Source organism: Corynebacterium argentoratense DSM 44202, assembly GCF_000590555.1.
Lineage (GTDB): Bacteria > Actinomycetota > Actinomycetes > Mycobacteriales > Mycobacteriaceae > Corynebacterium > Corynebacterium argentoratense.
Window position 1 is genome coordinate 1 of the sequence record NC_022198.1, and the last position, 56,763, is coordinate 56,763.

Genomic DNA, 56,763 nt, shown 5'->3' on the forward strand with positions numbered 1-56,763 from the left:
GTGACAACAAACAATGAGGACCTGCGCGCCACCTGGACGCAGGCGCTCGACAACCTTGTCGCACTCGGCAACAACCCCCAATCCGGAATACCGCCACTGAGCGCACAACTGCGCGCCATCGCCTCCATCGCAACACCCGTCGCCGTCATCCCCGGATTCTTCATCGTCTCCGTCCCCCATGCCTATGCACGCGACCAGCTCGAAGGACAACTATCCCCCCACCTCGAAACAGTCCTCAGCCAACGCATGGGGCAACCCTGCGGACTCATCGTTCAAATCGCAGCAGCCGCCCAACCCACCGAGGGCTACCACCCACAACCCACCGCACAGCCACACACCCAACACCCCGCAGCGCCAGTAGCGCCCACTGAACCTGCCCAACAACCCCAACCAACCCCCACCCCACAACCCTCAGACGCAACAGTTAACCCCGCATACTGGGACAACCTCCCGCTGCCCAACAACGGCGCACCAGCACAATCAACCCTCACCCCCGCACCAGAACCCACACCTGAACCCGAACAACCAACCACCCCAGACACACCCACCATCTCCACCGTCACACAAGCAACAACCCCAACCCCCGCGGCGTCAACAAGCGAAAACACACTTAACCCCAAATACACCTTTGACTCCTTCGTCAAAGGTCCCTCCAACGAATTCGCCCAAGCCGCAGCCTTCGCCGTAGCCGAAAGCCCCGCAATCAACTACAACCCCCTATTCATCTGGGGCGGCTCCGGCCTCGGCAAAACCCACCTGCTGCACGCCGCCGGAAACTACGCCCAAGTGCTCCAACCCGGCCTACGCATCCGCTACGTATCCAGCGAAGAATTCACCAACGACTACATCAACTCCGTCCGCGACGACCGCCAAGAAAGCTTCAAACGGCGCTACCGCAACCTCGACATCCTGATGGTTGACGACATCCAATTCCTCCAGGGTAAAGAGGGAACCCAGGAGGAATTTTTCCACACCTTCAACGCACTCCACCAGGCAAACAAACAAATCATCCTCTCCTCCGACCGACCCCCCAAGCAGCTCACCACCCTGACTGATCGCCTGCGCACTCGCTTCGAAGGTGGCCTGATCACCGACATTCAGCCACCAGACCTCGAAACACGCATCGCCATCCTGATGAAAAAAGCGGCCATCGACAACACCGTCGTTGGGCGCGACGTCCTGGAATTTATCGCCAGCTGTTTCGCCTCCTCCATTCGCGAACTCGAAGGCGCTTTGATCCGCATAGCCGCGTACTCTTCGCTGATCAACAAGCCCATCGACGTGGAACTGGCAAAAATCGCTCTGCGCGATATGATTCCCGGCGTCCGCAACGTTAAACCTGACGCCGCGACCATCATGGAAGCAACAGCCACCTACTTCAAGATTTCCCCTGATGCCCTCCGCGGCACAGGTAAAACACGTGCTGTTGCGCATGCGCGACAAATCGCCATGTACCTGTGCCGCGAGCTGACCGACCTTAGCCTGCCGAAGATTGGTGAAAACTTCGGAGGTAAAGACCACACCACCGTCATGTACGCCGATCGGAAAATCCGCAAAGAGATGACCGAGAAGCGCGACACCTACGACGAAATCCAGGAAATCACCCAACAGATCATGAATCACGCGCCCTTGGGCTAGGACCACTTGAAGCCACGAGCGCCAGTAGGACACCGCTTCCTGCTGGCGTTTTGTGCTGCAATGTGCATGTTTTCACAGTTTCCACAGAGTTATCCACAGGATTGTAACTACAGCTGTGTAATTAAGAGACCTTGATAACTTTCCTTGATTTTTCGAGTAACCATGGCGGCTGTTGATAAACCACGCAAAAAGGTGGATAAAACGCTCAGTGGCTGGGGAAGAAATGTGTGAAAAACAGCAGGTCAGAAAGTTATCCACAGATGAGCAGAATTATCCACAAACAATTCACAGCCCTACGCACAGCACGACACGCCGCAATACGCTGGGCAAACAGGCCTACATCCACAACACTCACAGGACTTACTGCTACTACCAACTAAATTTCCCTAAAAACCTTAAGAGAAACGGGGTGTGTGTAATTCTCGCCCCAGATTCGCAAGGGAGCCGCTTTTTGAGATCACCGAAATGACAACAATCGCTTCACTGAGGTTGTCAGCCGCTGGCTGCAAACCTGTACACTTTTGTTGTTTACAAACCCATCTACGAGGAGCACGCCACACTATGGACGCACAGGCAGTCGCGTTTCGAGTCTCTAAAGACGACCTGACCAGCGCAGTTTCTTGGGTTGCACGCAACCTGCCCTCGAAGCCCGCTCAGCCCGTGCTTCGCGCCATGGTAATTACAGCAACCGACGATGGACTCGAGCTTGCAGGTTTCGATTATGAGGTTTCCACCCAGGTAGCCATCCCTGCAGAGGTCTCTACCCCGGGCCGAATTGCGGTTGCCGGCAAGCTCATTGCTGAAATTACATCCACCCTGCCCAACAAGCCCGTTGACCTGCATGTTGAGGGCAGCACTGCCTACATCACATGTGGTTCTTCGCGCTTCGAATTGCCCACCATCCCGCTGGACGACTACCCGAAACTTCCAGACCTTCCAGAAGAAACAGGGCAGCTTGATTCCAAGTTGTTCACCCGTGCTGTCAACCAAGTAGCACTCGCAGCGGGCCGCGATGAGACACTGCCCATGCTTACAGGCGTGCACATCGAAATCGATGGAAACAGCGTTTTGATGGCAGCAACTGACCGTTTCCGTCTTGCAGTCCGCCGCTTTGAATGGTCGCCGACCAACAGCTTCGTTAAAGCTAAACTCCTGGTGCCTGCAAAGACCCTCCAAGAGCACGCCCGCACGCTGGACAACGCGGACACCATCCACCTCGCGGTGGGCAACGGTGAGGAAATCTCCAGCGAAGGATTGTTCGGTATCGAGGCCGAAAGTCGTAAAACGACAACCCGCATGCTCAGCGCAGAATTTCCCAATTTTCAGCCGCTGCTCCCTAAGACCCACACGGCGATGGCCAGCGTTGAAATCGCACCTTTGGTGGACGCAATCCGCCGCGTGTCCTTGGTGACCGACCGCAATGCGCAGATCCGCATGGAGTTCTCCGAAGGACAGGTTATTTTGTCCGCGGGAGCCAGTGATTCCGGCCATGCCGAAGAAGTCGTGCCCTGCGCCTTTTCTGGCGAACCGCTGTTGATCGCCTTCAACCCTGGATACCTGAAGGAAGGTCTCGGCGTCATCAACACTGATCGTGTTGTTTTTGGTTTCACCCAGCCGTCGCGCCCTGCAATCCTCATCCCCGAGCCCGAGGAATTCCCCGTCGCTGGCGACGATGGTGTGTTTGCTACTCCGGACACTGATTTCACCTACCTGCTGATGCCCGTGCGCCTGCCGGGCTAGGCCCGAAACCCGCATGCACCTGCGCAAACTCGAGCTAAGAAACTATCGGTCCTGGAGGGAGCTCAACCTAGAGCTCGCCCCAGGCGTCACCGTGCTCGTAGGCCGTAATGGTTTCGGCAAGACCAACGTGGTCGAAGCCATCGGCTATCTTGCTCACCTGTCTTCACATCGCGTTCACAATGACGCCCCCTTGGTTCACGCGGGACACACTGCCGCCCGAGTGTCAGCAACAGCTGTCAATGGGGATCGAGAACTAACTGCGCATTTGCTCATCAAGGCGCAGGGGGCGAACAAAGCGCAGATCAATAGGACAAAAGTGGGCTCGCCCAGGGAAATCCTGGGAATTGTGAAGTCTATTTTGTTCGCGCCTGAGGACCTCGCCTTGGTTCGCGGCGAGCCCGAGCAGAGGAGACGCTACCTAGACGAGGTTATTGCAACCCGATCGCCCAGGTTAGCTGGGGTGAAAGCTGACTACGATAAGGTTCTGCGCCAACGAAATGCACTTTTGCGCAACGCCTCCTATGCGTTGCGGCGTGGCTATGAGGATGCCGATGGTCAGGCTGCTTTGACTACCCTCGACGCGTGGGATTCCAGGTTGGCCCAGCTAGGTGCCCAGGTGATAGCTGCGCGACTGAATGTGTTGAGTGAGCTTGAACCCCACATTCATTCGAGCTATGCCCGTTTGGCACCGGAATCGCGGCCGGCAAGGGTTCAATACAGTTCGAGTGTGCCGCTGGATGATGCGACCGATGCGGCGTTGATCGAGGCTGGGATGCTTACAGAATTATCTAAGCAACGACGTCGCGACATCGAAAGGGGGATGAGCACTGTCGGGCCCCATCGCGATGACGTTGTTCTTTTGCTGGGTGATCACCCGGCTAAGGGTTTCGCAAGCCATGGGGAAACGTGGAGTTATGCGTTGGCCTTGCGCCTAGCGGTGTTTTTCCTGCTTCGCTCGGAGGGGACAGACCCCATTTTGATTCTCGATGATGTGTTCGCAGAGCTCGATGCTCAACGCCGCCGCAAACTTGTAGACATTGCGCTGGAGGCAGAGCAGGTCATCATCACCGCCGCAGTGGGGGAAGACATTCCCGATACATTGAACCCCACCGTGCACACGGTGCTGACGGAAACTGACAATGATGGCCGTTTTTCACTTCTTGGTGACCAAGTAGAAACCTCGGTTGAAGCTCAACCGGAAGAAGGTGCTGCTGATGAGTAGTGACACCGGCAGCGTGGATAACAACCAACAACCTGATCAAGATGGTGTGTCTGCTGCGTTCGCGCGTCTGATGCAGCAGGCCCAAGCGAAGCGCACAACGGATAGTAAGTCAGTTGGTGGAGCGCAACAGTCTTCCACACCTTGCGCAATGAAGGCGATGAAGGCGAGGAACGCAATGGATGCGGCAGCGGGTCGGTCGAGGCGCAGGCCCACGGGTAAAGATGGTCGAGCGTTGCCGTATCGACGTGATCCCCTGGCATTTGGTGTGACCCTTGAGCGGGAGATTAAGCGTCGGGGATGGAAAAAAGACATAGCGGGTGGTTGGGTGCATGCCCACTGGGATGAGTTGGTGGGGGAGAAAATAGCCCAACACACGCGCGTGGAGATGCTTAAAGATAAGCAATTATTTATCACCTGTGACAGCACCTCGTGGGCCAGTAACCTGCGGCTTATGCAGCGTCAGATTCTCCAGGTGATCGCTGAAAAAGTCGGCTCGGATGTGATTGTGGAATTGAAAATTTTCGGCCCTAAGGCTCCTAGTTGGCGCAAAGGTCCGTTGCACGTTAAAGGGCGTGGCCCGCGGGATACTTATGGATAGGCGACCTGGGACAATCCACGAGATCCCCTATGAGAGGCCCGCAGACGCGTTCAAGTGCCTACCATGTGGGGGGTTATAGGGCGTGTACTATGGAGGGGTCTATAAACACTTAAGATTAGGAGTGCTGCTTCAATCGTGGCTGCAGAAAATTCTGAACACGCATATGACGCCTCATCGATCACAATCCTCGAGGGCCTCGAAGCTGTCCGTAAACGTCCGGGCATGTACATCGGCTCAACCGGTGAGCGTGGTTTACACCACCTCATTTGGGAGGTCGTCGACAACTCGGTTGACGAAGCGATGGCGGGTTATGCGACCAAGGTTGACGTCACTCTACTAGAAGACGGCGGCGTCGAAGTTGTCGACAACGGTCGTGGTATCCCCGTGGAGATGCACCCCAGTGGTGCACCTACCGTGCAGGTGGTCATGACTCAGCTGCATGCCGGCGGCAAGTTCGATTCTGAGTCTTATGCAGTGTCTGGTGGCCTCCACGGTGTGGGTATTTCCGTGGTTAACGCGCTGTCTACTCGCGTTGAGGCAGACATTAAGCGCGATGGTCACCACTGGCTGCAGAACTTCACTATGGCTGTTCCGGATGAACTGATCAAGGGTGGAAATGCCCGGGGAACAGGCACGACGGTGCGTTTTTGGCCGGATGGCGACATTTTTGAAACCACTACTTTCAAGTTCGACACGATTGCGCGTCGTCTGCAGGAAATGGCGTTCCTTAACAAGGGCCTGACCATCACCTTGACGGACAAGCGTGTCACCGATGAGGAGCTTGAGCTTGAGGCTTTGGCTGAAGCAGGGGAGTCCGCCGAGCTGATCGGTGGGGATTCTTTTGATGACGCCGCGTTGGATGCTGCCGACACTGACGCTGAGGCTACCGAGGTGGCCGAGGCTGATACTAAGAAGGCTGCCAAGCGGGAAAAGAAGAAGGTCTTCTACTACCCGGATGGTTTGAAGGATTATGTCCGCTCGCTAAATAAGTCTAAGCAGGCAATTCACCCGACCATCATTTCTTTCGACGACAAGCGTGATGTCGAAGAGGTCGAGGTGGCAATGCAGTGGAATTCTGGCTATAGCCAGTCCATGCATACCTTTGCTAACACGATTGCGACGATTGAGGGCGGTACGCACGAGGAAGGTTTCCGCGCTGCGCTGACTTCTTTGATGAACCGCTACGCACGCGACCACAAGTTGCTGAAGGAAAAAGAGCCCAACTTGACCGGTGATGATTGCCGCGAGGGTTTAGCTGCTGTTATTTCGGTGCGTGTGCGTGAGCCTCAGTTTGAGGGTCAGACCAAGACCAAGCTCGGAAACACCGAGGTCAAGGGTTTTGTTCAGAAGGCTGTTAATGAGCACGTGGGTGCATGGTTTGATGCTAATCCCGCGGAAGCTAAGGCCATTATCAATAAGGCTGTGTCTTCTGCTCAGGCTCGCCAGGCTGCGCGTAAAGCACGTGATTTGGTCCGACGTAAGTCGGCTACTGACTTGGGTGGTTTGCCGGGTAAGCTCGCTGATTGCCGTTCCAAGGATCCTTTGAAGTCTGAGCTTTACATCGTGGAGGGTGACTCTGCGGGTGGTTCCGCAAAGTCCGGCCGTGATTCCATGTACCAGGCTATTTTGCCGTTGCGTGGCAAGATCCTTAACGTGGAAAAGGCACGCTTGGACAAGGTGTTGAAGAACAATGAGGTCCAGGCGATCATCACTGCCCTGGGTACCGGTATTCATGACGAGTTCGATATCGACAAGCTGCGGTACCACAAGATTGTGCTCATGGCCGACGCTGACGTTGACGGTCAGCACATCGCAACGCTGCTGTTGACGCTGCTGTTCCGCTTCATGCCGCAGCTCATTGAAGACGGTTACGTCTACTTGGCTCAGCCGCCGCTATACAAGTTGAAGTGGCAGAAGGGCACCCCTGGGTTTGCTTATTCCGACCGCGAGCGCGATGAGCAACTTGAAGAAGGCTTGGCTGCTGGCCGCCGCATCAACAAGGATGATGGCATTCAGCGTTACAAGGGTCTGGGCGAGATGAACGCTAAGGAATTGTGGGAGACCACAATGGACCCGAGCCACCGAGTGCTGCGCCGGGTGACGATGGAAGACGCACACCGCTCCGATGAGCTGTTCAGCATTCTGATGGGTGATGACGTCGTGGCGCGTCGATCCTTCATCACGCGAAACGCGAAGGACGTTCGCTTCCTCGACGTTTAGGACGTCTAAGAGCAACAAAAAGTGTGGGCCCAGGAAAATTTCCTGGGCCCACACTTTTATATCGACTGTGGTTGCGATTCTTCCGCCACAGTAACGCCACCTACTCAAGCGAGTTAACAACAGTCACTGTAATCACAACAGCCCCAAATTTAACACGTGTAACATTTTGGGGCAAACGGCGATAACACTAAATGGGGGTAAAGGCTCACACCTCGCCGTTAAACCTCATCATTGATCCGAGCGAAAACTTCTCCAGCGACACGCGCAAACACTCGATTCGCGCCGCTTAGGGGCTCGAGCAAAACAATCGCCTGCTCCAAAGATTTGCGTGCAGCCCGCACAGATTGAAACACAGGAACACCATCAAACTGGGCACCAGTAACAGCCGCAGCTGCAGCAACAAATCCATAGTCAACAACACTGACTCGTTCACTGCGGCAGACCTCATCAGCGATGAGCAATAATTGCTCGGCTGACAGGCTGCGTGAAGACGACATATTAAGAGAATCCATCGTCACCGACCCCGCCCTCAGCCGCTCGCAAACGCCGATCCATCACGGAATAACCCGGAACCAATTCACGTGCAAGATCAGCAACCTGCGCATCCTCAAGCATGCGAGTCGCCTGAGCAACAATTGAACGCACAACAGCCTCATGCTTACTCGTGCCCATTGACTGAGCCAACAAAGCCAAAGCCCGTCCCTGCGATGCAGACAACCTCAACGTCATAGCCATAGTCGCCAGACTACCCCCAACAACCGCAACAGTGATACCACAGTGATACCAACGCGGCGTCATAAATTAAAAAATTGGCCCATAAAAGGCCACATGCCCCCTCAGAGCCACTGAAGCCACCCACAACAGAGTAGAATCAACCGGGTACACGCGGGCCTACGAAGCGGCAACACACTACCGCCACCCACAGGTTCGAGACAACAAAACCAGAAGGGAATCGCGTGAGCGACAACACCTCCGATTCACTCTTTGACCGCATCGAACCCATTGACATCAATGAGGAGATGCAGTCCAGCTACATCGACTACGCCATGAGCGTCATCGTCGGCCGTGCACTACCCGAGGTCCGCGACGGCCTCAAACCCGTGCACCGGCGCGTGCTCTACGCCATGTACGACAACGGCTACCGCCCCGACCGCTCCTACGTGAAGTCCGCGAAGCCCGTTGCTGACACTATGGGTAACTACCACCCCCACGGCGATAGTGCCATCTACGACACCCTGGTGCGCATGGCTCAGCCGTGGTCGATGCGCTACCCGCTGGTCGATGGCCAAGGTAACTTCGGCTCCCGCGGTAACGACGGCCCCGCCGCCATGCGTTACACCGAGTGCCGCATGACACCCCTGGCCATGGAAATGGTCCGCGACATCCGCGAAAACACCGTCGAATTCCAACCCAACTACGACGGTAAAACCCAAGAGCCCACCATTCTGCCCTCGCGCGTACCCAACCTGCTGATGAACGGTTCCGGTGGTATCGCCGTCGGCATGGCCACCAACATTCCCCCGCACAACCTGCGGGAATTGGCCGACGCTATCTTCTGGATGCTCGAAAACTACGATGCTGATGACGCCGCGGCGCTCGAAGCATGCATGAAATACATCAAGGGTCCCGATTTCCCGACCGCCGGACTCATCGTTGGCGACCAAGGGATCAAGGACGCCTACACCACCGGCCGCGGTTCCATCCGCATGCGCGGTGTGACCTCCATTGAGGAGGAAGGCAACCGCCAAACCATCGTCATTACCGAGCTGCCGTACCAGGTCAACCCAGATAACCTTATCCACAACATTGCCGACCAGGTCAACCAGGGCAAGCTTGCCGGTATCGCCAAGATTGAGGACGAATCCTCCGACCGCGTCGGCATGCGCATCGTCGTCACCCTCAAGCGTGACGCAGTGCCGCGCGTGGTGCTCAACAACCTGTACAAGCACTCCCAGCTGCAAACCAGCTTCGGCGCCAACATGCTCTCCATCGTCGATGGTGTGCCCCGCACCCTGCGCATCGATCAGATGATTCGCTACTACGTGGCGCACCAGATCGACGTCATTATCCGCCGCACCCAATACCGCCTGGATGAGGCCGAAAAGCGCGCCCACATCTTGCGTGGTTTGGTCAAGGCGCTGGATATGCTGGACGAGGTCATCGCCTTGATCCGTCGTAGCCCCACTGTCGACGATGCTCGCGCGGGCCTGATCGACCTTCTGGATATTGACGACATTCAGGCAGACGCCATCCTGGCGATGCAGCTGCGTCGCCTCGCAGCTCTCGAGCGCCAGAAGATCGTTGACGAGTTGGCGGAAATCGAGATCGAAATCGCTGACCTCAAGGACATCCTGGCCCGTCCCGAACGCCAGCGTGCCATCGTTCGCGATGAGCTTGCAGAGATCGTGGAGAAGTACGGCGATGACCGTCGCACTCAAATCGTTGCAGCCTCCGGTGAGGTCACCGAAGAAGACCTCATCGCTCGCGAGAACGTCGTCGTCACCATCACCTCCACCGGTTACGCAAAGCGCACCAAGGTGGATCTCTACCGCAACCAGAAGCGCGGCGGCAAGGGTGTGCGTGGTGCAGAGCTGAAGCAGGACGACGTGGTTCGCCACTTCTTCGTTTGCTCGACACACGACTGGATCTTGTTCTTCACCAACTTCGGTCGTGTCTACCGACTCAAGGCGTACGAACTACCCGAGGCCTCCCGCACAGCTCGCGGCCAGCACGTCGCTAACCTGCTGGAATTCCAGCCCGGCGAGCAAATCGCACAGGTTATCCAGCTGCAGACTTATGAAGACGCCCCCTACCTGGTGCTGGCCACCGCGCAAGGTCGCGTCAAGAAGTCCCGCCTGTCCGACTACGACTCGGCTCGTTCCGGTGGACTCATCGCCATCAACCTCAACGAAGGCGACTCGCTCATCGGTGCAGTTCTGTGCTCTGCCGACGACGATCTGCTGTTGGTCTCTGAAGAAGGCCAAGCAATTCGCTTCACCGCTAATGACGACACTCTGCGCCCCATGGGTCGCTCCACCGCGGGCGTCAAGGGTATGCGTTTCCGCGGCGAAGACCAGATGCTCGCCATGAGTGTTGTTCGCGAAGACTCCTACCTACTGGTTGCAACCTCCGGCGGTTACGGCAAGCGCACCGAACTGTCCGAGTACCCGGTGAAGGGACGTGGCGGCCTCGGTGTCGTGACCTTCAAGTACACCCCGAAGCGCGGAAAGCTCATTGGCGCAATTGTCGTGTCCAATGACGATGAGATCTTCGCAATTACCACTGCCGGTGGAGTGATCCGCACCGAAGTTAACCAGATTCGACCCTCTTCCCGTCAGACAATGGGTGTTCGCCTGGTCAACCTCGAAAAGGGTGTTGAACTTCTAGCGATCGACCGCAACGTAGAGCAGGAAAACGAAGAAATTGAAGCTGAGGTAGCTGCCGTCGAGCAGGCCGCAACGCTAGACGGTGCTGCTGAGGCTAAGGACGCCGACGACAAGGGTGACGCTTAATGGCAAACACCCGAGTACTCGTGCGGCGCATTGCACCTGTCTCAGCCTTCAGGACGGCCTTAGCACTGTCTCTGGCAGGGCTAGCGGCGTGGATGATCTGTGTCGTGCTGCTGTACTTCGGCCTCGATGCCGCTGGCATCTGGGCGAAGGTGAATTCCATCATTGGTGGTACCGGTGGATCCCAGGTGGTGGGCTTCGGTGTGGTCATCAGCGTCGCAGCCATCCTGGGTGTGCTGATGTCGGTGTTGTTCATTGTGTTGGCCCCCCTGACAGCGGTCATGTACAACGCCATCGTCGACCTATTCGGTGGCGTGAGCGTGACACTGTCAGAACAACCGCGAGGTAAACGCCTTTAAGCGGTTTAAAAAGCTTTAAAAACCATCCACTAGCAGGCGATTTGCTTTGTATGGTGGATGGGGTTTAAAGTTATATCTCGTTCCCAGGGCCTATAGCTCAGTCGGTTAGAGCGCATCGCTGATAACGATGAGGTCGCAAGTTCGATTCTTGCTAGGCCCACGCAGGGACAAGGGGCATTAGCTCAATTGGTAGAGCATCTGCTTTGCAAGCAGAAGGTCAGGAGTTCGATTCTCCTATGCTCCACAGAATGAAACCGGTCTATCTTCCCAGGTAGGCCGGTTTTTTCATGCCATGACAAGGCCACAAACACCCCATTTTGACATCAATTTGACATCACCCCCACAAAAGAAAACCCCGGCCGGTGCGAAGGAAACACCAACCGGGGAGAACTTAGACAACAGTCATACCTACACAGACAACACTACAGGCACCGCGACCTAATCCAAGATGCCATTAACACGAGCCACGAACTCAAGCCACTCACGACGCTCCGCACCAACCTTGGCCGTCGCCTCCGCAAGCTCCAAATTCGCCTCCTTCCGCTCATGGTAAGCCATCACAGCATTGAGATCAGTGAACATAGACACCAACCGCGCCTGCACCTTATCCAAATGCTCCAACTGCTCCGCAGCAGCCTTATTAATATCGTGCAAATTCATTAACAAACGCCTCCTAAAGCGTCTCAAACACCACGTAAGCCCACAAAACCCCAGACCCGTACATTATGTGAGCGTCAATGCCCTCGGCTTTCCTGAGGAGTAGGGGGTGGGGGTTATCCCCGTGGGTGTTGTGGTGGTGGTTCATGGTTGTTAGTTGATGGTGATTTCTGCGATGCGTTTGGGGTCTGCTACTCCCCATCCGATGCGTGTTTTTGCTCGGATTTTTACTGCGTCGTAGCTGAATGCTTCGTGCATTGATTCTTCGAATTCGATGGGGGTGGCGACGCTGACGATGTTGCGCACGTCGGTTAGGTAGGCTTTGCCGTCTGGGATGAAGCGGCTTGTTGCAATGGGGATTCCGTGGATTTGTGCGCGGTTTTCGCCTGTTGATCCTGGAATGGTGTAGGCGGTGGGGTTGATGAGTGTTTCGGCGCTGCCTTGTGCTCGTTTCATTTTGAGCATGGTTGCCCAGGTTTTGGGACTCAGTGTGAGTCGCATGTCTGGTTTGTATGCTCCGAGGGATTCCAGTTCGGCTACTGCGTCGATGACGCAATCGTAGTTGCCGGGGGTGGCTTCGATTTTGGTTTTGCCGTCGATGTTGGCTAGACCTTTGCTGCGTTCATCGTTGTCGGTGATGATGGCGTTGTCGACTTTGTGGATGAGTCCGAGTCGGAAGCCTTCTAGTAGGTCTTCGCGTAGTCGTGAGCCTTCGGCGTTTTGTTTGTGTTGTCCGTACATTTCGGTTGATACGGTTTGGATCATGGCGATTTTGCGGGTGTGGAAGGTGATTTCCGCGAGTTCTGCGTTGGCTTCGGGGATTTCTTTACCCTCGTCTACCCATGTGGCGTTGTCCATGTGTGGTAGTACTGCTGAGCGGACGGTGGTCCAGTCTGAGGTTTCCACGTCGATGGGGTTGCTGATGTGGTAGAGCACTGACCATGCGAGCATGTCGCGTGGGGTGACTATTTCGATGTCGGGTTGGTATACGCCGGGTTTGTTTTCCCCGGATGTGATTATGCCCATTGTTGTACCTGCCTTTTTGTTTGGCGGTGTGTGTGCCTCCTGGGCTCTTCTGAGTGTGTACCCCCCCGGGGGCTTTTGTGGTACCCCGCCCCGTGTGTTGTGGGGTGGGGGGTATCCTGCACTCGTGTAATAGTATAGCAGTTTTAGGGGGTGTTTTCAAGTTGTTTTAATAGGTAACTTACTGCTTTTTTAAATAGTTTGAGTTCTTTTTGTAGGGCCGCGTGCTGTTCTTGTAGTTGGCGTAGTGCGCGCCGTTTGTTGGCGGCTTCTGTGCGTACTTTTGCGAGTTCTTTTTCTTGCCATTGGGCGCGGGTGATGATGAGGCCGATGAGGTTGGTGGGGTGGCCGATGTGGGCGGGGTGTTCGATAGGTGTTCCATCTTGTTCGGTGGGGTTAGTGTGTGGTTGGTTGTATTGGTTGGTGTTGTCGTTTGAGTGTGTCATGTGTTGTCTAGCTCACTTTCTTTGTTCTTTTTTCTTTAGGAGGTGTCCCCAGCGTCCCCACGTCCCCATGCAGGTCAGGGGTTTTTTAGGGTGTCCCCAAGGGTGTCCCCGGGGACGGCTTAAGCCGTGTATTCTGCTAAGTTCGAACTAATGTTAGTGAGTGCTTCATTGGGGACGCTGGGGACGGGTGCCGGGGTCGGGTAAAAACGCTGTGACCTGCATGGGGACGTGGGGACGCCGGGGACGGGGTGTTAGGAAAAGAGAGAAATAATCAATGTGGCAATTGCTGCGATAAATACGCGATTCGTTCGCCTGCACGTTCGGTATCCCAGGCCGGGCCGCGATGGTAGCTATAGGGTTTACCGGTGCTGTCTAGATCGATAGTGATAATGCCAGCATCCGCAAATTCACAGATGACATCAGATGCTTGCCTCCGGTAGCGTCGTCCTTTATCGTGCAACGTTCGGTGCCCAAAGCTCTCGCTATCTTTGAGCAATGAGAGCACTAGCCTTTCTGCCCTATATTGCCTATTGATATGCAACTGAGTTTTAGCGGATTCCTTTCTTTCTAGCGCTTCTGTTTCTTTCATGATCTCCGCTTCATCTGCGAGTTTGGAGATCTTTTTTTCAATGGCGGTAGAAAAGTCAATCAGTGCCCCGGCTTTCTCCCAGTCTGTTTGTGTGACATCTGTCCGTGACGATAGGAGAGCTAGGCCCGCGGCTAGCTTGCAGCGCGTGTAGAGCGCGTGGCCGCTGCCGGTAGTTGCGCGCCCTTTTAGGCCGTCTATGCCCTGTTGTGCCACGTCTGCGAGCGCGTCACCACAGTAAGCTATCCCGGCGTGTCCGATGCTGGCGGGTAGTGCCACGGGGTGCAGGGTGGGCGGGGTAGAGCTGTTGCCTAGTGTTGCATCTGGGTCTAAGACCTCTATCCACATAATGCGGTGCTTGAGGCCATCATCATCACCTTGGAGAAACACGTGGGCGGTATCCCATTGAGCACATGACCATAGGCACGCGGTGTAGCTCCTAGCGGGTACTGTGACGGTGTCTTTTTTGTTGGCCGTGCCCATGGCGTTACCGGAATACAACTTGAGAAGGTTAGACCGTAGGGTGCTTGATTCTCGTTTCATCTTTGCGGCTAGTCCTGTGCCCTCTGAGTCACCGAACAATACGGGGGTGGATAGGCCAGGTAGTCCGCTGTCGTCCTGTATAGCTGCTAGGGCGGTTTCGATGCCCTCGCCGCTACCGGGTGTGAGTTCTTTAGGGGCGACAATGTTATCCCCTATGGTCACTGTGACGATTTCGCTAGCGGCTTGCTGTGTGCGGTCTTTACCTGCACCGGGGTAGCCGATCAACATCACGATCATGTTGGGCACCCCCGGTGGCATGAAACCGGTTTTAAGGGGGGTACCCGCTGGCAGTGAGGCCAGCACGCGAAGGGCACACATGACAAGCAACGCTATCGGCGGTAGCTGGTTGGCGCGGGCATAATCTCGTATTGCTTCCAGTTGGGCGCTAGACCCATCGAAGATGATGTCCTCTAGTTGTCGCCACTGCTCGGGTGTGTATGCGCTTGTCATGCTGCTCCATAGGCCGTGAGGGGGTGCTCTTCAGGGAAGTTACTGTCAATGAGTCGGATGAGATACAACAATCGCCCTCGTTGTTCCCTGATGGTGGCCGGGTCGGCATGGGATGCGGCTTTCAGTTCTTCACCTTGTGTGTTTATGGCGCGCCGTGTGCGTAGTTGCTTCAGTTGGCGAGCCAGACTGCCAAGGTGGTACGCCGCCGGGGGGTTGGTGGTGGTGGCGTTGATGAGGTCACTACGCAATTGTGTGGGCACTTCGGGGAGTTGGTTCATTACCACGGTGGGGTTAACAAGTTTGTCACCCTCGCCAGCGTCGATGAGGTTGATGGCTTCTGTGTGGATGATTTGCACGAGTGGCCAGAATTGGGGTGTGAGGTCGTGCTCACATAGGCCGTCGATGTAGTGGGGTATGCGGTCGGCGGGTGTGTTGAATAGTCCACAGATGAAACTTTTAGCTGCATCTTGTGTTTTCTGCTGGTTTCGGGTTATACTGTTGGTGGTTCCCGTCGTGTTATGCATGGCGGGGTTTTCCTTTCTCTGCTGCCTTTCGGTTAGCTGCTCGCTGTGCGGCTTTCCTGATAGTTTCCAGGGTGTAGGGTTTCGGTTCTTTTTTGAGGGTGAACTGTGCCGTTGGCCGCGTGTAGCGGTCTGCCTCTTCCATGGGCTTTTTGAGCTTTTCGATCTTGATTCTGAGCTTGGACAGGTGTGCGGCTTCTTCCCCGTGATCTCTTTGCGCTTCGAAGGCGTAGTCTTGAGCTGCTGTATTGTCGGGGTGTGCTTCCAGGTAGGCCTCTGCTGCGGCTTTACGCACTTCTAGCATGGCCAGCGTGTTTTTAGATGTACCCAGATTGTTCTCCAGCCGTGTCAACTCCGGTCCGTAGGTGCCTTTAATGTCCTGCCAGTAGTTGTTGCGTTTGGTGTCTATGCACTCTGAACACATGACGATTGGCGCATGGGTGTAGGAGTTCCCGTTTTTCTGTTCGACTGCGATGAGGTGGCGGAGCTGGTGGTCTTTTTCGGTGTCACAGAGTTGCATGGCCGGGTTGTCACCGTCCAGGATGACGTGGTGTCCGATGTTGGGTTCTGGCAAGATGTCAACGAACGTGTCTAACACTGCTGCTGCGTTAGCGCACGCGGTTTGGTAGGTGTCGTCGCCGGGGTTGGCCAGGTAGTCACGCAATGTAGCGAGGTTGGTTCGGGTAAGGGCGTAGTAGGGGAATGTAGTTTCCATGGTGGGGTTTTCCTTTACTGCTCGGTGGGGGTGTCGGTGGATTCGGTGTGGGTGTGCTCTACATCTGTGTCCTGTGAGGCCACCTCCGTGTCATTGCCTACGTCCTGCTCCAACTCTGGGAGCTTGTCTGCATCCTCATTGAGTTGCTCCAGTTGCTGTTCCATGTACTGTGCTTTGACCTGTTCTGCTTCCAATTCTGCTTTTTTGAGCTGGGTTTTCAGTGCTTCAGCGTTGATCTTTTGGTCCAAGATCTGCTTTTCCAGCTTCTTGTTTTCCAACATCAGTTCCACGAGTTCCGTGGTGTACTGGGTGTTGTCTGCCATGACCTGTTCAAGTTCGGATTTCTTTGTGAAGAATTCCAGGTGCTTGGAGTGTTGGCGGATTGATTCGATGGGGTCGCCTTCGTAGCGGGTGGTGCCGCCTGGGGTGCCGCCTGATGGTTGTGTGGCGCGTTCGTTGAGTTTCTTGATCTGGTCGCTGATGCTCATTTGGTTGCTGCCTTTCCGGTGTAGATGGTGATTGCTTGTTGGTTGAGTTCGGTGGCGTAGGTGGCGATGAGGCCGCCTTTGCCGTGCTCTTTGGTTTGTTTGGTGATGGCCTCCAGTTTGGTGAGGTCGTTGTTGTCGATTGCTTGGGTGATGTAGCGCAGTTCGGCTAGTAGTAGGCGTTTGGTGTTGTTGATGGTTTCTTGGGTGGGGTGCATGTCTTTAGGCTCCTTGGATATAGTCGCGTAGTTCTTTGACTTGTTTGCGGTCGTGTTTTAGGTAGTCGGTGATGGTATTCAGCATTGTCGCGATTTGCTGGGGGGTTAGTGCGGGGTTTTCTGTGTAGCTTTTGCGCACTCTTGATAGGGCTGCTGCGGTGAAGATGATGTCTGCGACGGCGGTGTTGAATAGGTCGTCGGTGGTTAGGGTGTCCATGGTTTAGGCTCCGATCATGATGGCGAGGGTGTAGAGGGCTGTTCCGAGTGTTGCGAGGGCGATGAGGTCTAGGATGTCGCCGGGGGTTGCGTTCATTTGGTTGTGCCTTTCATGTAGGTGTCGAAGGGTTCGGCAAGGATGCGGTATTGGGTGCCGAGGTGGATTGTTGGTGTGGGGAACTTGTCTTGGTTGATGAGGTTGTAGACGGTTGCTTTGCTCACTTGGAGTTGTTTTGCGACTTCTGCAACGGTGTAGGTTTTGGATACTTGACTCAAGAGGCCTCCTTATTCGATATCTAACCAACCTTTTCGGTTGATTATGATCTAAGCGTATAACATGGGGGCGCAATTGGTCAACTAGGTTATAAAATAGCTGGTAGATTGCTATTTGGTTTGGTTGAATATCGAATAGGTTGCTACGCTCCAATCATGGTTGCGATGGATGGATGGAGCGCTTACGACGTGCGAGCGTCTAAGAATTTGAGGCGTTTGCGAAAAGCGCGGGGTATGTCTGCTCAGGGCGTGGCAGACGAAGCTAAAAAACTGGGCGGCATGATTAGCCAACCTCAGATAGCCCAAACCGAGAATGGTCGTCGTCGGCTATCCCTAGATAACGTTGTGGTGCTAGCGCGGGTGTTTGACGTCTCCCCGCTAGAGTTTCTCTACCCCATCGAAGAAGACGGATTTACAGAACGTGAGATCCGTAGCCACCTAGTGGGCTTGTACAACCTCCCAGACCGTGACACAACCCCACCGATCATTTACGCCCAGATAGGGCCGCTTGTCGCTGAACTATACGAAAGGTGGCTAGGGCGTGAAGTTCCAAACCCTGAAGCTTTTTACCCAGAAGCTGAGATGCCGGAAGAAGAGTTCCTTCGGCAGCTTGAAACTGGCGAGATTAAGGAACCTGAACACCCGGAACTAACACCAGAGCAACTTCAGAAGATGTTTGACGAATATGCGGCTAGCCCGGAATATGTCGAAGCGCTTAAAGATGAACTCATGACGGTTAAAGAGGAATATCAAGAAGTCTTGCAGCGTGTAGAGCGGCTGGAAAAAGGCGATGGGGGTAGGTAAATACAAGGCCGCGACCGGGTACCACTGGCGCGTCATGTGGCGCGACGCCACAGGACAACAACGCACAAAACGCGGCTTCAAAACAAAACGCGACGCCCAAACCTACGAACGTCAAGTCATGGCCGAACTGGCCGCCGGTATAACCAAACCACGCGACACCAAACGAACCCTAGACACCTTCGTCCCAGACTGGAAAGTCACACACACCAACAAAAAACCCGCCACCGTAGCTAAAGCCAACTCAACCCTCAACAACTACGTTCTACCAACATGGGGTGCATATCCGGTCACAAAGATCACAGAGATCGGCATTCAACGATGGGTAGATCAACTATCGCAGGATCTATCTGCAAGTACCATAGGCAACATACTTACACCACTACGAGACCTGCTAGAACTCGCTAAAAAAGCTGGCTACATCGACCACAACCCCGCGCTAGGTGTCAAAGCACCCAAACGTCACAAGGCCGATGTAGAACCTCTCACAGCTGAACAAGTGCTAGCGCTCGTCAACCACACGCCAGACACATACAAGCTCGTTGTCATGCTGCTAGCAACCACAGGTTTACGTTGGGGTGAACTGATCGCCCTACGACCTAAAGATGTCATAGGTGACAACCGCCTAAGGATCACCCGGTCATACAGTAGCCAGACCGGCACCTTTGGTGCGACAAAAACACACGAAAACCGCACGGTCACAACGACACCCGAGGTTTACCACTGGTTGCGTGAACACATGGCAGGTATCGACCGTGAAGAATTGATCTGGGAGGCACCACAGGCCGGGGGGCCACTGAAACCACCCAACGGTGCAACACACTGGTTTATGGCCGCTGTGAGGCGTTGCCAGGCCGATGATGAGACGTTCCCTAGGCGTTTCACAGTGCACGGGCTACGGCACACGGCAGCTAGTCTCATGATCCGCAGCGGGGTTAACGTGAAGCTTGTTCAGCGACAGCTAGGGCACTCAAGCGCAACGATCACACTAGATACCTATGGGCACTTGTACCCGGATGGGTTGGAAGAGGTGTCTACTTTGATGTCTCAGATATTGCCGTGGCGTGACATCAATTTGACATCACTACACGGCTAAATGCTTGCAACTACCTAGACTAAATCGAACCATTTAGGCACGTTGAAATGGGTTAACACGAGGACAACACCAAACCCCCACGGTGCCCCAAAAGTTCGATTCTCCTATGCTCCACAGAATGAAACCGGTCTATCTTCTAGATAGGCCGGTTTTTTCATGCCCTGACATCCGTCGTGCTGCAGAGGCATGGAATGAAAAGGGTAGCGTCGCCCACGATGATCTACTCCGTGAAGCGTAAAAAATCCCAGCCCCGTGAAGGGACTGGGATTTTCTTTAACCTACCGGCTTAGCCGGAAGAGAGCATTAAAGAACTACTTAGTGTTCTTCTTAGGCTGTTGGGCCTTGTTCTGGGCCTGGTTCTTAGCCTGCTCAACCTTAGCGCCTGCCTTGTCAGCGGCGTCCTTAGCTGCGTCCTTGACCTCTTCAGCCTTGTCCTTTGCGGCGTCCGCAGCGTCGGAGGCCTTGTCCTTCAGCTCCTCGGCCTTTTCGGCGGCAGCTTCTTTGACTTCTTCAGCCTTATCAGCAGCCTTGTCGGCAACGTCGCTGGCTTTCTTCTTCAGGTCGTTAACGGTCGGCGGCTCCTTTTCGATGGAGATGTCCTCGCGGAAGAAGAAGTAGTACACAGCTGCACCGACACCGGCGAGCAGGATCAGCCAGGACAACACCTTGCCGAAGCCGCCCTTGTCCTTACCCTGGGCCTTCAGGGCCTTTTCAGCGCGCTTCTGCAGCTTCTTAGCCTTGCGTTTGCTGCAGCAGCCACGCTTCTTAACGTTCTTGGTGGCCTGCTTCTTAGCCTTGGCAGCAGCCTTGCGGGCCTTCTTGGCTTCGCGGCGGGATAGCTTCTTGGCTTCTTCAGTGCGCACCTGCGCGAGTTCACCAATGCCGGCACCGAACTCTGCGGCCTTGTTCGACAGCTCTTGTGCTTTTTCGGAGGCCTTGTCGCTGACGTTAGATGCTGCGTTTGCAGCATTCTTCATCAGGTCAGAGTTCATGGCCTGTTCTGCCTGCTCGCGGGCGGAATCGAGGGCCTGCTCGAAGACATCACCGTAGCGTTTCTTGAGGTCCTTGTAGGTATCTTTGCTGGACTTCTTGTAGGTCTTGACGGCTTTCATGCCGAGTTTCAGTAGATCAGAGTTCATGCACACCAGGGTACCTGTGCTGCGAAAAACCTGCAGAAAACTTGGCGGTCCTGGCGGAATTGTCCGTAAGCCATGAGCGAACATCACAACCATTACCTGCTTGGCGTTGGTAGCATGGCGTTCATGACTTTGAAGACTGCAACAGCGATCATGCACACCAATGTTGGTGACATCGAGATCGAACTTTTCGGCAATCACGCACCCGAGACCGTCGCTAACTTTGTTGGCCTGGCGGAGGGCACCAAGGAGTATGTCGAAAACGCTAACGGAACCAACTCTGGCCCCTTCTACGATGGCGCCCCCTTCCACCGTGTCATCGATGGTTTCATGATTCAGGGCGGCGACCCCACAGGTACCGGCCGTGGCGGCCCCGGCTACCAGTTCGCTGACGAGTTCCACCCGGAGCTCCAGTTTGACCGCCCCTTCCTGCTGGCTATGGCGAATGCGGGCCCGGGCACCAACGGTTCCCAGTTCTTCATCACGGTTGCTCCGACCCCGCACCTGAACAACCGCCACACCATCTTCGGTGAGGTCACCGCTGAGGATTCCCAGAAGGTCGTTCAGGCAATTGCGTCGACCGCTACGGATCGCTACGACCGTCCGGTTGAGCCGATCGTGATCACCTCCATCGAGATCAAGCAGTAGTTCCTCTCCCCAGGTTGTACTGCAGGCGTCATGGGCTGATTTCAGCTTCATGACGCCGCGTTCACCTTCTGGTGGACGAGTTGCTAGGCGTCGCAGTGTATGCGGCGCCTTTTGCGTTGGGGGGGCGTTGATGAGGCCCTAAGATGGGCTCCTATGAGCTACTACAGCACGCCATCATCGCCCTATGCTGACTTCTTCCGCACGAGGAAGGTCACAACGGCCTTGAGTGTGTTGATCATCGCCTGCTACTTCGTCCTTAAGCCGTCGTGGGCGGGTTTTTCCGCTTATGCGTTGGATAGCGGCCACTGGTGGGTGCTGGTGACGAACTTTTTTACCCATTTCAGTCTCGATCACTTGTTGTTTAACGTGATGATGATCGTGCTCGTGGGTGGGGAAATCGAGCGGGTGTTTGGCCCGGGCGCGATGCTATTGACGTTCTTCCTGGGTGGGTTTGGTGGAACCCTCGCAGTGTGGGCGTTCGATCCTTATAGTTTGACCGCCGGCGCGTCGAGCGCAGGTTACGCGGTGATGGGTGTCCTGTTGATGATGAGTCGGGACAAGCGTGGGCCGGCTGTCCTGCTTGGCATCAATATTTTGTATTCGTTTTTCCCGGGGGTGTCCATGTGGGGCCATATTGGTGGCCTGGTTGGTGGGTTTGTTGCGGCGGGGATTATCAAAGCGATGTTTCGTCGGCAGCAGGCGGGCAGCCGGGGTGCTCCGTGGAGCATGGGGTAGGGCAAAAACTGGTGGCTGTCTAGTTGTCAATTTAGGCCGCTTCGGTGGGTGCACCGGGGCGGCTTTTTGTTGCTCTGGTGTTGTCCCAGGTGGCTGTTTGCGACACGCCGAGTGAGCTGCATTGTGTGGACGATTGTGGACAACTGTGGATAACTCTGGTTTTTCCACAGGGGTTATGCACATTGTGGATAACTACAGTTTTGTAATTTTCCTACTGTAAGAGCAAAACCCCAGTTAAAGCGCTAAAAACCCAGTACACAGGCATGTGGGAAGAAGTTATCCACAGGATATGGATTAGACGGTGGATAACGTGGCGAATCCCACGTTGTGAACAAGTTATCCCCAGGGAAGACATGAAAAAAGGAGCCCTAGAAGGGGCTCCTGAATCAGTAGTTTTAACAGCCGAGAATGGCCACGAGATCTCTAACGCTAACGCCAGCCGGTAGTCATCAACAAACCCATGATGAACAAGCCGAAACCGATCAAGTAATTCCAGGCGTTGAGCTTAGCCATCCAGGCGATCTCGGGGCCGAAGATGTACTGCACAACTAACCACAGCAAGCCGGCGAGCATAAGCCCAAACATGATGATCTTGTACCACAGTGGGGTGCCACTGGAGTTGATTTTCACCGGGGTGCGGTTAGCCGGAGTGGTGGACACCGGGGCGTTCTTCGTTACCTTTGCCTTAGGCATGTGTTCTCCTTAAAAGTCCTTTGCCCATCTTAGGGCAGCAGATCGAAAACGTACACCTGGACGGTGACGGGGGCGTCTTTAATCAGTGGTTGACCCGCAGCTGGGGTCTGCCCGGCGATCTTGCCTTGGTCGAGCAGCACAGGGGTTTTCACCTGTTCCACAACAAGTGCGCTATCGGGTGCGGCCCAACCGGTGCCCCGCAGCGTGGCCAACGCCTGGGTGGACACCAACCCGGTCAGGTCAGGCATGGTGATTCGGTTGCCGCGCGACACCTTCACCGCGACGTCAGAACCCTTGGGTATGTCACTGCCTTCGCCCTCTGCGCTGACGACGGTGCCTTCCGGCTGGTCAGAATCGATGTACTCCAGCACCGGCACGAAGCCCAGGCTGGTGAGGTTTCCTTCCGCGCGTTCCCACTTCAAGCCGGTGATGACAGGTACGCGTACCTCGTCGACACCAGTGGACACTGTGATCGCGACCTTCGTGCCCTTGGACACTTGGTTGCCGGCCCGTGGCGACTGTTCGATCACGGCGCCTTCCTTCACGGTGTCGGAAGGCTGTTCCTTAACCTGACGATCAAGCTCCAGCCCAGCGGATTCCAGGATTTTCGCTGCTTCTTCCGTATTGCGCCCCGTGAGGTCTGGCACTTCGGTGATTTCTTTACCGGAGGACACAATGAGGGTGACGGTGCTGCCCTTCACAATCTCTGAACCGCTGGCCGGGTTGGTGGCGATCACAGTTCCACGGGGCGCCTTCGGGTCGGCCTGCTGGCGTACGTCGACGGTGAAGCCGGCGTCGCGTAGGCGCGTGGTGGCTTGCTCTTCGCTCATTCCGCTGACCGAGGGGATCGCCACGGTGCTGGCGGTGCTAGTGCTGGACTTGCCGGTGACATAGTCGTAGGTGAACACCCCGCCGACACCAATGAGGACCACCGCCAGCAACCCGGCCAACACGGCTGGCCAGCGGGAGCCGCGCTCGTCATAGTCGTCGTAGTCATCGAAATCATCACGGGTGTTGACGTCGCGTCGGTTCTGCTGGGGCGCAACCTGTGCGGGTTGGCGGTGGATGTCCGCCGCTTGGGCAGGCTGGTAGGTGGAGGTAGCGGGGTAGGCCTGGGGGGCCGGTGCCGGTGTGGCGGGGATAGTGGTGGTGGGGGCTTCGTGAAGACCGGGTCGTGCGTGTGCCCCGCGGCCTTGGGATTGTTGGGGGGCTACGTGGGTGCGCGCCGCGTTAGCAATCGTGTTGCGCGCGACGCGGCCTAGGTCATCGGCCATTTCCGTGGCGCTTTGATAACGATCGGCCGGATGCTTTGCCATGGCAGTGAGCGTCACGGCGTCAATATTTAAAGCCTCGGTGGGGGTGAGGCCAGAGATGAATTCCGACGGCGGGGTGGGGTTATCGTGAACATGCTGGTAGGCGACGGCAACGGGGGATTCCCCTTCGAAGGGCGGACGCCCGGTGATCACTTCGTAGAGGACACACCCCAAGGCGTACACGTCAGAGGCGGCCTCTGCTTTTTTGCCGCGGGCCTGCTCGGGGGAGAGGTACTGGGCGGTGCCGATAACAGCCGCGGTTTGTGTCATGGCGGCGGTGGAATCGTTGACGGCGCGGGCGATACCAAAATCCATCACCTTCACAGCACCGGTGTTGGTGATCATGATGTTCGCGGGTTTGATATCGCGGTGGATGATGCCGGCATCGTGGCTGACCTGCAGCGCCTCGCACACGGGGATCAGGGTGCTGGCCGCCTGGGCGGGCGTCATGGGGCCCTGCTCGCGCACAATGTCGCGCAAGGTGCGGCCGTGCACCCGCTCCATCACTATGTAGGGCACGCCCTCCCATTCGCCAGAATCGTACACAGCAACGATGGTCGCGTGGTTGAGCTTGCCGGCGTTGGTAGCTTCCCGCCGGAAACGCTCGCGGAAACTATCGTCGCGCGCCAACTCTGCACGCATCACCTTCACCGCGACACTGCGACCCAAAAGGGTGTCGGTAGCTGCGTAAACATCCGACATGCCACCGGTGCCGATGACCTCGCCGAGTTCGTATCGGTCTGCAAGAATCATGGTTGGGGGCTCGTTTCGTTCGTGTCGTCTACAGTGCCTGCGGGCGGGGTGGTGCCGGTGTCACCACCAGGTTGATCACTATCCGCGGGGGTACGCGGTGTGGTGGTCGTCCCAACGCTGGGGCTCGGCGGCGTATCAGCATCACGGCCGTCATCAGGCTTATCTACGGGCGTGGAGGTGGTGGTTGTCGATTTTGTTGTTGACGTCGGCTCCTCCCGCGGCGTCGTCGGTTCAACAGGACGCGGTGCGGGTGCGGGTGTGGGCGCCTGCGTCGGCTTTGCAGGAACCGTGGTGATCTGCGTTTCGGTTACGACCGTCGGCGTCGGCTTCGGGGTGGTGCCGATCAAACCAAAAGCGTTAGCCAAGATAAATGCCGTCGCACCGATCAAGGCCGTGACCAGCACACCCACCAAGATCGGGATGGCCTTGGACTGCTTCTTCCGCGGCTTAGCTTGAGTGACTTGGGGCGCCGAAGTGGCCTGTCCTTGGTTGAGGGTTTGCGGGCGACGCTGGGCAGCCGTAGCACCAGCACCAGACTGGGCAGCAGCCCCGGCCCCAACCGTAGCACCAGCGCCCGCGCCAATCACCTGCTGCAGGTGAGTCGTGGCATGCGGATCCACAAAACCACCCGCAACCGGAGCCTGCGAAGGCAACACCGTGGTCGGGGCGTCATTAATCATCCGTGGCGCCGGCGGCCACTGCCCACACCGAACCGCAGCAATAGCTTGGGCAAACTCTGCTCCGTCAGCGTAACGCGACGCAGGGTCTTTGCGCAACGCAATGCTGATGAGCTCCCGCGCGGCGTCAGAAATCGGAGCATCAATGTGCGGCGGGGCCTGGCTAATATGCGCCAACGCCACCGACACCGAGGAATCCCCACTAAATGGGCGGGAACCCGACAACATCTCAAAGCCCACAACACCCAGCGAATACACATCAGATGCCGGGGTGACATCAAAACCCTGAGCCTGCTCCGGGGACACATACTGCGCCGTACCGACAACCATGCCGGTGCGCGTCAATGCCACCGACTGGGCCGCCTTCACGATCCCGAAATCAGTGATCTTCACAATCGCGCCACGCGCCGGGTCCCCCACAGCAGTGCCGGAAGAATCACGCAACAACAAATTGCCAGGCTTAATGTCGCGATGCACCAAACCAGCATTGTGAATTGCAGCCAAACCAGATGCGGCCTGCTCCAAAATGTTCAGCGCGTCATCCTCAGCCAAAGGCTGCCCACTACCCAGATTCGACAGCAAATCCGCCAAAGATTGGCCCGGCACATACTCCATCACCAGGGAAGAATCCTGGTAATCATAGGTGCGCACCACATGCGGATTGTCGATCTTTAACGAGGATTCAGCCTCGGTGCGGAAACGGTCCACAAACTCAGGGGCCGCCGAAAACTCCGGGCGGAGGATCTTCACAGCCACCGGACCCTGCTCCGTGTCCGCCAACCACACGGTGGACATGCCACCGTGGCCAATAACCCTGTTCAACCTGTAGTGCATCATTGGGCTGCCTCGATTACTGCTCGTCCGATAGGTGCCGCAACAGAACCACCCGTTGCGGCCTGTCCGCGGTCGCCACCGTTTTTCACAACCACAGCCACCGCAATGTCCTTGCCGGGGGCAAAAGCGATGTACCAGGCGTGCGGATTAGAGTTGCGGGAATCCTCCCCGTGCTCCGCCGTGCCCGTCTTGGAGGCAATCTGCACCGAACTATCACCAACTGTGTGGCGTTCGCTCGACAACATCATCTCCGTCAACTGGGCGGCAATGCCCGGATCAATCCGATCAACCTGCTTCGGCTTCGTCGTGCGCAGAACCTTCAGATCAGGGGCCGTCACCGTCGACACCAGATACGGCTCCATACGCTTGCCGCCATTCGCGACCGTTGCGGCGACAACAGCGTTTTCCAACACGCTCATCGTCACGTCGCGCTGGCCGATAGCAGACTGCCCAAGCGAGGCCTGATCAGCAAGATCACCCAGGGTGCCCGGGTCCATCGGCAAGCCAATGTCGTAGGTGTCCTGCAGGCCAAAATGCTTAGCGACGTCGCGGAGCGGGTCAGGCCCCACGGCCATCGCCATCTCAGCAAAAGCCGTATTGCAGGACAGGGTGAACGCATTCATCAACGTTGTCTGATCCCCGCCGCCACAACGCATACCGTCATAGTTTTCCAACGTCGTCGTCGTGTTCGGCAAGGTGATTTCGGGTGACGCGGTCACGGTGGAATCAGCATTCCACCCCTGGCTTAGCGCCGCAGCGGTGGTAATCACCTTGAACGTCGAACCAGGCGGCAGAGTCTCTTGCGTCGCGTGGTTGAGCAAAGGCGAGGCAGGATTATCCAAATAGCCAGCCCACGTCTGCTCCGACGTCTCCGGGTCGACGATCAACGCCGGATCGTACGACGGGGTAGAGGCCATCGCCAAAATTTCCCCAGACGACGGGCGGATAGCAACCACCGCGCCGTCATAATTCATGTCAGCCAACTGGTGGAACGCCACATTTTGCAGCGCAGGCTGCAACGTCAAATCAATGTTGGCGCCCGCTGGCTTCTTGCCCATCAGACGCTCCGTCAGCGAAGCATTAAACACCGCAGACCCATCCAACACATCGTTATAGCCAAGCTCAAGGCCGGACAAGCCGTAGGTCTCGCTCAAATAACCCTCGACCGGGCCAAACACCAAAGGATTAGTGGGGTAGTGGCGGCCGTTCTCATCCGAGGTAGCCAACACCAAACCTCCCGCGGAAATCTGCCCACGGGGGGTATCCAGAGAGCGATAATAGGTGCGCTTGTTACGCGGATCGTCCGCATAGCCCGAAAAGACCTGCACATACTCCAGGTTGGCCAGCAGCACCACACTCATCAGCAGCGTAAACAGGGACGTCAAACGGATAGAACGATTCATCGTGCACCTCCAGCCGCGGCCGATACCTGGCCTGCAGTAGCCCCCGCTGGCGAGTGAGAACCGGAACCCGAGTGTGCGGCAGGGGAGTTCGCGGCGTCAGAAATCCGCAAAATAATCGCCAACAACATGTAGTTCGCCAACAAAGAAGAACCACCCGCCGACATAAACGGAGTAGTCAAACCGGTCATCGGAAGCAAAGCCGAAATACCGCCGACAACCACAAATACTTGGATGGCAATCGTCAACGACAAGCCCGAGGCAACCAACTTCCCGAAAGAATCACGGCACTGCAACGCCACACGCATACCGCGCGTAATGAAAATGGCGAACAGCATCAAAATGGCCGCCAAACCCACCAGGCCGAGCTCCTCGCCCACCGCCGCCAAAATGAAATCCGACACTGCGACGGGAACCTCATTGGGATAACCCTTGCCCAAACCCGTGCCAGACACCCCACCAAAATTTAGACCAAACAAGGCCTGAGACAACTGATAACCAGTCGAATCATAATTGTCGAAAGGATTGATGAAGTTCTGAACGCGAGCCTGAATCTTCGAAGAAATCTGATACACGCCCGTGCCGCCAATAGCGACCAGCACAACACCAATCAGCAACCACGACACTCTGCCAGTAGCTAAAAACAGCATGCCCAACACAGTGCCGAACAACAGCAAAGCCGGGCCGAAATCATTTTCCCCAGCCATGATCATCAAAGCCACAGCCCACACCAACAAAATCGGGCCCAAGTCCCGAAGACGCGGAAACTCCATACCCATAAAGTGATAGCCAGCTACCGTAAACAATGCGCGCTTATTGACCAACAATTGGGCAAAAAACAGCAGCAGCAGAATCTTGGAAAACTCACCCGGCTGCACCGAAAATGGGCCAATCGAAATCCAAATATTGGCATCCGCATCCATCGACGTTGGCCACACCATAGGCAGCGTCAACAGCACCAAACCAAGCAGGCCAAGAATATAGGAAAAACGCCCCAAACTGCGGTGATCACGCAAAATAAACAACAGCACGACCATCATCACCACAGCAAGCAGCGCCCACATCACCTGCTTAGCCGCCAAATTAGGATTCAGGCGATAAATAATCACCACACCCAAAGCGTTCAACGCAGCAGCCACCGGCAACATAATCTGATCTGCCCGAGGCGCCACAAAACACAACGCCACATGCGCCAGAGTAAACACCCCGATGTAGCCGCCGATCACCCACCCAAACATCTTGAAGGACTCAATATCCAAATTGGATAAAGTAATCGCCAACACCACAGCAGACAGAAGCAACAGACGAAGCTCAGCCCACCGTGGATTAAAACTCACACCGCGGGACTCATGCTTGGCAGACATCAGCCCACCTCCCGACAATTCTTACCCGGGCTATTCAAATCACCCGAGCCTGACGCCGCGGAATCACGCTTGACACACACCGGCAACGCCTCAGAACCCAAACGCTGCAACTGGCCCAGCACATCGTCATAACCAGACTCCGGCAAACCCTCAATGCTCGAACGCACCGACTCTGGCAAAGCATTAACCGTAAACGGAACACAAGCGCGGGAATCCTCTTCCAGACTCACCACAGACACCCGCTTCTGCTCCGACAAACACGCCTTCTGGAAAGGCTTATGCAAATCGATACCAACAACAGAGGATTTAAACCCCTGCTCAACGATCACGCGGTCGCCATCAACCGACACAAAAAAGTTGTTCTTCGACGCGTGATTCACCCACCCCGCGGCCACCACCAAAGCAATAACCACCAACAAAGAAACAATCAACGGCCACACACGCAGCCGCTTAAAAAAACCAGTCTTAGCCCGACCAGAAGGCTGCTCAGCAGGCTCAATAGTACGAATCAACGCCGCACGACCAGCAGCAGTATCCGGACGCGGATCCTCCACACCAGCATTCAATGCACCCGCAACCACCGGATCCACCGGCAACGCAGCAGCCTCAACGCCCCCCGCGGCGTCATCACTATCAAGCCCAACAACATCGGCAACAACAACCGTCACATTGTCCGGACCACCAGAACGCAACGCCAAATCAATCAACTTACGAGCAGCCTGAGCAGGGTCCCCCACACCCAAAGCCTCCTCGATCGTCGAAAAACTCACCGGATCCGACAAACCATCACTACACAACAACACCCGATCCCCCGAGCGAGCCTCCGACGACCACACCGTCGGCTCCACCGGACGACCAGTACAAGCCTTCAAAATCAGGGAACGCTGCGGATGCGTCGACACATCCTCCGGATCCAACTCGCCCTTGTCGACCAGCGACTGCACAAAGGTGTCATCCACAGTGACCTGCTGCAACACACCATCACGCAGCACATAACCACGCGAATCCCCCACATGGCACCAATGCAACTGCACCCCATCAAAAGACACAGCCGTCAGCGTCGTGCCCATGCCCTCTGTCTCCGGACGCACACGAACCTCCTCCGCAATGGCCTGATTACCAGCAGCAGCAGTATCGGCCAACAACTCCGGCGACACCACCCCAGCATCGCCAGCCACCACCGACGCATCCAGATCGCGGAACTCAGTCACCATCAACTGGCTCGCAACCTCCCCCGCTGCATGGCCACCCATACCATCAGCCAACACCAACAAACGAGGGCTCGCATACGCAGAGTCCTCATTATTCTGGCGAACCAACCCGCGATCGCTCGCGGCCGTGAAATTAAGCGCGAGTTTCAACTCAAACCATCCTCAACGCCGTCTGGCCCACAGTAATAACATCCGACACACGCTCCGGCTGCTCCACACGCCACTGGCCAACAAAAGTGCCATTACGAGAATTCAAATCCTCAACAAACCAATCCCTCGAACCCGGACGACGGAACAACCGAGCATGACGAGACGAAGCAAAATCATCCGAAATCACAATGTCGCACTCCGGATGCCGACCAATAACCACCTGATCAAAACCAGACAAGTCATACGCCGGGCCACCAATAACCTCCAGCACATCAGCGCCAGAAGAACCCGGAACCGACGGCGAAGCCGCCGTGGCAGCATCCTGCACACCACCAGCAGACGGAGACGGAAGCGCAGACGCCGACCCCCGCGCCGTCATCACTGGAGCCGCAGGCGCCCCACCCACACCCGACAGATCACGGCGCAACTCACGCAACACCGCAAAAACAAACACCCACAAAACAACCAGCAGGCCGATGCGAAATGCGAGCTCCATCAAAAACTCCCTCGTGGACGCACTCAGCGCCCCGTAATCCGAACCTCTAGCTGAGAATGCCCAACAGTAATAACGTCGCCATCACCCAACAACCAATTATCAATCTTCATATCATTAACAGTCGTGCCATTCGTCGACTGCAAATCAACCAACACAGCATCACGGCCGTCCCACGTCACCTCAGCATGCTGACGTGACACACCAGTATCCGGAAGACGGAAATCAGCCTGCTGACCACGGCCAATAATGTTCGAACCCTCATGCACCGCATACGTGCGGCTCGAACCATCCTGCAACAACAACGTCACAGTCTGAGGCTGAGCCTCCGAAGAAGAACTCGTCTTCAACTGGCCAGAACGCAACGAAGAATCCTCAACCAAATCCACACGAATCGGGCCCGGAACAGACCAGCCATTGTTACGGCACAAACGCGTCATACGATCCGCGAAATCCGCGGCCGCCTCATCCGGAATGCCACAAATATCCTTAGAAGACAAGGACACGCGGAACACATTCGGCACCTCAACCGTGCCCTCGTACGTCTTCGTGACGTTGTCCTCCGCCTCTTGGCGCAGAGCCTCCTCGATCTCAGCGGGAACAACCTTTCCACCAAAAACGAAGGCGAAACTGTTGTCAAGGCCACGCTGCAAAGAACTATCAAGCTTGGCCATCTTGCCCAGCAACGACATCCTCGAGCCTCCTGTAGTGCGTCAATAAGTCACGCGCCAGTAGGTCCGGCGGCTTACAGCTATCAAACTGGTTATAAAACTGCATATAACCCGGCAATCTGGCATATACAACACCATAATCGCTTGTTAATGTTGCCAGTATAGTCACATCAATTAGTGTTTGGGCAGCGTGCGGGCCAGATTTGTATAAACACAGCTGCGGGTTTATTATTTTGGGAGTCGCTCCACGCGGCCATCTACACTCGGGCGAGTGGCGGAATGGCAGACGCGCTGGCTTCAGGTGCCAGTGTCCTTCGGGACGTGGGGGTTCAAGTCCCCCTTCGCCCACAAAACCCGAACGGGCCCAGCTTAACTGCAGGGCCCGTTTTTCGTGCGGCGGCCTACCTGGGCCTGTGCACGTTTTTCGGCAGGGAGCAACGCGGCGTCATCCATGTACGCCAGTGTAAAGGCGCGCGTAGGCGTGGCGGCCGGGCCGGTGGGACGCTAGCCTAGTTGTCATGCAGCCCGGAAACCCCAGCCAGCCGTTGATCATCCCTATCAACGGACACACCCCAAAAATCCACCCCACCGCGTGGATCGCCCCCAATGCAACCATCATCGGAGATGTAGAAATCGGCCCCGATTCCAGCGTCTTCTACGGATGCGTGTTGCGCGGCGACATCGGCCCGATCAGAATCGGCGCCCGCACGAACATTCAGGACAATTCCACCATGCACGTCGATGCAGACGCCCCCTGCATTCTGGGAGATGACGTGACCGTTGGGCATATGGCATTACTGCACGGCACCACGGTGGGTAACGGCACTCTGGTGGGCATGAAGGCCACGTTGCTCTCCCACAGTGTTGTGGGCGAAGGTGCCCTTGTGGCGGCGGGTGCAGTCGTGCTCGAGCATGGTGAAGTTCCCGACCGTACTCTTGCCGCTGGGGTGCCGGCGAAGGTCTGCAGGGAACTCAGCGCCGAGGAATCCCAGGCGTTCATCCCCCACGCAGGCCGCTACGTGGAGACCGCACGCATGCATGCCCAACAGTTGGCCGACATGGCGTCGGGCGTTCAGGAGGTAGAACATTGAGCATCATCGCCGACGGGCGTGTCACCCTGCGCCCCATGGAGGCCTCGGATGTGGCGTTGCGGCAGCGCGCCATGGACAGCAATAATGATCTGCGAGATCGCTCTTTTAGTGAGGAGGAGGTCGCAGGGTTTACCTCCTTCGTTCCTCAAAGGGGAGATTATGGTGTCGTGGCGTTGTCGGGTGATGACGTCGCGGGGGTTGCGTGGGTCACGTTCGGTCTCGCGCACGGGCGCTCGGCATCTGCCCAGCGTATGCCCGACTTAGTGACCTATGTAGACGAGGCTTTTTCGGATCGTGGGATTGGCAGCGAGCTAGCAGGCGTCATAGTTCAGCATGCCCGCGAGGTAGGGCTGCCCGGTGTGCGGATTGCGATCGAGGAGACCAACCCTGCCCGCCGTTACTATGCGCGCAAGGGTTTCGAGTCCACCGAGGCAGAAACAATGGTGCTCTACGTCCGCGCCCCAATTTCTCGGGTGGCTGTGTACTGCGGCAGTGCACGCGGCGCCCGCGGCGACTACTGGGACATGGCGGAAACACTGGGCCAGCAGTTGGCTGATCGTGGCATCGAGCTGGTGTACGGCGGCGGCGGGGTTGGCCTGATGGGGGCCGTCGGTACCGCCGTCGTCGATGCCGGGGGAGTCGCCTACGGTGTGATGCCCCGCGAGCTCGTCGACCGAGAGATGGCACACCCCCGGCTGACTCGCCTCGAAGTGGTGGAATCCATGGCGGAACGCAAAACCCGCATGGAGGAGCTAGCGGACGCGTTCATCGCATTGCCCGGCGGCGTGGGCACCTTGGAGGAATTCTTCCAGGCCTTCACCGGCCAAACGCTGGGCCAACACCAGAAACCATTGGCGCTGATCAATGCCTCCGGTTTCTACCAGCCGCTGGTTGATGCGCTGCAACGCATGGTCGACGAGGGCTTCATCCAGCAAAAATACTTGGATAGCTTGATCGTGGAATCAACTATTGACGCCGTGTTCGAACGCCTGGAAGCATGGCGCGCGCCGGGCACCAAGTGGGACTAGGTGGGGTCTAGTTGCGTGTGCGGGTGATTGCCCTGATGATCTGCGGCAACCACCCTGCGATACCCAGCACTCCGATCACGCGGATCACCTGAGTTGCTGCAACGACAGCCCCGGACTGTGCCTCGTCCGAGAGCGCCAGCACGGTCTCTAACCCGCCGGGGGAGGTTGCGAGATACGCATCGAGGAAGCTGATCGATAACCACTGCGACAGCACCCAGGCGGTGGCCGCACAGCCCGCCATCAGCACCGTGATGAACAAAAAAATCGCTGGAAGAAGCCGGGTGATGCGGCGCAACGCCTGCATGTTGAGCCCGCCGCCAGCCATCCAACCGATACTCATAAAAGCGAGGATGCGGATGGGCTGGGGGATAGTCACACTGAAGGTTGCTGTGTCACCAACGTTGAGGGCAGTTACAGTCCACGCGATAGCCACTGTGAGGAACATCGGACCAAGGATGGCGGGAGCCGGCAAACGTAAGAGCTTGCCCAAGGGCTCACCGACTAAGAGAACAACGGCCAGAACCACCAGCCCAGCGACAGTGGGTGCGGGGTGAGTACGCCCCGCGACGTCATGAGTCAATCCCATCAGAGGTGCCAACAGTGGTAGCGAAATCGAGACCGTGAGCAGCCGAAGATACTGGGTGAGCAGCACAAAGTTGACGTCCGCGCCCAGTTCCTTCGCCAGCGGTGGCATGAGGGATGCGCCACCGGCAAGCATCGACAAAATGCCGGATTCCTGGCTGATCTCCGGTTGTGTACGGTGCAAAGCCAAGCCACCGACCACGCCGATCGACAAAGTCACCACCGTCGCGAAAATCCCGGGGAGGATGAATTGCAGCAGGTCACCGGGTGCGGATTCTACGATCGGTTGGGCCGCGATGACAGCGATGATGCTGCGGACAAAGGTGAAATAGTGGCGGTTTTGCTCGATCTCGCGGTGGGTGACGGCCGCGACCAATGCGGAGGCGATGATCGCCGCCAGAATCCACGCGGCAGGAACGTGGAGGCGCTGCAACACCAGGCCAAACAGCACCGACAGGGCCAGGATCACGCCCCACATCCCAGCACTACGCATGAGGCGTGCCGGGTGCAGATCGTCGGTCATATCGCGGGGCTCCTGGTGTTGTCTGTGTGGGATTGAAGATCCATGGACAATGAGTCCATTGTTACAGGAATAAGCGTTGGGGGCTCACTTTCATCAGTGAGGACGTCACTTGTATCAGTGAGAAGCTCAGTTGTATCAGTGAGCCATCAGTGAGGGCCGAAATTCATACTCGGGACGATGTTTAGGGGGTTCTTGGGCCGGGCCGTGAGTGTCGGTGGGAATAACTGGGCGCGGGGAAGCGTTAGAAATTGTAGATATATCGACAAAAGTCGATGGCTTCAACACCACATATATATTAGGAGCAACAACAACTATGAGCAGCACCCCAAGCAACACCGCTGAGCAAACCTACGACGTCATTGTCGTGGGTTTCGGCAAAGCCGGCAAAACCATCGCCATGAAGCGCGCTAAGGCCGGCGACCGCGTCGCACTCATCGAACGCGACCCCAACATGTACGGCGGCACCTGCATCAACATCGGTTGCGTGCCCACCAAGAAGCTCCTCACCCAGGCACACGCGCATGAACTCGTTGTCGAAGCCACTGGCGAGAGCAACCACGCGGACGCACTGAAGTCCGCCGAAGACGCACGCGACGCCTTCATCGCCAAACTCAACGCAGCGAACCTCAAGATGGCAGAAACCGCCGGCGTCACAGTCATCACTGGGCAAGCCCGCTTCACCAGCCCTAAGCAGGTGGAAGTCACCGGCGGCGATGATCGCCTCGAGCTCAGTGCCGAGACCATCATCATCAACACCGGCGCCGCCACCTTCCTGCCGCCCATCCCCGGCATCGATGGCCCCCGCGTGCACACTTCCACCAGCATCCAGCACATCGATCGCCCCGACAACCTCGTCATTGTCGGCGGTGGCCCGATCGGCATGGAATTCGCCACGCTGTTCAGCGCCTACGGCACCAAAGTCACCGTCCTCGACGGTGCCGAGCGCGCTTTCATCCGCAATGACGAAGACGTCGCGGAGGTCGCCGCGCAGATCATGAACGACCGCGGCGTCATCATCACCGCAAACGCACAGGTCGAAAAGCTCGAAGACACCGGGAACGGTGTGGCCGTGACCTACCGCGACGTCACCAATGATGCGAACAAAACCATCAACGCTGACGTCGTGCTGGTTGCTGTTGGCCGCAAGCCCGCGACCGAAGGCCTCGGCCTGGAAGATTCAGGCATCGAGCTGACTGAACGCGGCGCCGTGAAGGTCGACGAGCACTGCCGCACCAACATCGACGGCGTTTACGCTGCGGGCGACGTCAACGGTGGGCCGCAGTTCACCTACATTTCCTTCGACGACCACCGCGTCATCATGCACGACCGTTGGGGCGTCGGCCCGGCACGCACCACCGAAGGCCGCATCATCCCGACCACCACGTTCATGGAACCGCCGCTGGCGACCGTAGGCATGAGCCTCAAGGAAGCCAAAGACAGTGGCCGCGAACTGAGCGTGCGCACCAAGATGATCGCAGGCATCCCGATTCTGCCCCGCCCGAAGATCGTCGGCCAGCCGGCAGGCATTGCGCGTCTGATCGTCGACGCTAACAGCGATGAGATCCTTGGAGCCAGCCTGCTGTGCATCGACGCCCAGGAACTCATCAACACTGTGGCTGTGGCGATGCGCGCCGGAATGACCGCCACTGAGTTTGTTGAAGGCATCTACACGCACCCCGCGACGAGCGAAGTGTTCAACGCTCTGGGGTAACGGTCCTTCAACGTCAAAGTTGCCGCTTCGCTATGCTCGATTTTTGATAGCGAAGCGCGCAGCTGGCTTTGACCGACGCCGTGCCCGCCGCAGCAATGCGCGAACACCGTAGACAGTGAGTACAGTGCCGGTACCGACAACCGCGCCGGCCAGGGTGTCGCTGAACCAATGAACACCCAAATAGAGGCGATCAACCATAGCTAGCACCACCGCAGTCACACCAAGAGTGCAGTTGATCGCATAACCCACGAAACTGATGGTGGCTTGCCGGGCACGCATGACAGCAAAGATCCACGCGGTGACAATAGCAGCAACGCCTACGACGTGACCCGAGGGCATCGAGCCGTTCGTTTCGACTACAAGTTGTGTGGCTAGCGGTGGGCGCTCCCTGCCAAACAATGCCTTCAGCAGTGGGCTGAGGAGTTGTGCCGTGCTTACAGCAATCACCAGCCACGCGGCCTCGGTCCACCGCGGTTCGGTAGAAGCAATTCCCGCTGCGTTTTCCATGTTTGTTGTGCGTGTCTGGTCTGCGGTGTGGGTTATGCGGCGGGAGTGGATGTAGGCCATGACGAACCCACTGAACAGGGCAGCCAGCCACACATTGCGGGGCTGTAACAGGTGGTGAAGGGCAGTGAAGATGGTGGTGGCGTGGTCGTTGCGGTGGTGTACGAACCACTCGTAGATAGCGGTGTCCACGCGCACCTCCCGGGGATGATTGCCGGCTAGTTGAAGCCGTGCCGCTTGTCGCTTTGACGTCCACCCTACCCGCGTACTCCATGCGTTCACCTTTGGCAGCGTGCACGAATTTCGACACGGAGCTCCTCCCCAAGACGCCGACCTGGGAAAACAATGACGCCGCGTTGCTCCCTGCCGAAATTTGTGCACACCCCGGCACCCGGCAAAAACTACCCGCCGAGTCCGAGGAGGTACACGCCGGTGACCAGAACAGCCAGGGAGATCAACGGGATAACGACGGTGACGGCTGCGATGTCTTTGTAGGACTTCTTGTGGGTCATGTTGCACACCAGCAGTATGGTCAGCACGGCGCCGTTGTGGGGCAGGGAGTCGAAGCAGACGGACGCCATAGCGATCAGACGGTGCAGGGTTTCGTGGCTGATGCCCTGCTCGACAGCCATGGTGGATAGCTGGTCGGCGAAGGCTTCGAGCGTGATGGATAGGCCGCCGGAGGAGGATCCGGTGATGCCGGAGATCACGCCGGTTGCGGCAATACCCACCAGGAGTGCGTCGCCGTCGATGGAGAACATGCTGGACTTGATCGCGGCGAACACAGCCAAGGAGGCGATGACGGCACCGTAGCCGACCTCGCTGGCGGTGGTGAAGCACGGCAGGATGGCGTTTTTCGCGCCGTCGGATAGCTCGTTGAACATGTTGCGCACCATCTTGGGTCGCATGATGAAGATCAGGATGATGGCGGTGACGATTGCAACCACCACGGACCACACGCCGATGACGGAGGACAGCTTGGTGGCGCCGAACTTGTCGTCGGCGAGGTAGTCGAAGTTCATGTGGCTGGCGATCCAGTGCACGAACACGTAGTTCATGCCGATCACCACGGCGATGGGTAGCAGGCCGAGTAGGCCGCGGATTTTCCAGTTGTCGGGTGTTGACGTCGCGACTGCCGCACTGCCCGCAGCAGGTGCGGCGTGGGTGGCCACCGCGGCGTCATGACTGGTGGTGTCGGTGGGGAGGGGGGAGGGGGAGTCGAAGTGGGAGGTGGTGTTGGTGTGGGTGACGACGTGTCCGGCGGGTAGGTGGGGTTCTTGGTCGACGCTGGGGTCGACGAAGGGCTCTTTGCTTTCGTCGGGGCCGAGGTCGGTTTCGCCTTCCGGCAGGTAGGTTTCACCGGCGGCTTTGAGTTGGCGGATGCGGTATTGCAGCCAGGCCATGCCCATGGTGAACATCATGGCGGTGCCGATGAGTCCGATGATGGGGGCAGCGTAGGTGTCGGTGCCGAAGTAGCGGGTGGGGATGACGTTGTGCACCTGGGGGCTGCCGGGCAGGGCTGCGAGGGCGAAGGTGATGGTGCCGAATGCCAGGGCGGCGGGCATGAGTCGCTTGGGGATGCCGGCTTCGTGGAAGAGCTCCATGGCGATGGGCACGATGGTGAAGGCGACGACCCAGGCACTCACTCCACCGTAGGTCAGTAGGGCGGTGGCCAGCACGACGGAGAGCATGGCGTGCTTGGGGCCGAAGAGGCGGCTAATGCCTTGGGCGAGGTCGGCGGCCAGCCCGGAGGAGGACATGAGCTTGCCGAAGATGGCGCCGGCGATGAAGAGGGGGAAGAAGCTGACGATGAACTTCCCGAGTGCCGGCATGAAGATTTGGGTGTAGGTGGCCAGCAGTGGGGCGCCCGACATGACGGTTGCGACGAGTGCGGCGATGGGGGCGACGGCGACAACGCTGTGCCCGCGGTAGGCGAGGACTAGCAGGACGGCTAGTGAAGTGATGATGCCTAGGACTGGGATAAGCATGGGGCCTTCTCATTGTGTGTCCGGGTGGCGGCTGTGTCCCATACACTGGTGCGTATGAGTGAATGTGCCACGGGTGAGCAGGGGGTGGGTTCGACGCGTGAACGGATTGTCGAGTGCGCCAGGCAGTTGTTTAGCCAGAATTCTTTTTCGGCTGTGTCTATTCGGGATATTGCGGATGCAGCTGGTGTGAGTCCTTCGTTGGTGGTCAAGCACTGTACGAGTAAGGAGCGTTTGTTTGAGCTGACGTTGGATTTTTCTGATTCTGCGCGGGCGTTGTTCGCGGGGCCTTTTGATCAGTTGGGGCGGACGGCTGCGCGTGAGACGTTGTTAGCTCCGGTTGATTCGCCTTATTCGATGGTGCGTATTTTGACGGTTGCTGGGGGGTCGGATTCGACGTTGCAGGCGATGGGGCGTCGTGTGGAGGAAGATATTTTGTCTGTGGTTGCTGAGCGGATTTCTGCGGAGGCTCCGGGTGCGAGTCCGTCTCCGCGGTTACGCGCGCAGCAGGTTGTGGCGTTGTTGACTGGGTTGTCGTTTATGCGCAGGGTGGGTGATCCGGGGTTTGATGCGTATGAGCGCGAGGAGTTGGTGGATCACTATGGCAGTGCGTTGCAGCGCTTGCTGGATGGGTGTTGACGCTGCAACGTGTTTTAGTTGCGGTCTTTGAGCTCGTCGAAGATGACGGAACAGTCTTTGGCACCTAGTCCGTCGGCTTGCAGCTGGCTGTAGATTTGTGCTGCTAGGCGGCCTAGTTGTGCGTCGGTTCCGGTGGCTTCGACTGAGTCCATCGCCAGGTTGAGGTCTTTGACGATGAGGTCGGTGGCAAAGCCGGGGGTGTAGTCGTTGTCGGCGGGGGCATTGCCGAGGACTCCGGGTGCGGGGCAGTTGGTGGTCAGTGCCCAGCAGGATCCGGTGGAGTTGGACACGACGTCGAAGAACGCTTGGGAGGTCAGTCCTAGGCGCTGGCCCATGACGAGGCCTTCGGCGACGGCGATTTGTTGGACGCCGAGGATCATGTTGTTGCACAGTTTGGCGGCCTCGCCGGTGCCGACGGGTCCGCAGAGGGTGATGGAGCGGCCCATGATGTCGAGGAGGGGACGGATGGATTCGAGGTCTTCCTCGTTTCCGCCGACCATGAAGGCGAGGGTGCCGGCTGCGGCGCCTGCGACGCCGCCGGAGACGGGGGCATCGAGGTAGCGGTGGCCGCGGGCCCCAACGAATTCAGCGTTGGATTGTGCTTCGCCTACGGAGATGGTTGAGCAGTCGACGAAGGTCTTGGCATTGTCACCGACGGCGTCGATGATGTCGATCAGAACCTGTGCGACGAGGCCACCGTTGGGCAGCATGGTGATGATGACATCGGAGGCCTGCGCGGCGTCGACGGCGGTGTCATGCACGGTGACGCCTGCTTCGGCTGCCTTGGTTTTTGCGGCGTCGACGACGTCAAATCCGTTGACGGTGACGCCAGCCTTTACGAGGTTGGCGGCCATGGGGCCACCCATGTTGCCGAGGCCGATGACGGCTACGTTGGGGCGTGTCATGGTGTGTCTCCTTGTTGCGTGGTGGGTGTGGGGTTGGATGGGTTAGTCCATGACCGGCATGCTGAAGTCTGCGCCGGTGGTCATGCGGGGCCAGCGGGAGGTGACGGTCTTGGTCTTGGTGTAGAAGCGGAAGGAGTCGGGTCCGTGCTGGTTGAGGTCGCCGAAGCCGGAGGCCTTCCAGCCACCGAAGGTGTGGTACGCGACCGGGACAGGGATCGGAACGTTGATGCCGACCATGCCGACCTGGACACGGGATGCGAATTCGCGGGCGGCTTCACCGGAGGCGGTAAAGATGGAGACACCGTTGCCGTAGACGTGTTCGTTGGGCAGGGCGAGTGCTTCTTCGAAGCTGTTGGCTCGGACGATGCAGAGCACGGGGCCGAAGATTTCTTCGGTGTAGATGCTCATGTCGGTGGTGACGTTGTCGAAGAGGCTGGGGCCGATGAAGAAGCCTTCGGTGAGGGATTCACCGTTGAATTCTGCGTCGGTGGCGCCGTGCTCACGACCGTCGATGACGAGGTCTGCGCCTGCTTCTACGCCTTCACCGATGAGCTTGTGCACGCGGTCGAGTGCGGGCTTGCACACCAAGGGGCCGTAGGCGGCGTCGGGGTCGAGGGAGTGGCCGACCTTGAGGCTCGGGATGCGCTCTTCGAGCTTGGCGCGGAGGTTGTCGGCGGTTTCCTTGCCGACGGGGACGGCGACGGAGATGGCCATGCAGCGTTCGCCGGCGGAGCCGTAGGCGGCACCGATGAGGGCGTCGGCAACGAGGTCGAGGTCGGCGTCGGGGAGGATCAGCATGTGGTTCTTAGCGCCGCCGAAGCACTGAGCGCGCTTGCCGGTGGCTGCGCAGCGTTCGTAAATGTACTGCGCGATGGGGGTGGAGCCGACGAAGCCAACGGCCTTGATGGTGGGGGAGTCGAGGATGGCGTCGACTGCTTCCTTATCGCCGTTGATGACGTTGAAGACACCCTTGGGGCCGCCAGCTTCGATGAACAGTTCGGCGAGACGCAGCGGGACGGAGGGGTCGCGCTCGGAGGGCTTGAGGATAAAGGCGTTGCCGGATGCCAGTGCGGGGCCGGCCTTCCACAGCGGGATCATTGCCGGGAAGTTGAAGGGGGTGATGCCGGAAACGACGCCGAGGGGCTGGCGCATGGAGTAGGTGTCGATGCCGGTGCCGACGGACTCGGAGTATTCACCCTTGAGCATGTGGGGTGCGGACAGTGCGAATTCGAGGACGTCGACGCCGCGGATGACGTCACCCTTGGCATCTTCGAAGGTTTTACCGTGCTCGAGGGAGAGCATGGTGGCCAGTTCATCCATGTTGGCGTTGATGAGGCTGATCCACTTCATGAGGATGCGGATGCGCTTTTGGGGGTTGGTGGCAGCCCACTTGGGTTGGACGGATGCGGCGAGTTCGATGACCTCGTTGACTTCCTCGGTGGACGCCAGGCTGACCTGTGCCTGGACCTTGCCGGTGGAGGGGCAGAGTACGTCTGCGGTGTGGTTGGGGTTGCCGGGGGTGCGCTCGCCGTTGATGAAGTGGCCGATTAGGTTGCTCATGGGGTTTCTCCTAAAACCTGCGACATTGGGTTGGGATGTAAGGGGAGATTCATTTTTCCGTAAACGTGTCGGCGCTCACGGGATTAGGGACGAGAGTAACGCGCGCCACAGTCTTGCGCAAGGGTTTGTGTGATGGTGAACACTGTTTACCCCCTCAGTTAAGAATGCAAACGCCCCCTAGCAGCAATGTTAATGTGCACGCTAGGGGGCGAAAGGGGGAGTACAGGCCAAGCCACGGGTGAAGTAACTAAGAGGAGAAGAAGCCTCCGCCAGAACCCGGGCGCCCAGGCTATTCAGGCTGCACCGGGCGAGCAGGCTGGCTAGGACCACTTGGGGTAGTGGGCGCGCCGGGAACGGTGAATCTCGCGACGTCATCAATGGGAGTGGTTGGTTGCTGGGCGTTACCGCCCACCCCACCGGGCAGATCGCAGTCGGGGACACTCATGTCAAGGTGAAGAACCTGAAGGACGGCGAAGTGTCCGACCAGGGCAACAACGCACAGCTGACACTGCAGGCCGACGAGCTCGGTGGCGAAACCAACAGCCAGTCCTGGCTCATCACCGTCAAGGCAAAGAGCAGTCTAAAATACAACAAACCCCCAACCACAGGAGCCCACCATGATCGTCACAACCACCAACAGCGTCGAAGGCTACACCATCAGCCAATACCTCCGAGTCGTCGCCGGCGAAACCATCACCGGCATCAACGCTTTCAAAGACCTCGGCGCAGGCCTCCGCAACATCGTCGGCGGACGAAGCGCAAGCTACGAAGGGGAAGCAGTCATGGCCCGCGAAAACGCCCTCGCCGAAATGGTCACCCGCGCCCAAGAACTCGGCGCAGACGCAATCGTCGGCGTCGCCCTCGACTACAGCACCCTCGGAGCCAATGGCAGCATGCTCATGGTCACCGCCTGTGGCACCGCCGTCAAACTCCAATAAGCCCTAACCCCATCCACAACACCGCACAACAGCGCAGCCCGCGCGCAACAACACAAGAGAAAACATCCACGTGAACAAAACAAAAACACACCAACGACGCCGCGTCGCCACCGCAATCCTCGCAACCCTCGGCGTCGCAGCTAGCGCACTGACCGCACCCCAAGCACATGCCCTCACCATCGACCCCGGAACAGTGCCTGGTCGCACTACGGTCGCCATCCACAACGACAACGGGACCGAATACGACACCCCCGGTGCACACGCACAAGGCCCTGCTGAATCCCTCGCCAAACTGCTGCTCGCACACTGGGTGCTGCGGCACGGCGTACCAGCGGACAAAGCCCTAGTAGACCCGATGATCCGCCTCAGCGACGACGGCATCGCCACCCACCTCGACCACACCTACCCCAACGCCATCCGAGACGTGGTCAACGACTACCACCTCACCGAAACAACCCCCGGTGCCTACTGGGGAGCCACCAGCACCAGCATGCACGACATTGCTCGCTTCGCGCAGGAACTCCGCCGCGACCCCGGAGCCGCACCCATCATCAACGCGATGGCAGGCGCAGCACCCGTCGCCAGCGACGGCTACGCACAAAACTACGGCACCGCCACCATCCCCGGCGTGTGGGCCACAAAGTTTGGCTGGGCCGACGACGGCAGCATCAACACAACAGTCAGCATTGGCCCCGACTACGTGATCGCTGCCCGCACCTACGGCCCCGCCCACCAGCTGACCGACGACCTCGCCGGGGTTCGAGCAGCCGCAGCCGGTGGTGCCGTGACGGCCGCCCCGGGTGCTGTGGGTGGCGCGCCGTCGATCAATGTGGGCTCCTCCAGCGTGCCTGGAATATACGGGTCTGAGTTGAAGGCCCGCTTGGCACCCAGCGACCCGTTGGGTTTGCGCAATGCGATTCCTGACGCCGCGATCCTCCCACGGTTCTAACGGGTTTTTGTATGTGAATCACTAACAAAATCGGCGGATCGTTCCTCATCGCTGATCCTACAAATAGCGGCTTAGTGACCCTACGAATCACCGGTTAGGAACCCTACAAATATCGGCCTAGAAACCCTACAAATCCCGATTAGTGCTGGTCAAATGATATTTTTTGAACAGTGAGTTTAGGTTGATCATCGCGGGCACCAGGGGCCGACCGCCGCCCCTCTATGTGCGCCCTTCGAGGCGTTTTTTGGTTAATGACGTCGCGGTGGCCGCCCATGGATCTTCCGGCCAGGGATGCTTGGGGTATCTGCCGCGCATTTCGGATCGGACTTGCGAGTAGGGGCCGTCCCAGAAGCTGCGCAGGTCGCCAGTGATAGCTAGGGGTCGGCCGGCGGGGGAGAGCAGCTCGAACAGCACGGTCTGCCCGCACAGCACTGGTGATTCCGCAAGGCCGAAGCATTCCTGCAGCTTGCAGGAGACTTTGGGTTGGGTGGGGTCGCTGTAGTCGACGCGGTGGGTGTTGCCGCTGGGCGCCCGCCACCGTTCGGGTGCGAGTGTGTCGAGTTCGGTTGCTTGTGGCCAGGGGAGGAGTCGGCGGAAGGCATCCAGCAGGTCGATCTTTTTCACGGGGGTGCCGTCGGCGATTTTTTGTAGTTCGGGTGCGAGCCATTCCTCGACCGTGCCAACCCCGCCAATTTCGCCGACACCGTCGTTAAGCTCGCTGACGTCTGGCCATGCGCCGTGGTGATGCCCCGGTAGCGCCTCTTGGTTGGCCTGGATGAAGGCCATTCGCTCGCGCAGGTTTTGGGCGGCATCACTGAGCGGCTCGAACAGCGCAAGCCCGTGCGTTCGGATCGCTGCCGCTACCGCTTGCGCAGCCTCGTCGGGCTGTAGTTGGACGCGTGTTTCGTTGAGGATGATCGCCCCAACTCGCCGCTCGCGGATACCTTGCAGGCGCCCCGCAGTCGAGTTGTATTCTGCTACAACTTCTTCGCTGAGCATGCCGGTCTGCTCCGCCACCCACAGTGCTTCCTTTTCACTTAATGACGCCGCGGACCTCACTGTCGCAACTGACGTCACCGACCCGCCACCCCGGCCAGAAGGGTTGTGCGCGTTCGACAGGGATACTTCCACGACCGCTAGCCACTCACGGTCAACCAGATTGCTGAAACCTCGATCGCCCGTGGGCAGGCGTACCCTCGTGCCGGAAGCCAATAGGTACTCTGTACCGTCGCTTCCTTCGATCAGGCGTGCCAACTGGCCAGGGTAGGCAAAACCACAGGCCAATCCGGCGCTTACCTCGATTCCCTGTTCGTCCTGCTTACCGACCACCGTTTGTGCACCGGCCGGCACATTAGCCTGATCTCTTCTGCTTATTTGCTGCTTACGTACTAATGCTTCGAACCGCTGTTGGGTTTTGTCGATCCGCTTGCGTTCCGCGGCGGACGCCGGCACCCACCGCGCAACATCCCCCGACGGTTGCGCTGTCAACACTGCCGCCCACCTGGCCGCATCCGTACCCAAGGACAACAGCGCCTCGGCAATCCGTGGATCCGCAGGGATCGCTGCCATGCGCCTCCCCCGCGACGTCACCACTAAATCCGCATCGGAGCCACCCCCAACACCAGAGCCATCGCTATCACCGCCGGAGCCACCCCCAACACCAGCATCATTTTTCGCGGCCAACGCACCTAACGACACCAACAATGCCTCCGCCTGCTGCCACGCAACCTGCGGCGGCGCTTCGAACCATTCAACCGGCCCCCAACAGGCCACCTGCAGGCGCGCATCCGTCAGGTCACGCGTGCTGATCTCAGGAGAATTAAACGCCGCAGCCTGCGCATATTCCGCCTCCGACATGCAGCGCACCACACGCCCTGGTGCCTCACGTCCCGCACGTCCGGCCCGCTGGTCCATGCTCGACCGCGCGGCCGACAACGTCACCAACCCCGACATTCCGCGCCCCGCATCCTGCCGCGGCACACGCGCCAACCCACTGTCCACAACTGTCCGTACCCCAGGCACCGTGACGGAGGATTCAGCTATCGACGTCGCGACAATCACCCGCCCCACCGCGCCATCTTGCCCGCCTGGGCGTAGCGCAGCATCTTGCTCCCGCGAAGACTGCCGCCCATGCAATGGAACTACACGCGGACCACTTTGCTGCAAACTGGCTGCGCCCCCGTGCCCACCTGCCCGTGCCCCGCCGTTTTGCAGCTCGGCGTCAACCAGTGCGCACACCGATTCCACCTCGCGTACCCCAGGGGCGAACACCAGAACGGAATGCTGTGGGTCGGCCATCAACTCTCGCGCCGCCACCTTCGCGACATGCGCCCAGAACTCCCGCCGATCCCCGGAAACTCGCCCCGGGTGGGGCGCATACTCCACTTCGACCGGATAGGTTGCGGCTGCCACAGACATCACTGGTGCCTCAAGAAAGGACGCAAAGCGCGAGGCATCAATCGTCGCCGACATCGCTACCAGTAGAAAATCCTCCCGCAGCAGCGCAAGTTCCCGCAGCATCGCCAGCAGCACATCCACGTCCAGTTGACGCTCGTGGACCTCATCCAGCACGACCGCCCCGACGCCGTCCAATTCCGGGTCCGCAAGCAGCCTTCGCAGCAGCACGCCGGGGGTCACGAACTCCACGCGCCGCCCCGCCTGAGTTTCCCCACGGATCGCGTAGCCCACATCCCGGGCCGAACCGCTCCCCGTTGCCTGCGTTTTCGCCGCAGAATCTTGCTTCTGCCCGGGGTGATTTTCCTTAATGACGCTGCGATGCAACTGTTGCAATCGCCCTGCTGCTGAGCGGACGGCGACGCGCCGGGGCGCAACCACCACAACCTTCTGAGCCTCGTGGCTGTTGGCTGGGTTTTCCGTCCGGGCGGCCAGGATATTCGCGAGCAGTGGGGGAATCAGTGTGGACTTACCGGTGCCAGGGGGAGCCTCCACCACAATGGTCGGATTGGTGGCTGTGGCGCGCAGGAATTCGTCGACGCAGTCTGCGACCGGAAGACCATTGCCGATATGCTTCAGGTCGAAGGGGAACGACCTCACCCCACCCGAGCCCCCGTCCTTGCCTCCACTGGTGGCTACGCCTTTCACCGGGTTGCTGCCATTGTCGGGCTGTGGTGTGTTGTTCGCCTGCGCTTTCGCCGTGTCCACCCGCATCAGTGTACCGGCCGAGTTCGGGGTTTCGTGGGGTAGCTGAGTGGCGGCGCCGTGGGGGTGCAGTATGGCGGCCGTGTGGTGGTTGGGGTGGTGCCAGCGCGGCGTCATCGTGTGGGGTGTTGCTGCCGGATACACTAAAACCCATGCTGAGCGGCAATACTAGGGCGCTTTACGGCACGGTTGTGGATACTCCGATCGGGCCGTTGAGTGTGCATGCGTCGGAGCGGGGCGTGTGTACCATTGATTTCGGCACGATTTATCGCGGGGCGCGCAGCCACCCCATTGTTGATGCTGCCACTACCCAAATCCGTGAATATTTCGCTGGTGAGCGGCAGGTTTTTAGTGTTCCGATTGATGACGCCGCGTGGAACGACGGTGGGTTTGCGGCGCGCGCTCTGCATGCGTTGCGGGGGATTGGGTATGGGCAGACGTGTAGTTACGGTGCATTGGCGGGATTGGCGGGGAGTGCTGCGGCGTCGAGGGCGGCGGGGACGGCGTGTGCGATGAATCCGGTGCCGTTGTTGATTCCGTGTCATAGGGTGATTCGATCGGATGGGAGTTTGGGGAATTATAGGGGTGGGGTGGGGGCGAAGCGGTTGTTGTTAGAGTTGGAGCAGACATATCGGTCATACCGGTAGGCGTGGCGGCACCTTAGTGAGGTGTGGCCCGGAGCCCTTGTGTCAGTGATTCACATACAAAACGGGACCAGGTTGTGGTCTTTTGCAACAAAGGGGTTCCAGCGGTTGGCTGCGTTCGTTGGATTTTACGAGTGAATGCTGCCGCTAGGGGTAGTTGTCGAGGCCGCGGGTTGGTACATTTGTTCGGTTTTTTAAAAACTTAAGACTTCCCCTACCGGCCACTATCTCGATTCTATTCGATTTTATTCGAATGTTCGACTGTATCCATCCTTTCTAGCGGCTGCGCTGTCCGGTCGGTTTTATAGAGTGATAGCAAACCAAAAAGTTGGTTGTATTTTTACTCGGGATTGATCATTTGACCTGTGGGTTTTTCCACAGAAGAAGGGGTGTTTCAAATGTACGGAAGAGTTATCAATATCAGTAGCCAGCTCGACAGGTTCGAGGATGTTTTCGACGAAGGCTCTTATGATGATGCTATGCCTGGAGTCTATGAGGGGCCTGTTGGGTTAGCTGAGGGTCTTGTGCTGTGTTCGGATGGGCGAGTGCGGCCTAGTTGGGCTGCTGCTAGTGGATTGCTTTGTGATTATTACGACACAGAGTGGGGTCGGCCTCTGCCGGATGACCCTATCTTGGCGGAAAAGGACTTATTTGAGCGCCTTTCGCTGGAAGGGTTACAAGCTGGGTTGTCTTGGTCGTTGATATTGCAGAAGCGCGAGATTTTCCGCTTGGCGTTGGCTGATTTTGATCCCGAGGTTCTCTCGCTGTGGGATGAACGGGATTTAGAGTTTGTTCTTGAGTGCCCGGGCATTATCCGCAATCCTTCGAAAATTGGCGCGGTGTTGAGCAACGCGCGGGCCACCATCGCACTGCGCGATGAGCCTGGTGGTTTGGTTGGTTTGGTGCGTTCCTTTACCCCTGAAGCACAGCCTCTTCCTTTGTCGTCGGCGGATATCCCTACCTGGACGGAGGAGTCGAAGCAGCTTGCAAAGGCACTGCGTAAGCGTGGTTTTAAATATGTGGGCCCGAAGACAATGTATGCGCTGATGCAGGCGATTGGCCTGGTTGACGACCGCATTCTTGGTGCTTCACCGTTGATTGAGCCGATGTACTGATCTACCAACCGGAGACTTTTAGGGGGTGCTGCTATGCCACTATCACCACAAGCGGAATGACGATAGTCGTAAGCGCGGTTGGTTTATGTGTACAGCGCCTGACGGTCGGATCGGGTGCGCGGATCCGCACGGCCGGTTCATCACAAACGGTGAGACCCTTGCGGACCACTCGAACGCAGCGAAACTGCACAGGGAAGCCCTAGAACAAGGCCTAATCAATGCAGCCGAGGTAAAGGGATGGAACAGGAACACTAACGGGGTTCTTCCAAAAGATATCAACGACGGTCCACGGATGGGTGATTGGTTCGACTTCCCACCCTACGAACCTGACGTCGGTAACCCGCCCTTCTAAGCTGGCGGCGCCTCCGACGCTGCTTGTATGTGAATCACTGACAAAACACCGCCCCGCCCACCACCGCACCCCACATTGTGATTGTATGGAGTACGTCACGCGCCCCACCTCGGGCCGCCCCCAACCCACCGCCCACTTCGAGGAGGAACAACCGACATGACCACCCAGCTCCCCACCACCCAGGGAAAAATTGCCGTAGTGACCGGCGGCTCCACCGGCATTGGCGAAGCGAGCGCCCGCGCCCTCGCCGCTGACGGATGGCACGTGATCGTTGCCTCTCGCAGCGTCGACAAGTTGACTGCCATTGCGGAGGAGATCGGGGGGACCGCGCTGCCCCTCGACGTCACTGATGCTGATTCGGTTGCAGAATTTGCGGCCGCGATTGATCGCTGCGACCTGCTTGTTAACAATGCTGGTGGCGCTAAGGGGCTTGATAGCGTTGCTGATGCTGATTTGGATGATTGGCAGTGGATGTACGACACCAACGTGTTGGGTACGTTGCGGGTCACGAAGGCTTTGCTGCAGAAACTGATTGACGCGGAGGGCCAGATTATCAATATTGGTAGCATTGCGGCTCGCGTGCCTTATGTTGGTGGTGCTGGTTATAACGCGGCGAAGCATGGTGTGGCTGCGATGACTCGGGTGTTGCGTCTTGAGTTGCAGGGGGAGCCGTTGCGTATTTGCGAGTTGGATCCGGGCCGTGTGAAGACTGAGTTTTCTTTGAAGCGGTTCAAGGGGGATGCTGCCCGCGCGAATAAGGTGTATGAGGGTCATTTGAATTTGACTGCGGAGGACATTGCGGAGGCGGTCCGGTGGGTTGCTAGTTTGCCGGCGCATATGAATATTGATGCGATGACGATTATGCCGCGCGACCAGGTGTAGTCGGCTGGTTGCGGCGGGGTGCGTGACTGCTGCTGTTTTATCGGGGCCGTTGCAGTTTTAGCGGGCCTGTTGGCTTGTGCCATAGACTGTGTTGCATGCACCCTGTTGATGTGGAGATCCGCGACACGACGATTAAGCTCGGCCAGTTGATCAAGCTTGCGAACCTGGTGGAGACTGGCGGCGAGGCGAAGGCGCTGCTGGCTGAGGGGGCTGTGTCGGTGAATGGGGAGGTTGATTCGCGTCGGGGGCGGACTGTTCGGGTGGGGGATGTTGTGGAGGTGGCGGTGGAGCCGTCGCCGGTTGCGGTGCGGGTGCTTGCTGCGGGTTCTGCGGCTGCTAGTGATGACGTCGCGGGGGTTGCGGCGGAGTGGGCGCCTGGGTTCGATCCGAGCGTTTTGGGCAATTTGGATGAGATTCCCATTGCTGGCGGTGAGGATGCCTAGTGTGGGCCTGTTGTGGCTGTGACGCTTAGACTGTCTTAAAACCCAAAATTATTAACTGAAAGCGAAGCGTTATGCCTGCATTTATGGCCCAGCACGGGATGCCTTATTGGATCGACTTGATGAGTAGCGATGTCCGCAAGTCGGCTCATTTTTATTCGGAGTTGTTGGGGTGGGAGTTTGAGGAGGCGGTGCCGGGGTATCGTTTGGCGCGTTGTCAGGGTTTGCCGGTGGCTGGGTTGATTGCGCAGCCGGAGGATTCGAATGCGGCGGATATGTGGGTGACGCATTTTTTGGCTGATGATATTGAGGCGACGGTTGCGCAGGTTCGTGAGTTGGGGGGTGCGGTTTTTGCTCCGCCGACGGAGGTGCAGTTGGGTTCGATGGCGTTGTTGGCGGATCCGGCGGGGGCGTTGTTTGGTGTGATTGAGCCGCATAGTGAGGAGGCTTTTGTTGCTGGTGGGGAGCCTGGCACTGCGGTGTGGCACGAGTTGACGTGCACTAATCATTATGGGGAGGCTGTGGAGTTTTATTCGGAGTTGTTTGGTTGGGCGACTGCGAGTATTGAGGGTGCGCAGTATACGACGGCGTTGGCGGATGGGGCGGCTTTTGCTGGGGTGTGGGGTGGCCCGGAGTCGCATGTTCCGAGTTTTTGGAGCACGTATGTTGGTGTGAAGGATGCGGGGGCTGCGTGTGAGAGGGCTGTGTCTTTGGGTGGGGAGGTTGTGCGTGAGCCTTGGGATAGTGAGTTTGGGCGGATGTGTGTGGTTGCGGATTCGACGGGTGCGGCGGTGACGTTGTGCGAGGTCGATGAGCCTGTTGTGGAGGGGCATGAGGGTGATCCTTTGGCGGGGATCGACCTGAGTAATTTGTCCTGACGTCGCGGGGGTTTAGGCGCGTAGGTAGGTGGCGGCGTCGCGGTGGCGGCGTCGTGCTTCGGTGGGGACGATGATCATGTGGTCGGCCACGTAGGTTTCGACGGTGATGTTTGTGTTGTCTGTGTTGGGGTGGAGTTCGGCGTAGGGCTGTACTCGTGTGTCGTGGCTGCCTTGTTGGATGAGGGTTGTGGGCCATGCGCCGGGTTGGGGGAGGGTGACGTCGCGTCGGTAGGCGTCAGGCAGTCCGTTGAGGGTGAGCAGGGGGCGGGTGGCGACGAGGCGGTCTTGTGGTTGCGCTGCGATGAGTGCGAGGGCGGCGCCGGCGGAGGCCCCGTACCAGGCAAGCGGGGTGCTGTTCTGATTTTTAGAGCTTGCTGGAACTTCAGAACTGTCCTGCCCACTGTTTGTGCTTTGTTCGCGCGCCCAGGCGGCGGCCTCCCGCACCTGTTCGACGGCGTCATTTAGTGGGGTGGGGTAGAGGGGATAGTCGACGTCGAGGATGGTGATTCCAGTTAGTTGTGCCAGCGCCGCGACTTCGGGGTGCCATGCGTGGTCGCGGGATGCGCCGTCGCCGCGCCAGAAGCTACCGCCGTGGAGGGCGATGCCCCAGCGTCCGGTGGGGGTGGCAGCAATGGTGCCGGATCCGGTGGGGGTGAAGACGGTGCCGTATGGGCTGGTGGTGGCGGTGATTCCGTCGATCCATGCGTGGCCGGGCATGGTGTGGTCGAGGGCGGAGCCGAGGAGCATCATGGCGGTGTGGGTGAGGCGGTCGGGCAGGCGCGCGGCCCACTGTTCTAGCTCCCCACCAGCGTGTTCTAGCTCCTCACCATCCTGCTGCCGACTCCAGGGTGCGGCGGCGTCCGGCTGGGGGTGGTGCTCCCCGAAGTACCACTGCAGTTGGGACAGCTGTTCCTCATCGCTCAAGGCGTGCTCGATGCTCATGCTTGACCATCGTAGATGCAACCAGCTCGACAATGTATCCCGCGGCGGCGAGAATCATCGGCAGCCCAACCCCGACCCATAGTATGGTGTGCCAGGTTTCGGGTTCGATGGGGCTGGCGTAGGGTCCGATCATGCGGGTGACCTGCTGCAGCTCCAGTACCGGTGTGCTCATGGTAGAAGTTCTACCAGATTGTTAGTCGGCGCTCCGGATCAATCCACATAGGGCTGGACTCGTCTGTTTCGGGGAAGGCTTCGTAAAACTCTGGAATGTTCGCCGCGATCACATTGCAGCGGAACTCCGCCGGCGAATGCGGATCCATCGCCAACAACTGCGCCGCCATCTCCGGGCGGACCTTATTGCGCCACACACGCGCCCAGGAATTAAACAGCTCTACATAATTCGGCTGCTCGCCCCGCTCCTCCATCAGGTTTCGGTACGCCACCACAGCAATACCCAAACCGCCCAGGTCACCAATGTTCTCGCCTAGAGTAAAGCGACCGTTCACCCCAGCCGACGCGGCGTCAGTGCCCTCAGCGCCCGCAGCACCCGCAGAACCCTGCAACGCCGACGGAACCAGCCCATCAAACTGCTCCACCAGCACCTCAGTCAAGGACTCAAACGCGGCACGATCCTCATCCGACCACCACGAATTCAAATTCCCGACCTCGTCATACTTCGACCCCTGGTCATCAAACCCATGGCCGATCTCGTGACCAATCACAGCACCAATCGCACCAAAGTTCGCCGCCGGATCCGCATCAACATCGAAGAAGGGCGGCTGCAGAATTGCCGCGGGGAACGTGATGTCATTGACTACCGGGTTGTAAAAAGCATTCACCGTCTGCGGGGTCGTCACCCACTCATCGCGATCCGCCGGCTTGCCAACCTTCGACAAAGAATAATCATGATTCCACTCACTACCAGCACGAACATTGGCCACCACGTCCGCACCCGACGCGGAAAACTCCAAACCCTCATAATCAATCCACGTCTCGGGGTAGCCAATCTTGGCCTTAAAGCTTCCCAACTTCACCAACGCCTTCTCGCGCGTCGCCTCAGTCATCCACCCCAACTGGCTGATCCGCTGGCGGTAAGCATCCAGCAGCTGCTCAACCAACCCATCCATCGCAATTTTTGACGCCGCGGGGAAATGTCGCTGCACAAACTCCTTGCCGATCGAAAAACCGACCAGGTTCTCCGCCAAACCAACAGCACGCTTCCAACGATCCCGCTGCTGCGTCGCCCCCGTCAGCTGGGTGCCAAAGAACTCAAAGTTCGCCTTCGAAATCTCATCCCGCAGCAAACCCGCACGCGAGGCAAGAATGTTCCACTTCGCCGCCAAAATAAAATCAGGCAAGCGCTCCTCAGTAAGCAAACCATCAAGATGCGTCAGATAATCCGGCATCGCATTATTAATAGGCCAATCCGCCTGCGCACCCATCGCCAACAACAACGCCTGAGCGCTGCCCGGCAAGTCAGCAACCGTACCCGGGTTAAAACGAGCCTCCGCGTCGCGCGCCGCAACCACATCCACATGGCCCCGCGCCAGATCAGTCTCTAGGGCAATAATGCGATCCGCTAACACAGCAGCCACCGCGGCGTCATTATTTTTTGTTGCTCCATTATTTTCTGTGGAGTCATTATGTAACGCAGCCCCATCAGCATTGCCTGCAAGCTCACGCTCCGCCGACGCCCACTCGCCCGCCAAAAACTCCTTCGCAAAAGGCAACATCCGAGCAATATGCGCACGATACGCCTCCAACACCGGCGCATGCGAAGCCTCCCGATAATAAGCCTCATCCGGCAACCCCAACCCCGACTGATACACATACAAAACAACCTGCTCATCAGCCGCCGACTTCGCTACATAACACGCCACCGGCCCCCCAACCCCCACACGATCCAGCTGACCCGCACCCCGCAAGAAATCCGCAACCGACGCGACGTCAACAAGCGAAAAATCATCCGCCAACGCCTCTACCCCCGGAATCGCCGACTCATCCATAAAACTCCGGTACAACGCGCAAGCTAAACCATCCCCCTCACGCACAATCGCATGAACCTGCTCTTCCGCCTGGTCACGCAACTGATGAAAATTACCATCCGACGCCCGATCCGCCGGAATCTCATGAGTATCCAACCAACGGCCATTAATTGAGCGGTAAAGATCATCCATGGGCGGTACTTTAGTGGGTATGTATCAACTGAGGCCAATTGTGCGCTACCCACTGTGGTCCGCCGTCATCGGCATATTTATCGTCGTCATGGCGCTACCTGCAGTCCTCGTGCTCAGCCACGAAAACCCCACCACATACAGCGAAGTTGAAGTGGGCGCCGGATTCTACGACCTCCCCGCCATCCCTATCGTCAAACCCGACGGCAAACCCCTACGCTGCGAAGACGGCCCCATGGACATCGGAAAATCCTGGTTGTGCGAAGGCACATTCCTCACCGGCTACATCGTCGAAGAAATTGAAGATAATGACGCCGCGAAGGAACTGGCCATCAGACGCCTCACCCGTGGGCTGCGGGACGAAGCCGCCGCCGCAAGCAACGGACCCGACGTACCCGTCGGCGGTGTGTACACCCAACAAGGCCCAGCCCTCATCCTGGACAACGAAGACAATGAGGAACTGACCGCCATGATCCCCTACACCCACATCAACCCCGACGTGCTCACCCCGGAACAAAAAGAAGAAATCGACAAACCAGACTCCGACCTCGCTAAAGCCTGGCTCGTCGCCTACGTCCAAGGTGACGCCCCCTACAGGGAACTCGTCGCACAAACCTTCGCCGGCGCAGGCATCCTCCCCGACGACGCCGACCTGCCCGCCATCCCCGACACCGAGGTGAAAGCATGAGCAAAATATCCTTCTGGTCCCTCTGGATCACCCTGGCCATCGGCACCATCGTCGGCATCGGGGTCATGCAATCCTGGTCCGCCGTCATGCTCGGCGTCGCACTCTCAGTAGTTGAAGTATCCCTCTTTGTCCTATTGCTGCGCCTGCTACCCCAATGGCCCCAAGGGAAATCGTGGTGGCTACTACCCGCGCTACTGTGGGGCGGGTTCGCATCTATGGTCATCATCTTCGCCACTGGAACGAGCGCCTCCACTCTCATGATCATGTACGGGCTCGACATGTTCGAAGCCTCCATGGGCGGCGCCTACCCCGAAGAAGCAGTCAAAGCACTCGGCGTATTCCTAGTCCTGACCGCATACCGCAACTTCAACCGCCCGTGGCACGGACTTGTGGTCGGTATCGTCGTCGGCATCGGCTTCGAAGTCGTCGAAAACACCCTCTACGGTGGCACAGGCGCTGTGCTCGACCCAGTTTCTGACGTCGCGGGAACCCTCAGCATGTGGGGCATGCGCACCATTTTTGGCCCCGGCATCCACGGTATGCTCAGCGGCATCGCCGGATGGGGCATCGGTCTAGCATTGTTCAGTGCCCAACGCGGCGTCATCTGGCGGCTTAGTCAAGTATGTGGGTGGCTGTTTCTCGCGTTTGCATGCCACTTCACCTGGAATATTCAATGGCCATCGGAAGACACATCGGTCATGGTGATGGTGTGCGTCGGGGTCGTTATGTACAGCACCGTCATTGGTATTGTTGCGTACTCGTGGAAGAAGGCGAAGAAGCCGGACTTTGCGATGGTCCACTACTGAGCGCAGTGTGCGGTTCTACCTGAGTGCAGCGTGGGGTGCTGCGTTGTTCGTGCGTCTATTTCTGGGGACTGCACTGCGTGCTCATTCGTAGGGATTGCTGGGGCAAATTACAAAAAATGTGACAAATGTGGTCAATGTTACGCGTGTTGAAGATGTGAAAGTTGTGTATTTGCGGTACGTTCGTGGGTATGAACTTTTCGCTCCGGCTCCGAACAACACTCGCGCTAGTGATGTCCGCCGTCGTCGCTGTCGTCGCACTCGTCAACGTCAAAGCCGACGCATTCGGCATCAACTCCCCCTCAGGAATTGACGTCGCAAGCTGGCAACACCCCGGCGGCGCACCCATCGACTGGAACGCTGTCGCAGCCGACGGCCAAAAGTACGCCTTCATCAAAGCAACCGAAGGCGTCGGTTACCTCAACCCCCACTTCCTAGAAGACACCAAGGGTGCAGCAGCCGCCGGCATGCTCGTCGGCAGCTACCACATGGCCCGCCCAACCCAAAGCGCATCCCTACAAGCAGCCGAGTACGCCGCAGCCCTCGCCACCATGCCGCAGCCCTCCCTGCCCCCAGTACTCGACATCGAGTACGCCGACGGTGTAGGCCCCGTCGCGATGCAAAACTGGGTCCGAGAATTCCTCAGCGAACTCACCCGCCTCACCGGCCGTACACCCATGATCTACACCTACCGCTACTTCTGGGAAAACGAAGTCGGCAACACCACCGAATTCAACAACTACCCACTCTGGATGGCCGCGTACCAGTCGCAGCCCCCGACCGTCCTACCCGGCGGCTGGGACTACATGACCTTCTGGCAGCGCACCAACGACCTCCAGGTCTCCGGAATGCCAACCGTCACGGACGCCAACCTATT

At 58.0% G+C, this 56,763-nt stretch carries 55 protein-coding genes, 3 tRNA genes and 1 pseudogene (1 of these 59 only partly in view); 28 read left to right on the forward strand and 31 right to left on the reverse strand.

Annotation, left to right across the window (positions count from 1 at the left end; genetic code table 11):
• Positions 1 to 111: 111 nt before the first annotated feature.
• From dnaA to gyrB, 5 genes and pseudogenes are all read left to right on the forward strand, one after another.
• Positions 112 to 1,638: pseudogene (dnaA, locus tag CARG_RS00005) on the forward strand (chromosomal replication initiator protein DnaA); the annotation flags it as partial.
• A 561-nt stretch (positions 1,639 to 2,199) separates the two neighbouring features.
• Positions 2,200 to 3,378 carry a DNA polymerase III subunit beta gene (dnaN, locus tag CARG_RS00010; protein WP_020975332.1) on the forward strand — a complete coding sequence of 393 codons (1,179 nt, stop codon included), beginning with the start codon at positions 2,200 to 2,202 and terminating at the stop codon, positions 3,376 to 3,378.
• A gap of 13 nt (positions 3,379 to 3,391) precedes the next feature.
• Positions 3,392 to 4,600: a DNA replication/repair protein RecF gene (recF, locus tag CARG_RS00015; protein ID WP_041746877.1), complete on the forward strand. Its 1,209-nt coding sequence runs from the start codon at positions 3,392 to 3,394 to the stop codon at positions 4,598 to 4,600.
• Positions 4,593 to 5,198 (forward strand): DciA family protein, encoded by a 606-nt coding sequence (locus CARG_RS00020; protein ID WP_020975334.1) that lies wholly within the window; start codon positions 4,593 to 4,595, stop codon positions 5,196 to 5,198. The genes recF and CARG_RS00020 overlap by 8 nt, the downstream gene beginning before the upstream one ends.
• A 135-nt stretch (positions 5,199 to 5,333) precedes the next feature.
• On the forward strand, positions 5,334 to 7,418 hold the full coding sequence (gene gyrB, locus CARG_RS00025; protein ID WP_020975335.1) for a DNA topoisomerase (ATP-hydrolyzing) subunit B: 2,085 nt from the start codon (positions 5,334 to 5,336) through the stop codon (positions 7,416 to 7,418).
• 218 nt (positions 7,419 to 7,636) lie between these two features.
• Here the strand turns inward: gyrB and CARG_RS00030 are convergent, their stop codons facing one another.
• Positions 7,637 to 7,915, reverse strand: a complete 279-nt coding sequence (locus CARG_RS00030; RefSeq protein ID WP_020975336.1) for a hypothetical protein — start codon at positions 7,913 to 7,915, stop codon at positions 7,637 to 7,639.
• Position 7,916: 1 nt separating this feature from the next.
• Positions 7,917 to 8,153: a hypothetical protein gene (locus CARG_RS00035; protein WP_041746878.1), complete on the reverse strand. Its 237-nt coding sequence runs from the start codon at positions 8,151 to 8,153 to the stop codon at positions 7,917 to 7,919.
• A 284-nt stretch (positions 8,154 to 8,437) separates the two neighbouring features.
• On the opposite strand from CARG_RS00035, the gene gyrA reads away from it, so the two are divergent.
• From gyrA to CARG_RS00055, 4 genes are all read left to right on the forward strand, one after another.
• Positions 8,438 to 10,930: a DNA gyrase subunit A gene (gyrA, locus tag CARG_RS00040; RefSeq protein ID WP_236620191.1), complete on the forward strand. Its 2,493-nt coding sequence runs from the start codon at positions 8,438 to 8,440 to the stop codon at positions 10,928 to 10,930.
• Positions 10,930 to 11,286 (forward strand): DUF3566 domain-containing protein, encoded by a 357-nt coding sequence (locus CARG_RS00045; protein ID WP_020975339.1) that lies wholly within the window; start codon positions 10,930 to 10,932, stop codon positions 11,284 to 11,286. The genes gyrA and CARG_RS00045 overlap by 1 nt, the downstream gene beginning before the upstream one ends.
• Positions 11,287 to 11,372: 86 nt before the next feature.
• Positions 11,373 to 11,446, forward strand: a tRNA-Ile gene (locus tag CARG_RS00050).
• A gap of 11 nt (positions 11,447 to 11,457) precedes the next feature.
• Positions 11,458 to 11,530: transfer RNA gene (locus tag CARG_RS00055), tRNA-Ala, on the forward strand.
• 194 nt (positions 11,531 to 11,724) lie between these two features.
• Here CARG_RS00055 and CARG_RS00060 read toward each other — a convergent pair.
• From CARG_RS00060 to CARG_RS00105, 10 genes are all read right to left on the reverse strand, one after another.
• Entirely contained in the window at positions 11,725 to 11,946 is a 222-nt protein-coding gene (locus CARG_RS00060) for a hypothetical protein (protein WP_020975340.1), read from the reverse strand.
• A 150-nt stretch (positions 11,947 to 12,096) separates the two neighbouring features.
• The gene (locus CARG_RS00065) at positions 12,097 to 12,969 is read right to left on the reverse strand and encodes a phage major capsid protein (protein WP_020975341.1); all 873 of its coding nucleotides are present in this window, start codon (positions 12,967 to 12,969) and stop codon (positions 12,097 to 12,099) included.
• Between the two features lie 143 nt (positions 12,970 to 13,112).
• The gene (locus CARG_RS00070; RefSeq protein ID WP_020975342.1) at positions 13,113 to 13,412 is read right to left on the reverse strand and encodes a hypothetical protein; all 300 of its coding nucleotides are present in this window, start codon (positions 13,410 to 13,412) and stop codon (positions 13,113 to 13,115) included.
• A gap of 271 nt (positions 13,413 to 13,683) precedes the next feature.
• Positions 13,684 to 14,991: a hypothetical protein gene (locus CARG_RS00075; RefSeq protein WP_020975343.1), complete on the reverse strand. Its 1,308-nt coding sequence runs from the start codon at positions 14,989 to 14,991 to the stop codon at positions 13,684 to 13,686.
• A complete protein-coding gene (locus tag CARG_RS00080) occupies positions 14,988 to 15,515 on the reverse strand; it encodes a hypothetical protein (protein ID WP_020975344.1) in 528 nt (175 codons plus the stop codon). Before CARG_RS00080 ends, CARG_RS00075 begins: the two co-directional genes overlap by 4 nt.
• Entirely contained in the window at positions 15,508 to 16,227 is a 720-nt protein-coding gene (locus CARG_RS00085) for a hypothetical protein (RefSeq protein ID WP_020975345.1), read from the reverse strand. The genes CARG_RS00080 and CARG_RS00085 overlap by 8 nt, the downstream gene beginning before the upstream one ends.
• A gap of 14 nt (positions 16,228 to 16,241) precedes the next feature.
• A complete protein-coding gene (locus CARG_RS00090; RefSeq protein WP_020975346.1) occupies positions 16,242 to 16,715 on the reverse strand; it encodes a hypothetical protein in 474 nt (157 codons plus the stop codon).
• The gene (locus CARG_RS00095) at positions 16,712 to 16,930 is read right to left on the reverse strand and encodes a hypothetical protein (protein WP_020975347.1); all 219 of its coding nucleotides are present in this window, start codon (positions 16,928 to 16,930) and stop codon (positions 16,712 to 16,714) included. The genes CARG_RS00090 and CARG_RS00095 overlap by 4 nt, the downstream gene beginning before the upstream one ends.
• A 4-nt stretch (positions 16,931 to 16,934) precedes the next feature.
• Positions 16,935 to 17,147: a hypothetical protein gene (locus CARG_RS00100; RefSeq protein ID WP_020975348.1), complete on the reverse strand. Its 213-nt coding sequence runs from the start codon at positions 17,145 to 17,147 to the stop codon at positions 16,935 to 16,937.
• Between the two features lie 92 nt (positions 17,148 to 17,239).
• On the reverse strand, positions 17,240 to 17,422 hold the full coding sequence (locus CARG_RS00105; RefSeq protein WP_020975350.1) for a helix-turn-helix domain-containing protein: 183 nt from the start codon (positions 17,420 to 17,422) through the stop codon (positions 17,240 to 17,242).
• A gap of 153 nt (positions 17,423 to 17,575) precedes the next feature.
• Between CARG_RS00105 and CARG_RS00110 the strand changes: the two genes are divergently transcribed.
• Together CARG_RS00110 and CARG_RS00115 are read left to right on the forward strand one after the other, a co-directional pair.
• A complete protein-coding gene (locus tag CARG_RS00110; RefSeq protein WP_020975351.1) occupies positions 17,576 to 18,223 on the forward strand; it encodes a helix-turn-helix domain-containing protein in 648 nt (215 codons plus the stop codon).
• Positions 18,210 to 19,316 (forward strand): site-specific integrase, encoded by a 1,107-nt coding sequence (locus CARG_RS00115; protein WP_020975352.1) that lies wholly within the window; start codon positions 18,210 to 18,212, stop codon positions 19,314 to 19,316. Before CARG_RS00110 ends, CARG_RS00115 begins: the two co-directional genes overlap by 14 nt.
• 311 nt (positions 19,317 to 19,627) lie before the next feature.
• Here CARG_RS00115 and CARG_RS09955 read toward each other — a convergent pair whose 3' ends face one another.
• Complete coding sequence (locus CARG_RS09955; RefSeq protein WP_020975353.1) at positions 19,628 to 20,455, reverse strand: hypothetical protein; 828 nt, start codon at positions 20,453 to 20,455, stop codon at positions 19,628 to 19,630.
• Positions 20,456 to 20,578: 123 nt separating this feature from the next.
• Here CARG_RS09955 and CARG_RS00125 point away from each other — a divergent pair, with 123 nt between their 5' ends.
• Together CARG_RS00125 and CARG_RS09465 are read left to right on the forward strand one after the other, a co-directional pair.
• Positions 20,579 to 21,100 (forward strand): peptidylprolyl isomerase, encoded by a 522-nt coding sequence (locus tag CARG_RS00125; RefSeq protein WP_041747180.1) that lies wholly within the window; start codon positions 20,579 to 20,581, stop codon positions 21,098 to 21,100.
• A 153-nt stretch (positions 21,101 to 21,253) separates the two neighbouring features.
• The gene (locus tag CARG_RS09465; RefSeq protein WP_020975355.1) at positions 21,254 to 21,835 is read left to right on the forward strand and encodes a rhomboid family intramembrane serine protease; all 582 of its coding nucleotides are present in this window, start codon (positions 21,254 to 21,256) and stop codon (positions 21,833 to 21,835) included.
• A 429-nt stretch (positions 21,836 to 22,264) separates the two neighbouring features.
• Here CARG_RS09465 and crgA read toward each other — a convergent pair whose 3' ends face one another.
• From crgA to CARG_RS00170, 8 genes are read right to left on the reverse strand one after another with little or no spacing between them, the layout of a single operon-like run.
• Positions 22,265 to 22,528: a cell division protein CrgA gene (gene crgA / locus CARG_RS00135; protein ID WP_020975356.1), complete on the reverse strand. Its 264-nt coding sequence runs from the start codon at positions 22,526 to 22,528 to the stop codon at positions 22,265 to 22,267.
• 29 nt (positions 22,529 to 22,557) lie between these two features.
• Positions 22,558 to 24,594 carry a Stk1 family PASTA domain-containing Ser/Thr kinase gene (gene pknB / locus CARG_RS00140; protein ID WP_020975357.1) on the reverse strand — a complete coding sequence of 679 codons (2,037 nt, stop codon included), beginning with the start codon at positions 24,592 to 24,594 and terminating at the stop codon, positions 22,558 to 22,560.
• Positions 24,591 to 26,108, reverse strand: a complete 1,518-nt coding sequence (locus CARG_RS00145; protein ID WP_020975358.1) for a serine/threonine-protein kinase — start codon at positions 26,106 to 26,108, stop codon at positions 24,591 to 24,593. Before CARG_RS00145 ends, pknB begins: the two co-directional genes overlap by 4 nt.
• Complete coding sequence (locus CARG_RS00150) at positions 26,105 to 27,508, reverse strand: penicillin-binding transpeptidase domain-containing protein (protein WP_020975359.1); 1,404 nt, start codon at positions 27,506 to 27,508, stop codon at positions 26,105 to 26,107. The genes CARG_RS00145 and CARG_RS00150 overlap by 4 nt, the downstream gene beginning before the upstream one ends.
• On the reverse strand, positions 27,505 to 28,869 hold the full coding sequence (locus tag CARG_RS00155; RefSeq protein ID WP_020975360.1) for an FtsW/RodA/SpoVE family cell cycle protein: 1,365 nt from the start codon (positions 28,867 to 28,869) through the stop codon (positions 27,505 to 27,507). The genes CARG_RS00150 and CARG_RS00155 overlap by 4 nt, the downstream gene beginning before the upstream one ends.
• Entirely contained in the window at positions 28,869 to 30,230 is a 1,362-nt protein-coding gene (locus tag CARG_RS00160) for a PP2C family protein-serine/threonine phosphatase (protein ID WP_020975361.1), read from the reverse strand. Before CARG_RS00160 ends, CARG_RS00155 begins: the two co-directional genes overlap by 1 nt.
• 1 nt (position 30,231) lies before the next feature.
• Positions 30,232 to 30,726, reverse strand: a complete 495-nt coding sequence (locus tag CARG_RS00165; RefSeq protein ID WP_020975362.1) for an FHA domain-containing protein FhaB/FipA — start codon at positions 30,724 to 30,726, stop codon at positions 30,232 to 30,234.
• 23 nt (positions 30,727 to 30,749) lie between these two features.
• Positions 30,750 to 31,415 (reverse strand): DUF3662 and FHA domain-containing protein, encoded by a 666-nt coding sequence (locus CARG_RS00170; RefSeq protein WP_020975363.1) that lies wholly within the window; start codon positions 31,413 to 31,415, stop codon positions 30,750 to 30,752.
• Between the two features lie 244 nt (positions 31,416 to 31,659).
• On the opposite strand from CARG_RS00170, the gene CARG_RS00175 reads away from it, so the two are divergent.
• From CARG_RS00175 to CARG_RS00185, 3 genes are all read left to right on the forward strand, one after another.
• A tRNA-Leu gene (locus CARG_RS00175) sits at positions 31,660 to 31,742 on the forward strand.
• 170 nt (positions 31,743 to 31,912) lie between these two features.
• Entirely contained in the window at positions 31,913 to 32,485 is a 573-nt protein-coding gene (locus CARG_RS00180) for a gamma carbonic anhydrase family protein (RefSeq protein WP_020975364.1), read from the forward strand.
• Positions 32,482 to 33,513 carry a TIGR00730 family Rossman fold protein gene (locus tag CARG_RS00185; RefSeq protein WP_020975365.1) on the forward strand — a complete coding sequence of 344 codons (1,032 nt, stop codon included), beginning with the start codon at positions 32,482 to 32,484 and terminating at the stop codon, positions 33,511 to 33,513. The genes CARG_RS00180 and CARG_RS00185 overlap by 4 nt, the downstream gene beginning before the upstream one ends.
• A gap of 7 nt (positions 33,514 to 33,520) precedes the next feature.
• Here CARG_RS00185 and CARG_RS00190 read toward each other — a convergent pair whose 3' ends face one another.
• Positions 33,521 to 34,618 (reverse strand): AbrB family transcriptional regulator, encoded by a 1,098-nt coding sequence (locus CARG_RS00190; protein WP_020975366.1) that lies wholly within the window; start codon positions 34,616 to 34,618, stop codon positions 33,521 to 33,523.
• 313 nt (positions 34,619 to 34,931) lie between these two features.
• Between CARG_RS00190 and CARG_RS00195 the strand changes: the two genes are divergently transcribed.
• A complete protein-coding gene (locus CARG_RS00195; protein WP_020975367.1) occupies positions 34,932 to 36,329 on the forward strand; it encodes a dihydrolipoyl dehydrogenase family protein in 1,398 nt (465 codons plus the stop codon).
• Between the two features lie 30 nt (positions 36,330 to 36,359).
• Here the strand turns inward: CARG_RS00195 and CARG_RS09470 are convergent, their stop codons facing one another.
• Together CARG_RS09470 and CARG_RS00205 are read right to left on the reverse strand one after the other, a co-directional pair.
• Positions 36,360 to 37,025, reverse strand: coding sequence for a phosphatase PAP2 family protein (locus CARG_RS09470; protein WP_020975368.1), 666 nt, complete (start codon positions 37,023 to 37,025; stop codon positions 36,360 to 36,362).
• A gap of 209 nt (positions 37,026 to 37,234) precedes the next feature.
• Positions 37,235 to 38,821, reverse strand: coding sequence for a GntP family permease (locus CARG_RS00205; protein WP_020975369.1), 1,587 nt, complete (start codon positions 38,819 to 38,821; stop codon positions 37,235 to 37,237).
• A 54-nt stretch (positions 38,822 to 38,875) separates the two neighbouring features.
• Here CARG_RS00205 and CARG_RS00210 point away from each other — a divergent pair, with 54 nt between their 5' ends.
• Positions 38,876 to 39,457 carry a TetR/AcrR family transcriptional regulator gene (locus tag CARG_RS00210; protein WP_020975370.1) on the forward strand — a complete coding sequence of 194 codons (582 nt, stop codon included), beginning with the start codon at positions 38,876 to 38,878 and terminating at the stop codon, positions 39,455 to 39,457.
• A 14-nt stretch (positions 39,458 to 39,471) separates the two neighbouring features.
• On the opposite strand, the gene mmsB is transcribed toward CARG_RS00210, so the two are convergent.
• From mmsB to CARG_RS10125, 3 genes are all read right to left on the reverse strand, one after another.
• The gene (gene mmsB, locus CARG_RS00215) at positions 39,472 to 40,362 is read right to left on the reverse strand and encodes a 3-hydroxyisobutyrate dehydrogenase (protein ID WP_020975371.1); all 891 of its coding nucleotides are present in this window, start codon (positions 40,360 to 40,362) and stop codon (positions 39,472 to 39,474) included.
• Between the two features lie 42 nt (positions 40,363 to 40,404).
• The gene (locus CARG_RS00220) at positions 40,405 to 41,922 is read right to left on the reverse strand and encodes a CoA-acylating methylmalonate-semialdehyde dehydrogenase (RefSeq protein WP_020975372.1); all 1,518 of its coding nucleotides are present in this window, start codon (positions 41,920 to 41,922) and stop codon (positions 40,405 to 40,407) included.
• A 289-nt stretch (positions 41,923 to 42,211) separates the two neighbouring features.
• Positions 42,212 to 42,367, reverse strand: coding sequence for a hypothetical protein (locus CARG_RS10125; RefSeq protein ID WP_169733180.1), 156 nt, complete (start codon positions 42,365 to 42,367; stop codon positions 42,212 to 42,214).
• Positions 42,368 to 42,539: 172 nt separating this feature from the next.
• Between CARG_RS10125 and CARG_RS00225 the strand changes: the two genes are divergently transcribed.
• Positions 42,540 to 42,860, forward strand: coding sequence for a YbjQ family protein (locus CARG_RS00225; RefSeq protein ID WP_020975373.1), 321 nt, complete (start codon positions 42,540 to 42,542; stop codon positions 42,858 to 42,860).
• A 70-nt stretch (positions 42,861 to 42,930) separates the two neighbouring features.
• Complete coding sequence (locus CARG_RS09475) at positions 42,931 to 43,809, forward strand: hypothetical protein (RefSeq protein ID WP_020975374.1); 879 nt, start codon at positions 42,931 to 42,933, stop codon at positions 43,807 to 43,809.
• 219 nt (positions 43,810 to 44,028) lie between these two features.
• On the opposite strand, the gene CARG_RS00235 is transcribed toward CARG_RS09475, so the two are convergent.
• Complete coding sequence (locus CARG_RS00235; protein ID WP_236620144.1) at positions 44,029 to 46,971, reverse strand: ATP-dependent RNA helicase; 2,943 nt, start codon at positions 46,969 to 46,971, stop codon at positions 44,029 to 44,031.
• Between the two features lie 149 nt (positions 46,972 to 47,120).
• On the opposite strand from CARG_RS00235, the gene CARG_RS00240 reads away from it, so the two are divergent.
• The 5 genes from CARG_RS00240 to CARG_RS00265 all read left to right on the forward strand — a co-directional run bounded on the left by CARG_RS00240 (position 47,121) and on the right by CARG_RS00265 (position 51,279).
• Complete coding sequence (locus CARG_RS00240; protein ID WP_236620145.1) at positions 47,121 to 47,615, forward strand: methylated-DNA--[protein]-cysteine S-methyltransferase; 495 nt, start codon at positions 47,121 to 47,123, stop codon at positions 47,613 to 47,615.
• Between the two features lie 476 nt (positions 47,616 to 48,091).
• Positions 48,092 to 48,727, forward strand: coding sequence for a DNA-3-methyladenine glycosylase I (locus CARG_RS00245; RefSeq protein ID WP_041747196.1), 636 nt, complete (start codon positions 48,092 to 48,094; stop codon positions 48,725 to 48,727).
• Positions 48,728 to 49,235: 508 nt separating this feature from the next.
• Entirely contained in the window at positions 49,236 to 49,961 is a 726-nt protein-coding gene (locus CARG_RS00255) for an SDR family oxidoreductase (protein WP_020975379.1), read from the forward strand.
• 95 nt (positions 49,962 to 50,056) lie between these two features.
• Positions 50,057 to 50,404 carry an RNA-binding S4 domain-containing protein gene (locus CARG_RS09745; RefSeq protein WP_020975380.1) on the forward strand — a complete coding sequence of 116 codons (348 nt, stop codon included), beginning with the start codon at positions 50,057 to 50,059 and terminating at the stop codon, positions 50,402 to 50,404.
• Between the two features lie 71 nt (positions 50,405 to 50,475).
• Positions 50,476 to 51,279, forward strand: a complete 804-nt coding sequence (locus CARG_RS00265; RefSeq protein WP_020975381.1) for a VOC family protein — start codon at positions 50,476 to 50,478, stop codon at positions 51,277 to 51,279.
• A gap of 12 nt (positions 51,280 to 51,291) precedes the next feature.
• On the opposite strand, the gene CARG_RS00270 is transcribed toward CARG_RS00265, so the two are convergent.
• The 3 genes from CARG_RS00270 to CARG_RS00280 are packed head-to-tail and all read right to left on the reverse strand — an operon-like array spanning position 51,292 to position 54,398.
• Positions 51,292 to 52,221: an alpha/beta hydrolase gene (locus CARG_RS00270; RefSeq protein ID WP_020975382.1), complete on the reverse strand. Its 930-nt coding sequence runs from the start codon at positions 52,219 to 52,221 to the stop codon at positions 51,292 to 51,294.
• Positions 52,193 to 52,393, reverse strand: a complete 201-nt coding sequence (locus tag CARG_RS00275) for a hypothetical protein (RefSeq protein WP_020975383.1) — start codon at positions 52,391 to 52,393, stop codon at positions 52,193 to 52,195. The genes CARG_RS00270 and CARG_RS00275 overlap by 29 nt, the downstream gene beginning before the upstream one ends.
• 10 nt (positions 52,394 to 52,403) lie before the next feature.
• Entirely contained in the window at positions 52,404 to 54,398 is a 1,995-nt protein-coding gene (locus CARG_RS00280; RefSeq protein WP_020975384.1) for a M13 family metallopeptidase, read from the reverse strand.
• 19 nt (positions 54,399 to 54,417) lie between these two features.
• On the opposite strand from CARG_RS00280, the gene CARG_RS00285 reads away from it, so the two are divergent.
• The 3 genes from CARG_RS00285 to CARG_RS00295 form a co-directional block, all read left to right on the forward strand.
• Positions 54,418 to 55,083: a type III secretion system chaperone family protein gene (locus CARG_RS00285; protein ID WP_144198437.1), complete on the forward strand. Its 666-nt coding sequence runs from the start codon at positions 54,418 to 54,420 to the stop codon at positions 55,081 to 55,083.
• Positions 55,080 to 55,889 carry a PrsW family intramembrane metalloprotease gene (locus tag CARG_RS00290; protein WP_020975386.1) on the forward strand — a complete coding sequence of 270 codons (810 nt, stop codon included), beginning with the start codon at positions 55,080 to 55,082 and terminating at the stop codon, positions 55,887 to 55,889. The genes CARG_RS00285 and CARG_RS00290 overlap by 4 nt, the downstream gene beginning before the upstream one ends.
• Positions 55,890 to 56,077: 188 nt before the next feature.
• Positions 56,078 to 56,763: the 5' portion of a glycoside hydrolase family 25 protein gene (locus CARG_RS00295; RefSeq protein WP_020975387.1), read on the forward strand. 388 nt of this gene lie beyond the right edge of the window; only the first 686 of its 1,074 coding nucleotides appear in the window; it begins with the start codon at positions 56,078 to 56,080; its stop codon lies off the right edge, out of view.

Coding starts and splice junctions, on each gene's coding strand:
- dnaN (WP_020975332.1), top strand. CDS start 2,200: ATGGACGCACAGGCAGTCGCGTTTCGAGTCTCTAAAGACGACCTGACC.
- recF (WP_041746877.1), top strand. CDS start 3,392: ATGCACCTGCGCAAACTCGAGCTAAGAAACTATCGGTCCTGGAGGGAG.
- CARG_RS00020 (WP_020975334.1), top strand. CDS start 4,593: ATGAGTAGTGACACCGGCAGCGTGGATAACAACCAACAACCTGATCAA.
- CARG_RS00030 (WP_020975336.1), bottom strand. CDS start 7,915: ATGTCGTCTTCACGCAGCCTGTCAGCCGAGCAATTATTGCTCATCGCT.
- CARG_RS00035 (WP_041746878.1), bottom strand. CDS start 8,153: ATGGCTATGACGTTGAGGTTGTCTGCATCGCAGGGACGGGCTTTGGCT.
- gyrA (WP_236620191.1), top strand. CDS start 8,438: ATGCAGTCCAGCTACATCGACTACGCCATGAGCGTCATCGTCGGCCGT.
- CARG_RS00045 (WP_020975339.1), top strand. CDS start 10,930: ATGGCAAACACCCGAGTACTCGTGCGGCGCATTGCACCTGTCTCAGCC.
- CARG_RS00060 (WP_020975340.1), bottom strand. CDS start 11,946: ATGAATTTGCACGATATTAATAAGGCTGCTGCGGAGCAGTTGGAGCAT.
- CARG_RS00065 (WP_020975341.1), bottom strand. CDS start 12,969: ATGGGCATAATCACATCCGGGGAAAACAAACCCGGCGTATACCAACCC.
- CARG_RS00070 (WP_020975342.1), bottom strand. CDS start 13,412: ATGACACACTCAAACGACAACACCAACCAATACAACCAACCACACACT.
- CARG_RS00075 (WP_020975343.1), bottom strand. CDS start 14,991: ATGACAAGCGCATACACACCCGAGCAGTGGCGACAACTAGAGGACATC.
- CARG_RS00080 (WP_020975344.1), bottom strand. CDS start 15,515: ATGCATAACACGACGGGAACCACCAACAGTATAACCCGAAACCAGCAG.
- CARG_RS00085 (WP_020975345.1), bottom strand. CDS start 16,227: ATGGAAACTACATTCCCCTACTACGCCCTTACCCGAACCAACCTCGCT.
- CARG_RS00090 (WP_020975346.1), bottom strand. CDS start 16,715: ATGAGCATCAGCGACCAGATCAAGAAACTCAACGAACGCGCCACACAA.
- CARG_RS00095 (WP_020975347.1), bottom strand. CDS start 16,930: ATGCACCCCACCCAAGAAACCATCAACAACACCAAACGCCTACTACTA.
- CARG_RS00100 (WP_020975348.1), bottom strand. CDS start 17,147: ATGGACACCCTAACCACCGACGACCTATTCAACACCGCCGTCGCAGAC.
- CARG_RS00110 (WP_020975351.1), top strand. CDS start 17,576: ATGGTTGCGATGGATGGATGGAGCGCTTACGACGTGCGAGCGTCTAAG.
- CARG_RS00115 (WP_020975352.1), top strand. CDS start 18,210: ATGGGGGTAGGTAAATACAAGGCCGCGACCGGGTACCACTGGCGCGTC.
- CARG_RS09955 (WP_020975353.1), bottom strand. CDS start 20,455: ATGAACTCTGATCTACTGAAACTCGGCATGAAAGCCGTCAAGACCTAC.
- CARG_RS00125 (WP_041747180.1), top strand. CDS start 20,579: ATGACTTTGAAGACTGCAACAGCGATCATGCACACCAATGTTGGTGAC.
- CARG_RS09465 (WP_020975355.1), top strand. CDS start 21,254: ATGAGCTACTACAGCACGCCATCATCGCCCTATGCTGACTTCTTCCGC.
- crgA (WP_020975356.1), bottom strand. CDS start 22,528: ATGCCTAAGGCAAAGGTAACGAAGAACGCCCCGGTGTCCACCACTCCG.
- pknB (WP_020975357.1), bottom strand. CDS start 24,594: ATGATTCTTGCAGACCGATACGAACTCGGCGAGGTCATCGGCACCGGT.
- CARG_RS00145 (WP_020975358.1), bottom strand. CDS start 26,108: ATGATGCACTACAGGTTGAACAGGGTTATTGGCCACGGTGGCATGTCC.
- CARG_RS00150 (WP_020975359.1), bottom strand. CDS start 27,508: ATGAATCGTTCTATCCGTTTGACGTCCCTGTTTACGCTGCTGATGAGT.
- CARG_RS00155 (WP_020975360.1), bottom strand. CDS start 28,869: ATGTCTGCCAAGCATGAGTCCCGCGGTGTGAGTTTTAATCCACGGTGG.
- CARG_RS00165 (WP_020975362.1), bottom strand. CDS start 30,726: ATGGAGCTCGCATTTCGCATCGGCCTGCTGGTTGTTTTGTGGGTGTTT.
- CARG_RS00170 (WP_020975363.1), bottom strand. CDS start 31,415: ATGTCGTTGCTGGGCAAGATGGCCAAGCTTGATAGTTCTTTGCAGCGT.
- CARG_RS00180 (WP_020975364.1), top strand. CDS start 31,913: ATGCAGCCCGGAAACCCCAGCCAGCCGTTGATCATCCCTATCAACGGA.
- CARG_RS00190 (WP_020975366.1), bottom strand. CDS start 34,618: ATGACCGACGATCTGCACCCGGCACGCCTCATGCGTAGTGCTGGGATG.
- CARG_RS00195 (WP_020975367.1), top strand. CDS start 34,932: ATGAGCAGCACCCCAAGCAACACCGCTGAGCAAACCTACGACGTCATT.
- CARG_RS00205 (WP_020975369.1), bottom strand. CDS start 38,821: ATGCTTATCCCAGTCCTAGGCATCATCACTTCACTAGCCGTCCTGCTA.
- CARG_RS00210 (WP_020975370.1), top strand. CDS start 38,876: ATGAGTGAATGTGCCACGGGTGAGCAGGGGGTGGGTTCGACGCGTGAA.
- mmsB (WP_020975371.1), bottom strand. CDS start 40,362: ATGACACGCCCCAACGTAGCCGTCATCGGCCTCGGCAACATGGGTGGC.
- CARG_RS00220 (WP_020975372.1), bottom strand. CDS start 41,922: ATGAGCAACCTAATCGGCCACTTCATCAACGGCGAGCGCACCCCCGGC.
- CARG_RS10125 (WP_169733180.1), bottom strand. CDS start 42,367: ATGAGTGTCCCCGACTGCGATCTGCCCGGTGGGGTGGGCGGTAACGCC.
- CARG_RS00225 (WP_020975373.1), top strand. CDS start 42,540: ATGATCGTCACAACCACCAACAGCGTCGAAGGCTACACCATCAGCCAA.
- CARG_RS00240 (WP_236620145.1), top strand. CDS start 47,121: ATGCTGAGCGGCAATACTAGGGCGCTTTACGGCACGGTTGTGGATACT.
- CARG_RS00245 (WP_041747196.1), top strand. CDS start 48,092: ATGCCTGGAGTCTATGAGGGGCCTGTTGGGTTAGCTGAGGGTCTTGTG.
- CARG_RS00255 (WP_020975379.1), top strand. CDS start 49,236: ATGACCACCCAGCTCCCCACCACCCAGGGAAAAATTGCCGTAGTGACC.
- CARG_RS09745 (WP_020975380.1), top strand. CDS start 50,057: ATGCACCCTGTTGATGTGGAGATCCGCGACACGACGATTAAGCTCGGC.
- CARG_RS00265 (WP_020975381.1), top strand. CDS start 50,476: ATGCCTGCATTTATGGCCCAGCACGGGATGCCTTATTGGATCGACTTG.
- CARG_RS00270 (WP_020975382.1), bottom strand. CDS start 52,221: ATGAGCATCGAGCACGCCTTGAGCGATGAGGAACAGCTGTCCCAACTG.
- CARG_RS00275 (WP_020975383.1), bottom strand. CDS start 52,393: ATGAGCACACCGGTACTGGAGCTGCAGCAGGTCACCCGCATGATCGGA.
- CARG_RS00280 (WP_020975384.1), bottom strand. CDS start 54,398: ATGGATGATCTTTACCGCTCAATTAATGGCCGTTGGTTGGATACTCAT.
- CARG_RS00285 (WP_144198437.1), top strand. CDS start 54,418: ATGTATCAACTGAGGCCAATTGTGCGCTACCCACTGTGGTCCGCCGTC.
- CARG_RS00290 (WP_020975386.1), top strand. CDS start 55,080: ATGAGCAAAATATCCTTCTGGTCCCTCTGGATCACCCTGGCCATCGGC.